This is a genomic window from Klebsiella sp. 141203, from assembly GCF_032601985.1.
GTDB lineage: Bacteria > Pseudomonadota > Gammaproteobacteria > Enterobacterales > Enterobacteriaceae > Klebsiella > Klebsiella aerogenes.
In genome coordinates this window covers 57,672-113,124 of the sequence record NZ_JAQIRL010000003.1, presented here as the reverse complement: position 1 = coordinate 113,124, position 55,453 = coordinate 57,672, and the positions used below count along the sequence as shown (strand labels likewise).

Below are 55,453 nucleotides of genomic sequence, written 5' to 3'. Positions count from 1 at the left end.
GTGGCGATCGACAAAGCAATAGATGACGTGACGCCGGCGCAGTTTGACGCGTTGTTGCTGCCAGGCGGCTATTCACCGGACCAGTTGCGGGGGGATGAGCGCTTCGTCACTTTTACTCGCGACTTCGTGAATAGCGGTAAGCCGGTCTTTGCCATCTGCCATGGCCCGCAGCTGCTTATCAGCGCAGGCGTCATTCGCGGGCGTAAACTCACGGCGGTTAAACCCATCGTGGTCGACGTGAAAAATGCCGGCGGTGAGTTTTACGATCAGGAAGTGGTGCTTGATAACGATCAGTTAGTCACCAGCCGAACGCCAGACGACCTGCCGGCGTTCAATCGCGAGGCGCTACGCCTGCTCGGCGCTTGAGTCGCGCAGCCAGTATAGCTTTTTGCCAAAACCCAGCGTGTTGTCGGTAAATTTAAGCTCGTCGGGACGGATCTCCCACACCGGCGCCGACAACATGCGGGCAACAGGGAAGCGCTTAACGTAGCGCTTGCGCATCTCAGCCTCTTCATCACCGTGAAGGCGGCGGATCTCCCCCTTAAACTGCACGCCGCGGATCAAGGCAACGGTCTTTGGCTGGCCGTTGACCGTCCCGGCGACTTTCGCGCCTTCGCCGGTCATCTGGCCGTGACGGGTTTTTTCGTCGCTTAGTAGATAAAAAGCGACGTTATCCGGGTCGTAAACATAAAACGCATTGGCGCACCATAGCTCGTCATCACGCGCGACGCACCAGGTGATGACGTGCTGTTTACCCAGCCAGCGGCTAATCGCGGCAAGCGTATCCATCTTTATTCTCCATTATGCTATGGTGCACACCCCCTAACAGACTGACGTTATTACCGTGTGCTGGTTTCTCTATCTTATTCGAACCGCTGATAACCGCCTGTATACCGGCATTACCACCGATGTCCCGCGCCGCTTTCTTCAGCATCAGGAAGGCAAAGGAGCGAAAGCACTGCGCGGCAAAGGAGAACTGGCGCTGGCGTTTAGTCAGAAAGTTGGTGACCACTCACTTGCGCTGCGGCTGGAGTATCGCATCAAGCAGCTAACGAAGCGCCAGAAAGAGCGCCTCGTTGCCGGGGATGGTTTGTTCGAGACCCTACTGGAGGGGCTCAGAAGCGATTGAAATGATCGCTGTACTCGACCAGACCGTGTACGCCCTGCAGCGCGTCATCCGCCAGACGATGCACCTGGAAGGCTTCCGCGGTGTCCGGCCAACGGCAGCGTAAATCGAACGCGGCCGCGGGTTCAAAGCCCAAACGGCCATACAGCGCCGGCTCGCCCAGCGTGACCACCGCGGCGTACCCAAATTCATTTAATGAATCCAGCCCTTCGTAGACCAGCTGTCGGCCAATACCCTGGCCGCGATAGCTTTCATCTACCGCCAATGGCGCCAGCCCTACCCACTGCAGCTCTTCACCTTCGACGGTGACCGGGCTAAAGGCGACATAGCCCACCACCTGGCCTTCATCGTCAGTGGCGACTAAGCCCAGCGTGATCAGACCATCTTCACGCAGATCGTGCACCAGCTTCGCTTCCGCGTCGCTGCCGAACGTACGGCGCAGCAGCGCGTCGATACCCGGCGCATCAATCCCAATTTCCACTCGAATCAGCATGCCTCACCTACCGATGTCTGTTCAGGTTTCTGCGGGCTCTTCAGGCCTGCTTCGACAAAATCCGCCATCTGCAGCAGCATGACGCGCAGTGCTTTCGGCATCTGCTCCAGCTCGATGGCATCCATCAGGTTCTTCACGTATAGACCCAGCTCAGTATCACCTTCAATCACCAGACGACGCTGGAAGAATAGCGTATCCGGATCCTGTTTACGCGCGGCAATCATCAGCAGATCGCTGGCATCGGCGCTAAAGCTGACATCGGCGTCAGCCTGCTGGCTGACCACCAGGCGACCGTCGACTACCGAGGTATACCACAGCAGGCCAATATCGCGCACATTAATACTTAACCAGCGACCTTCGAGAAACTCCAGTTCTCCATCCGCCAGCGCCTGGCGAAATTGCCAGCTCAATACTTGTTCCAGCACCTGGCGCTTGAGGGCAAAAGGCGCCAGCTTAACCGGCACGCTCATTAAAGACGGGCCAAAACGGACCAGCCGGGAACGCAGTTCATCCAACACAAGCTTCACTCCATGCATGCAATAGTTTCGCTATTGTGCCATATCAAATAAACGACATAGCGGCGTAAATCAACAAAATCGCGATGATGGCCGCCAGCTATTGAGCCCACCAATACGCTTTTAACTGCCTCAAATCAAAAATTGTCACCAGAAGGTTAACTAAAATCCCAGCTCGTTAACCATTTTGCGTCCCTGACCGGCCGCGTTTTTCAGGAAAAATTATGGAGCTGCTCTGCCCCGCCGGTAACCTCCCGGCACTTAAGGCGGCCATCGAAAACGGCGCCGATGCCGTCTATATCGGGCTGAAAGATGACACCAATGCCCGCCACTTTGCCGGCCTTAATTTCACCGAAAAGAAATTGCAGGAAGCCGTCAGCTTTGTGCACCAGCATCGCCGTAAGCTACATATCGCGATTAACACCTTCGCCCATCCCGACGGTTATGCCCGTTGGCAGCGAGCGGTGGATATGGCCGCGCAATTGGGCGCCGACGCGCTCATCCTCGCCGATATCGCGATGCTGGAGTACGCCGCGGAACGCTACCCGCACATCGAACGTCACGTTTCAGTGCAGGCGTCCGCCACTAACGAAGAGGCGGTGCGTTTTTATCACCGCAACTTTGACGTTGCCCGCGTCGTACTGCCGCGGGTGTTATCCATTCACCAGGTGAAACAGTTAGCCCGCGCCACGCCGGTGCCACTGGAAGTCTTCGCCTTCGGTAGCTTATGCATCATGGCGGAAGGCCGCTGCTATCTCTCGTCGTATCTCACCGGCGAATCGCCAAATACCGTCGGCGCCTGTTCGCCCGCGCGCTTCGTCCGCTGGCAGCAAACGCCGCAGGGGCTGGAGTCACGCCTTAACGAAGTGCTGATCGATCGCTATCAGGATGGCGAAAATGCCGGTTATCCGACGCTATGCAAAGGCCGCTACCTGGTCGACGGCGAGCGCTACCACGCGCTGGAAGAACCCACCAGCCTCAATACCCTGGAGCTGTTGCCAGAACTGATGGCCGCCAATATCGCCTCGGTAAAAATCGAAGGCCGTCAGCGCAGCCCGGCATACGTCACCCAGGTAGCGAAGGTCTGGCGTCAGGCGATCGATCGCTGTAAAGCCGATCCGCAGAACTTCGTACCGCAATCCGCATGGATGGAAACCCTTGGTTCGATGTCCGAAGGAACGCAAACCACCCTTGGCGCCTATCACCGTAAATGGCAGTGAGAAACATGAAATATTCATTAGGGCCGGTGCTGTACTACTGGCCAAAAGAGACGCTGGAAGATTTTTACCAGCAGGCGGCAAACAGTAGTGCTGACACCATTTATCTGGGCGAAGCGGTGTGCAGCAAACGCCGCGCCACTAAAGTCGGCGATTGGCTTGAGATGGCGAAAACGCTGGCCGGTAGCGGCAAGCAGGTGGTGCTTTCCACCCTCGCGCTGGTGCAGGCCTCCTCCGAACTGGGCGAGCTGAAGCGCTATGTCGAGAACGGCGAATTCCTGATTGAAGCCAGCGACCTCGGCGTGGTCAATCTCTGTGCCGAACGCAAGTTGCCCTTCGTCGCGGGTCATGCGCTGAACTGCTACAACGCCGTCACCCTGCGCCTGCTGCTGAAACAGGGCATGGTGCGCTGGTGTATGCCGGTTGAACTCTCCCGCGACTGGCTGGCTAATTTACTGACCCAGTGTGAAGAGCTGGGTATTCGCAACCAGTTTGAAGTCGAAGTGCTGAGCTACGGCCATCTGCCGCTGGCCTATTCCGCGCGCTGCTTTACCGCTCGCTCGGAAGACCGGCCAAAAGACGAATGCGAAACCTGCTGCATCAAGTACCCAACCGGGCGCAGCATGCTGTCGCAGGAGAACCAGCAGGTGTTTGTGCTTAACGGCATTCAGACGATGAGCGGCTACGTCTATAACCTTGGCAACGAGTTAACCTCGATGCACGGTCTGGTGGATATGGTGCGCCTGTCGCCGATGGGTAGCGAGACCTTCGCCATGCTCGACGCCTTCCGCGCCAATGAAAATGGCGCTGCGCCGCTGGATCTCACCGCTAACAGCGATTGCAACGGCTACTGGAAACGGCTGGCCGGGCTGGAGCTGCAGGCGTAAGGTGAAGTGTAAAAGCTCACTTTGTTAACAACGGTTATTAATTTTTAATGCACTATTAAAAGATTCACCGTCGACAAAGTGAGCTGTTATGACTGATAAAACCATTCCGTTCTCGGTGCTCGATCTGGCGCCGATCCCGCAGGGTTCTTCTGCTAAAGAAGCCTTTTCCCATTCTCTCGCTCTCGCCCAACTGGCGGAATCCCGCGGCTACCACCGTTATTGGCTGGCTGAGCACCATAATATGGTGGGCATTGCCAGCGCGGCGACCTCGGTGTTGATTGGCTATCTTGCCGCCAATACCACCACCCTGCATCTGGGATCCGGTGGCGTGATGTTGCCAAACCACTCGCCGCTGGTGATCGCCGAACAGTTCGGCACCCTGAATACGCTGTATCCCGGACGTATCGATCTCGGCCTTGGCCGCGCGCCGGGCAGCGATCAGCCGACCATGCGCGCGCTGCGTCGCCACATGAGCGGCGATGTCGATAATTTCCCGCGCGATGTGGCGGAGTTGGTGGACTGGTTTGACGCTCGCGATGCTCATCCGCAGGTGCGCCCGGTTCCCGGCTATGGCGAACGAATTCCGGTGTGGCTGCTGGGCTCAAGCCTGTACAGCGCGCAGCTGGCGGCGCAGCTTGGTCTGCCGTTTGCCTTCGCCTCTCACTTCGCGCCGGACATGCTATTCCAGGCTCTGCATCTGTACCGCAGCAACTTCAAACCTTCGGCGCGGCTCGAAAAACCGTACGCGATGGTATGCATCAATATTATCGCCGCCGATAGTAATCGCGACGCGGAGTTCCTCTTTACCTCGATGCAGCAGGCGTTCGTTAAGCTGCGCCGCGGTGAAACCGGGCAGTTGCCGCCGCCGGTGGAAAATATGCATCAGCTGTGGTCAGCGTCCGAGCAGTATGGTGTACAGCAGGCATTGAGCATGTCGCTGGTTGGCGATAAGACCAAAGTTCGCCATGGGTTAACGTCGATTCTTCGCGAAACGGAAGCGGACGAAATCATGGTCAATGGCCAGATCTTCGACCACCAGGCACGCCTGCATTCGTTTGATTTAGCGATGCAGGTGAAAGAGGAATTGCTAGGTTAGTAACGCGGTAAGCCCGGTGCGCGTCACGCCACCGGGCAATACGGTTATTGATAAATCGGCAGCAGATTAAAGCTCGACAGGAAATGCACCACCGCGTTGCCGAGCCCGAACAGCAGGATCAGCGCAATCATCGGTTTTCCGCCCCAAACGCGGAACTGTGGGCTGCCGAAGCGTTTACGCGAAGCGCGAGCCAGCAGCGCCGGCACAATCGCCGCCCATACCGTCGCCGCCAGGCCGGCATAGCCGATGGCATAAAGGAACCCATCTGGTTTCACCAGCCCGCCAATCATCGGCGGGATAAAGGTCAACAGCGCGGTTTTAAAGCGTCCCATCGCGCTATCGTCAAAGCCAAACAGATCCGCGAGATAATCGAACAGCCCCAGCGTCACGCCGAGGAAGGAACTGGCGACGGCAAAGTTGGAGAACACCACCAGCAGCAGATCCAGACCGCGGCTATTCAGCACACCGCTCAGCGCCTGCACCAGCACATCAATGTTGCCGCCCTTCTGGGCGATACCGATAAACTGCGGACGAGGGATATTACCCATCGTCACCAGCAGCCAGACGACATACAGACCCAGCGCCAGCAGCGTACCGTAAATCAGACAGCGGGTAATGGTGCGTGGATCCTTACCATAATATTTCATCAGGCTCGGCACGTTACCGTGATAGCCAAACGAGGCCAGGCAGAACGGCAGCGTCATCAGCAGGTATGGCGCATAGGAGGCATTCTTCTCCACGACGTTAAACAGCGTCGTCGGCTCGACGTGCCCCAGCAGGCTGCCGAAGGTCAGGAAGAAGGTAATCACCTTAGCGCCCAGTACGATAGCCGTCATGCGGCTCACCGCTTTCGTGCTCATCCAGACGATAAAGGCCACCAGCAGCGCAAAGCCGAAGCCCGCAGCGCGCGCCGGTACGTTCAGCGACATCTCACTGAAGGTGTGGTGCAGGATCGAACCGCTCGCCGAAATATAGGCGTAGGTCAGGATATACAGCACAAAGGCGATCGACACGCCGTTCACCAGGTTCCAGCCTTTGCCGAGCAGGTCTTTGGTAATGGTGTCGAAGCTGGAGCCAATCCGGTAGTTAAGGTTGGCTTCCAGAATCATCAAACCGGAGTGCAGCATGCAGAACCAGGTAAAAACCAGCGCCGCCAACGACCAGAAGAACCACGCGCCGGACATGACCACCGGCAGCGAGAACATGCCTGCGCCAATAATCGTGCCGCCGATAATCACCACGCCGCCAAATAAAGACGGTCGGGTGGCCGTAGTCGTTAGTGTCGCCATTTGCCGAAATCTCCAGTGGAAAATACTTCGCTCACGTTGAGCATGACGCACTGTACCAGTACACGAGTACAAAAGAAATAAAAAAAGCCCCAATCATGACGATCGGGGCTGTATTATTTACTTTACGCTAGCGGATTGCGCTTATTACGCATCGCCACCGAAACGACGACGACCAGCGGAGTCATCACGGCGCGGCGCAGAAGAATCGTCACGACGCGGCGCGCGGCCGCCTTCACGACGTTCGCCGCTGAAACGACGACCTTCACCACGTCCGCCTTCGCGACGTTCGCCACCGAAGCTACGGCCACCTTCACGACGCTCGCCGCCGAAGCCACGACCGCCTTCACGACGCTCGCCGCCGCCACGACGTTCGGTGCGCGGCTGCGCATCGCCCAGCAGCTGCATGTTCATCGGCTTGTTCAGGATGCGGGTACGAGTAAAGTGCTGCAGCACTTCGCCCGGCATACCTTTCGGCAGTTCGATGGTGGAGTGAGAACCGAACAGCTTGATGTTGCCGATGTAGCGGCTGCTGATGTCGCCTTCGTTAGCGATCGCGCCAACGATATGACGAACTTCAACGCCGTCATCACGGCCCACTTCAATGCGGTACAGTTCCATTTCACCCACGTCACGACGCTCACGCTTCGGACGATCTTCACGATCGCCACGCGGACCGCGGTCATTACGGTCGCCACGGCGTTCGAAACGGTCATCACGATCGCGGAACTCACGCTTAGGACGCATCGGCGCATCCGGCGGAACGATCAGAGAACGTTCGCCCTGGGCCATTTTCAGCAGCGCAGCGGCCAGCGTTTCTACGTCCAGCTCTTCGCCTTCCGCAGTCGGCTGGATTTTAGCCAGCAGCGCACGATACTGGTCCAGATCGCTGCTTTCCAGCTGCTGCTGAACTTTAGCGGCGAATTTCTCCAGACGACGTTTGCCCAGCAGTTCCGCGTTCGGCAGTTCTACTTCAGGGATCGTCAGCTTCATCGTACGTTCGATGTTACGCAGCAGGCGACGTTCACGGTTCTCAACGAACAGCAGCGCGCGACCCGCACGACCCGCACGACCGGTACGGCCGATACGGTGAACGTAAGATTCGGAATCCATCGGGATGTCATAGTTAACAACCAGGCTGATACGCTCAACGTCAAGGCCGCGGGCCGCAACGTCGGTGGCGATCAGGATGTCCAGACGACCGTCTTTCAGGCGCTCCAGAGTCTGCTCACGCAGCGCCTGGTTCATATCGCCGTTCAGCGCGGCGCTGTTATAGCCGCTACGCTCCAGCGCTTCTGCCACTTCCAGAGTCGCGTTTTTGGTACGCACGAAGATAATCGCCGCATCAAAGTCTTCCGCTTCCAGGAAACGCACCAGCGCTTCGTTTTTACGCATACCGTAAGCAGTCCAGTAGCTCTGGCTAATGTCCGGGCGCGTGGTGACGCTGGACTGAATGCGCACTTCCTGCGGCTCTTTCATAAAGCGGCGGGTAATGCGACGAATCGCTTCCGGCATCGTGGCGGAGAACAGAGCGGTCTGATGACCTTCCGGGATCTGCGCCATGATAGTTTCTACGTCTTCGATAAAGCCCATGCGCAGCATTTCATCTGCTTCATCCAGTACCAGACCGCTCAGTTTAGAGAGATCCAGCGTACCGCGCTTCAGGTGGTCCAGCAGACGACCCGGGGTACCGACGACGATCTGCGGCCCCTGGCGCAGGGCGCGCAGCTGCACGTCATAACGCTGGCCGCCGTACAGGGCAACCACGTTTACGCCGCGCATATGTTTAGAGAATTCCGTCATTGCTTCAGCAACCTGTACCGCCAGTTCGCGGGTCGGCGCCAGCACCAGAATCTGTGGTGCTCTAAGCTCAGGATCGATGTTGTTCAGCAGCGGTAAAGAGAACGCTGCGGTCTTACCGCTACCGGTCTGGGCCATACCCAGAACGTCGCGGCCGTCCAGCAGATGCGGAATGCACTCAGCCTGGATCGGAGATGGTTTTTCGTAACCCAGATCGTTAAGCGCTTCAAGGATAGGAGCCTTCAGGCCCAGATCTGCAAAAGTGGTTTCGAATTCAGCCATGTAGTACGTGTGCCTCAAAATTAATGGCGGCCAGTCTACATAACTCATCGTGAAAATTTAGAGTAATTTTCATTGAAAAGTGTGAACCGGCTCAAAGTAGGTGTATTAACGAACAACAACGCCCTCACCCGCGAAGGTGATGGCAATCAAAAAATGGGCTGATGTGTGTTCGTCAGCTATTGCTGGTCCGATTCTGCCAGGTCATCTTGCTCCTGGCCCAAGAGCGATAATTCCAACAATGCGTATCGGTGCTCAACGTAGTTATGAACGTTGTTAGCGACCGCCAGTTTGAACAGTGCCGTAGCGCTGTCCTTGTCCCCCAGACTTAGGTAGTACTTACCTAAATAGAAGTTGGTTTCACTGAGATGCTCAGCGAGCGAGGTGTTATCCGTTGCGTCTGCCTTCAGACGGGTCATCAGCTCTTTTTCGCTAATGTCGCCAAGGTAGAACTCGACAATGTTCCATCCCCATTGCTCTTTATCCGACTTGTTGAAGCGCTGTTTCAGTGCTTCAAGCGCCTGCTTCTCATCAAGCTTACGCTCGGCGAGGTATAACCACAGACTGCGGAAAGGATCATTGGGATCGTCTTGATAAAACGCCAGCAGATCATCTTGCGCTAACTTAGCACGGCCGCCGTAATACAGAGCGATGCCGCGGTTTAAGTGCGCGTAGTTGTAAGTTGGATCAAGCTCAAGTACAGAATCAAACGCTTCATAGGCAGCATCAAAATTGCCTGCCTGCGTTAAATAAATGCCTAAGTAATTGAATACTTCAGGCATATCGGGTCGGATTGCCAGCGCTTGTGAAAAATCATTTCGCGCTAGTGCCCTCAGACCGAGACTATCATACAACACTCCGCGCTCATATAAAAGCTGTGCGCGTTCGTCATCGGTTAAAGCCCGACTGGCAAGAATTTGTTCCATGCGCGCCAGAATCACTTCTTGCTGCAAAGTCGGTTGCAATGGTACCGCGAGGACGGCGTCCTTACGCCAGGCAGAGTTGCTGCATCCTGCCAGCGTGAGAGCTGTCGCCACGAAACACCAGCGCAGAAAAGGCTTCATTTCCCACTCCCGAAGACAACGATTGGATGAACGTCCAGTTCCCCGGCTGCAAAAAGGCATCCTGCCCGGAATAGACCCTCCGCCGAAGCGGAGGGCAATCGGCAACCTTACTCGCCCTGCTCTGCAGCCGGAGCTTCCGGCGCGTTAGCTGGCTGAGTCTGCTCAGTTGCTTCTTTAATGCTCAGACGTACGCGGCCCTGACGGTCAACTTCCAGAACCTTAACCGGTACTTCCTGACCCATCTGCAGGTAATCAGTCACTTTCTCAACACGCTTGTCAGCGATCTGAGAGATGTGGACCAGACCTTCTTTACCGCCGCCGATGGCAACGAATGCGCCAAAGTCAACGATACGGGTCACTTTACCATTGTAGATACGGCCAACTTCGATCTCAGCGGTGATCTCTTCGATACGACGGATAGCGTGCTGCGCTTTGTCGCCGTCGGTCGCTGCGATCTTCACGGTACCGTCATCTTCGATTTCGATGGTGGTGCCGGTTTCTTCGGTCAGGGCACGGATAACAGAACCGCCTTTACCGATAACGTCTTTGATCTTGTCCGGGTTGATCTTGATGGTGTGGATACGCGGTGCGAATTCGGAGATGTCGCCGCGCGGCGCGTTAATCGCCTGTTCCATCACGCCCAGGATGTGCAGACGCGCACCTTTAGCCTGGTTCAGAGCAACCTGCATGATTTCTTTGGTGATACCTTCAATTTTGATATCCATCTGCAGCGCAGAGATACCGTCGCGAGAACCCGCAACTTTGAAGTCCATATCGCCAAGGTGGTCTTCGTCACCCAGAATGTCGGACAGTACGACGAAGTTATCGCCTTCTTTCACCAGACCCATTGCGATACCCGCAACGGCGGCTTTTACCGGCACGCCAGCGTCCATCAGCGCCAGAGATGCGCCACAGACGGAAGCCATGGAAGAAGAACCGTTGGATTCGGTGATTTCAGATACCACGCGAACGGTGTACGGGAATTCGTCGATTGTCGGCATCACGGCCAGAACGCCGCGCTTAGCCAGACGACCGTGACCGATTTCACGACGCTTCGGAGAACCAACCATACCAGTTTCGCCTACGGAGTACGGAGGGAAGTTATAGTGGAACAGGAAGGAGTCCGTGCGCTCGCCCATCAGTTCGTCGATGTTCTGCGCGTCGCGTGCGGTACCCAGAGTCGCGGTAACCAGCGCCTGAGTTTCGCCACGGGTAAACAGTGCGGAACCGTGGGTACGCGGCAGTACGCCGGTACGAACGTCCAGACCACGGATCATGTCTTTTTCGCGGCCATCGATACGCGGCTCGCCTGCCAGTACGCGGCTACGAACGACGTTTTTCTCGATAGCGTGCAGGATTTCACCCAGTTCGTTGGCGTCCAGGGTTTCGTCTTCGGCAACCAGCGTCGCGATGGTTTCAGATTTGATCACGTCAACCTGAGCGTAACGCTCTTGTTTGTCGGTGATACGGTAAGCATCGCTCAGGCGGGATTCAGCCAGCGCAGCAACGCGCGCGTTCAGGGCGGCGTCAACCACTTCCGGCTGCCAGTCCCAACGCGGTTTACCGGCTTCTTTCACCAGGTCGTTGATGTTCTGAATAACAACCTGCTGCTGCTCGTGGCCAAAGACCACCGCGCCCAGCATCTGGTCTTCGCTCAGCAGTTCAGCTTCGGATTCAACCATCAGTACGGCCGCTTCGGTACCGGCAACCACCAGATCCAGTTTGCTGGACTTCAGCTCTTCCTGGGTTGGGTTCAGTACGTACTGGTCGTTGATGTAACCCACGCGAGCGGCGCCGATTGGGCCATTGAACGGAATACCAGACAGCGACAGCGCTGCGGAAGCGCCGATCATCGCGACGATATCCGGGTTAACCTGCGGGTTAACGGAAACGACGGTGGCAATAACCTGAACTTCGTTAACGAAGCCTTCCGGGAACAGCGGACGAACCGGGCGGTCAATCAGACGCGCGATCAGGGTTTCGCCTTCGCTTGGACGGCCTTCACGACGGAAGAAGCCACCCGGGATTTTACCGGCAGCGTAGGTACGCTCCTGGTAGTTAACAGTCAGCGGGAAGAAGTCCTGGCCCGGTTTCGCTTTTTTCTGACCCACAACGGTAACGAATACCGCGGTGTCATCCATGCTAACCATCACAGCGGCCGTTGCCTGGCGCGCCATCATGCCGGTCTCCAGGGTTACGGTGTGTTGGCCGTACTGGAATTTACGAACGATCGGATTAAGCAAAATTCTATCCTTTTATCTAAAAATGACGCCATATCCACGATATCGCGTCTGATGACCCGATCCTCTGCATCCTCGCGACTAATGACAACCTTTACCCGCCCCTGCGGATGAAGCCTCTCATTAGCCGCGCGAACCTCTGCATGAAGATCATTAATAGCAACAATACATGAGTTTTTAATGAATTGCTGCCGCCTGGTCGAAAAAAGGGGCCGTGAGGCCCCTTTTTCTGAAACTCGCAGAATTAGCGACGCAGACCCAGACGCTCGATCAGCGAAGAGTAACGTGCAACATCTTTACGTTTCAGGTAGTCGAGCAGTTTACGACGCTGAGAAACCATGCGCAGCAGACCACGACGGCTGTGGTGATCTTTTTTGTGCTCTGCAAAGTGACCCTGCAGGTGGTTGATCTGTGCAGTCAGCAGTGCAACCTGAACTTCAGTAGAACCGCTGTCGTTTGCGCCACGACCGAACTCAGAAACGATTTGTGCTTTAGCTTCAACGCTTAGAGACATTTTCAAACTCCAAAATTATAAGTAAAGAAAGGGTGCCGATCTCTAATTCAGCAACCCCTGATGCAACGCCCGAAAATGTTAAAACACTTTAGCGGACGTTAAGCGGCGATATTCTACTCGTAGCAGGCTTTTATCGCAACAAAAGCGCTCACTGCGGGTATTCCACCACCAAACGACGAGGCGCGACGCGGCCTTCATCGTCGATTTCGCCCATGCCGAGGAACTTGCCGGACTCGCTTTCCATCACCCGCACCAGCCCGTTAAGCGGCGCGCCTGACTGACGAACCGGATTACCGTTCTTAAAGTAGACCGCGGAAGTTTCTGGAATATGAACCAGCGGATAATCCGACGCCGGGCTGTCCATCGGCATCAACAGCGGGTCAAGCAGTTGAGCGGCGGGAATATCCTGCGCCGCCGCCTGTTCGACCAGCGCCTGCAGCTGCTCAAGAGTCACCATCCGCTCGACCGGATATTTGCTCACCGCCAGGCGACGCAGGAAAATCACGTGCGCGCCGCAGCCAAGCTTCTCGCCCAAATCATCGATAATCGTACGGATGTAGGTGCCTTTCGAACAGTGGATCTCAAGCTCCAGTTCATCTCCTTCATGGCGAATAAACAGCAGCTCATAGACCGTAATCGGCCGGGCTTCACGCGGGACCTCAATGCCCTGACGAGCGTATTCATACAGCTTTTTACCCTGATATTTCAGCGCCGAGTACATCGACGGCACCTGCTGCGTTTCGCCGCGGAAGCTATCCAGCGCCGCCGCCAGCTGTTCTTCGCTAAAGGTGAGCGGGCGTTCTTCCACCACCTGGCCATCGGCGTCGGAGGTATCCGTACGCTGACCAAGTTTGGCGATCACGCGATAACGCTTATCAGAGTCCAGCAGATACTGGGAAAACTTAGTCGCTTCGCCTAGACACACCGGCAGCATACCGGTCGCCAGCGGATCCAGCGCGCCGGTATGCCCAGCGCGGTTGGCGTTATAAATGCGTTTTACTTTCTGCAGCACATCGTTGCTGGAGGCGCCCTGAGGCTTATCCAGCAGCAATACGCCGTGCACGTCGCGGCCGCGACGACGAGGACGACTCATTAGTCCTCCTTGCTGTCGTCCGGGTTCACACGACGCTCATCGTCGTGTTTCACCACGCTGGTAACCAGATTGGACATGCGCATCCCTTCTACCAGCGAGTTGTCGTAGAAGAAAGTCAGTTCCGGCACGATGCGCAGGCGCATCGCTTTGCCCAGCAGAGAGCGGATAAAACCAGACGCTTCCTGCAGCGCTTTGATGCCCGCTTTCACCGCGGCTTCGTCTTTGTCGTTGAGGAAGGTGACATACACTTTGGCATAGGCCAGGTCACGGGACATTTCTACGCCGGAAACGGTAGTCATCATGCCCAGACGCGGGTCTTTGATTTCACGCTGCAGGATGATGGCAATTTCTTTTTGCATCTCCTGGGCCACGCGCTGCGGGCGACCAAATTCTTTCGCCATAATAAATTCTCCAGAATAAAGACAAAAAAGGGGCCAAAAGCCCCTTTTTAAAATTATTGCCGGGTGGCGCTTCGCTTACCCGGCTTACGTTTAGCTATCTGACGATTAATCGATGCTACGCTGGATTTCGATGATTTCGAACACTTCGATCATATCGCCAACGCGAACGTCGTTGTAGTTCTTCACGCCGATACCACATTCCATGCCGTTACGGACTTCGTTAACGTCATCTTTGAAGCGGCGCAGGGATTCCAGCTCGCCTTCATAGATAACCACGTTGTCGCGCAGGACGCGGATTGGGTTGTGACGCTTAATCGTACCTTCGGTAACCATACAGCCCGCGATGGCGCCGAATTTCGGCGATTTGAAGACATCACGCACTTCAGCCAGACCAATGATCTGCTGTTTCAGTTCCGGAGACAGCATGCCGCTCATCGCCGCTTTCACTTCGTCGATCAGGTTATAGATGACGGAGTAGTAACGCAGATCCAGGCTTTCTGACTCGATAACTTTACGTGCGGAAGCATCGGCACGAACGTTGAAGCCAACCAGAATCGCGTTGGAAGCTGCAGCCAGGGTCGCGTCGGTTTCGGTGATACCACCTACGCCGGAACCGATGATCTTCACTTTCACTTCGTCGGTAGACAGTTTCAGTAAGGAATCGGAAATCGCTTCGACAGAACCCTGCACGTCCGCTTTCAGTACGATGTTCACTTCGTGAACTTCGCCTTCGGTCATGTTAGCGAACATGTTTTCCAGTTTAGATTTCTGCTGGCGAGCCAGTTTAACTTCACGGAATTTGCCCTGACGATACAGCGCAACTTCACGCGCTTTTTTCTCGTCACGAACGACGGTAACTTCATCACCCGCCGCCGGAACGCCGGACAGACCGAGGATTTCCACCGGAATGGACGGACCCGCTTCCAGCACTTCGCGACCCAGCTCGTCACGCATCGCACGTACGCGGCCATATTCAAAGCCACACAGTACGATATCACCCTTGTGCAGAGTACCTTCGCGAACCAGAACGGTAGCCACCGGGCCACGACCTTTGTCCAGGAAGGATTCGATGACCGCGCCGCTCGCCATACCGTTACGTACCGCTTTCAGCTCGAGAACTTCAGCCTGCAGCAGGATAGCGTTCAGCAGGTCGTCGATACCGGTACCGACTTTCGCTGATACTGGGATGAACTGCGCTTCGCCGCCCCACTCTTCCGGCATAACGCCGTACTGGGAGAGTTCGTTCTTCACGCGATCCATATCCGCTTCCGGCTTATCGATCTTGTTCACTGCAACCACTACCGGCACCTGCGCCGCTTTGGCGTGCTGGATAGCTTCCACAGTCTGCGGCATCACGCCGTCGTCTGCCGCCACGACCAGAACCACGATATCCGTCGCCTGCGCGCCACGAGCACGCATGGAGGTAAACGCGGCGTGGCCCGGGGTGTCCAGGAAGGTGATCATGCCGTTGTCGGTTTCTACGTGGTACGCACCGATGTGCTGGGTAATACCACCCGCTTCGCCGGAGGCAACCTTAGTAGAACGAATGTAGTCCAGCAGAGAGGTTTTACCGTGGTCAACGTGACCCATGATGGTCACTACCGGTGCGCGCGGTTCAGCCGCAGCGCCGGTGTCACGGTCGCTCATTACTGCTTCTTCCAGCTCGTTTTCACGACGCAGGATAACTTTGTGGCCCATCTCTTCGGCAACCAGCTGAGCGGTTTCCTGGTCGATGACCTGGTTGATGGTCGCCATCGCGCCCAGTTTCATCATCGCTTTGATGACCTGAGAGCCTTTGACCGCCATCTTGTTGGCCAGCTCGCCAACGGTAATGGTTTCGCCGATCACAACATCACGGTTAACAGCCTGAGCCGGCTTCTGGAAGCCCTGCTGCAGAGAAGAACCTTTACGATGTTTGCCGCCTTTACCACCGCGAACGGCCGCACGGGCTTCTTCACGGTCAGCTTTAGATTCAGCGTGTTTGTTGCCTTTCTTCGCCGGACGCGCAGCTTTGCTGTTACGGCCACGGCCGCGACCGCCTTCAACTTCACGATCGTTATCATCTTCAGCCTGACGTGCATGCTGAGACGTGGTTACGTGATAGTCGGTCGTTTCTTCTGGGGTTTCCGGAGTTTCACTCCAGTTTTTTTCATTTTCTTCAGCCATACGGCGTGCTTCTTCCGCTACACGGCGCGCTTCTTCTTCAAGTTTGCGGCGTGCTTCTTCTTCCGATTTGCGCTTCAGCTCCGCTGCTTCGTTCTCACGGCGGGTCTTTTCAGCCTGGGCGGTCTTGGTCATTTCGTCGGTATGTTGATTGCTCACTTTGTCTTTTTCCGCGGCTTCACGTTTCGCTTTATCAGCGACTTCACGTTTAGCTTGTTCTGCGGCCTCACGTTCAGCTTTTAATTGCGCCTCGCGTTTAGCTGCTTCTTCAGCTTCACGACGGGCCTGCTCTTCCGCTTCACGCTGCGCCTGCTCTTCCGCGGCCAGGCGTTCAGCCTCTTGCGGATCGCGTTTCACAAAGGTGCGTTTCTTGCGGACTTCGATTTGTACCGATTTACTCTTTCCACCGGTACCTGGAATATTCAACGTGCTGCGCGTTTTACGCTGCAACGTCAGCTTGTCAGGCGCCGAGCCGTGTTCACGGTTCAGGTGCGTTAACAAGGTTTGCTTCTCTTGCGCGGTCACAGAATCATCAGCCGATTTGCGAATACCTGCATCAGCAAATTGCTGTATCAGGCGATCCACAGAGGTCTGAATTTCTGAGGCCAGCGCTTTAATAGTCACATCTGTCATGCTGTTCCTTCCTGCTACAGTTTATTACGCTTCGTCGCCGAACCAACAAATGTTGCGAGCAGCCATGATGAGTTCACCAGCTTTCTCGTCGGTCATACCTTCGATATCAGCCAGGTCATCAACGCCCTGTTCGGCGAGATCTTCCAGCGTACAAACACCACGGGCAGCCAGCTTAAACGCCAGAGCACGGTCCAAACCTTCCAGATTCAGTAAATCGTCGGCAGGTTTGTTGTCTCCCAGGCTTTCTTCCTGAGCCAGCGCCAGTGTAGTCAGTGCGTTTTTCGCACGCTCACGAAGTGCTTCAACGGTCGCTTCATCAAGGCCGTCGATTTCCAGCAGTTCTTTCATCGGCACATAGGCCAGTTCTTCCAGCGAGGAGAAGCCCTCTTCAACCAGTACGGTTGCGAAATCTTCATCAATATCGAGATATTTGGTGAAGGTATCGATAGCGGCATGGGCTTCAGCCTGGTGCTTAGCCTGCAGGTCATCAACGGTCATGACGTTGAGTTCCCAGCCGCTGAGCTGCGATGCCAGGCGGACGTTCTGGCCGTTACGGCCGATCGCCTGCGCCAGGTTGCCCGCTTCTACCGCGATGTCCATGGTGTGTTTATCTTCATCCACCACGATGGACGCGACGTCAGCCGGCGCCATGGCGTTAATCACGAACTGCGCCGGGTTATCATCCCACAGGACGATATCGATGCGCTCGCCGCCAAGCTCGGTAGAAACCGCCTGAACGCGCGCGCCGCGCATACCTACGCAAGCGCCAACCGGGTCGATACGCTTGTCATTGGTTTTCACGGCGATTTTCGCACGAGAACCCGGATCGCGGGCTGCGGCTTTGATTTCCAGCACTTCTTCGCCGATTTCCGGCACTTCAATGCGGAACAGTTCGACCAGCATCTCCGGTTTGGAGCGAGTCACGAACAGCTGCGCGCCGCGCGCTTCCGGACGAACGGCGTACAGTACGCCGCGAATACGGTCGCCCGGACGGAAGTTTTCACGCGGCAGCATATCTTCACGCAGGATCACGGCTTCAGCGTTGCTGCCCAGATCCAGAGTGATGTTGTCGCGGTTTACTTTTTTCACCACGCCGGTGATTATCTCACCTTCGTGCTCGCGGAACTGATCGACAACCATCGCGCGCTCAGCTTCACGTACTTTCTGTACGATAACCTGTTTAGCGGTCTGCGTGGTGATACGGTCGAAGGTGACAGATTCAATCTGATCTTCAACGTAATCGCCGACGTTCATGCTTTCATCTTCGTAACGCGCGGCTTCCAGCGTGATCTCGCGAGTCGGTTGAGTCACCTCTTCAACCACCAGCCAGCGACGGAAGGTGTCGAAATCACCGCTTTTACGGTCGATTTCTACGCGAACGTCGATCTCTTGTTCGTATTTTTTCTTGGTCGCCGTTGCCAGAGCGCTTTCCAACGCTTCGAAAATCTTCTCGCGCGGCAGCGCTTTTTCGTTGGAAACGGCTTCAACAACAGCCAAAATTTCTTTGTTCATCGGGGCCTTTCACCTCAATCCAGACTGTTAAAAGTGGGGAACCAGGTTCGCCTTCTGGATGTTACTCAGCGCGAACACTTCATCTTTGCCTTCGACGGTTACCGTGATCATCTCACCGTCTACCGCTTTGATAATGCCCTGCCATTTACGACGGTTCTGTACCGCCATACGCAGCACCAGCGAAACTTCTTCACCGGTGAAACGTTGATAGTGTTCAGCAGTAAACATCGGACGGTCGAGACCAGGCGAAGAGACTTCCAGGTTGTAAGCGACGGTGATTGGATCTTCGACATCCATGACAGCACTGACCTGGTGGCTCACATCAGCACAATCATCAACATTGATGCCATCTTCACTATCAATATAGATGCGCAGTGTGGATGTGCGACCGCGAATAAATTCGATGCCGACCAGCTCAAAGCCAAGCGCTTCAACTGGCGCAGTGAGCATCTCTGTTAATTTTTGCTCTAATGTGGACAAACCCACCCCCAAGACATAAAAAAAGGGCGTATAGCCCAGTTATTCTGAAGTCAGATAACAAAAAACCCCGATAAATCGGGGCTTTAGATAACTGAACCCTGAGACCGCAATTGCGATCTGGAACACCTTCCAGAAGAATTCTTTCAAATCCGGCTACGAAGGACCTAGTCCTCACAGTATATTTGAAAAAGTACTTAATGGGAAAGTGGTTGCGGGGGCCGGATTTGAACCGACGACCTTCGGGTTATGAGCCCGACGAGCTACCAGGCTGCTCCACCCCGCGCCTGAAACGTGGCATATTTTACTCTTTCTGAGTAAAAGACGCAAATACTGCTGGGATTTGGTACCGAGGACGGGACATAAAATCGTGGTGAATTGTATCGATAAATCATATATTTTGTCAACATCCATTTTACACCACCCGCTTGCCGTTTATGCTGGCATTTCAGGCTTTTTTAGCAAAATCACCATCAGGCTCTTCCTGTCGCCAGCAAAAGATGATTAAATGAAAACTCACAATTAGTGCATAAAAATGCAAATTTGTTGTTGAGTCGAACTCACCACAGTCTATCTAGCAGGGTTTTATTTTATGACGACGATTCTTAAGCATCTCCCGGTTGGTCAACGTATTGGTATTGCTTTCTCTGGTGGACTGGATACCAGCGCCGCCCTGCTGTGGATGCGTAAAAAAGGCGCGGTTCCTTATGCATATACCGCGAACCTGGGCCAGCCTGACGAAGACGACTACGAGGCCATTCCGCGTCGTGCAAAAGAGTATGGCGCTGAAGGCGCTCGTCTGATTGATTGCCGCAAACAACTGGTGGCGGAAGGCATCGCGGCGATTCAGTGCGGCGCATTCCATAACACCACCGGCGGCTTAACCTATTTCAACACCACGCCGCTGGGCCGCGCCGTAACCGGCACCATGCTGGTTGCCGCGATGAAAGAAGACGGCGTCAACATCTGGGGCGACGGTAGCACTTATAAAGGCAACGATATCGAGCGTTTTTATCGCTACGGCTTGCTGACCAATGCGGAACTGCAGATTTACAAACCGTGGCTGGATAGCGACTTCATTGATGAACTGGGCGGCCGTCATGAAATGTCCGAGTTTATGATAGCCTGCGGCTTCGACTACAAAATGTCTGTCGAAAAAGCCTACTCCACCGACTCCAACATGCTGGGCGCGACGCACGAAGCGAAAGATCTCGAATTCCTTAATTCCAGCGTGAAAATCGTCAACCCGATTATGGGCGTGAAGTTCTGGGATGAAAGCGTAAAAATCGCCGCTGAAGAAGTGACCGTGCGTTTTGAACAGGGCCACCCGGTTGCGTTGAATGGCAAAACGTTCAGCGATGACGTCGAACTGATGCTGGAAGCTAACCGCATCGGTGGTCGCCACGGTCTGGGCATGAGCGATCAGATTGAAAACCGCATCATTGAAGCGAAAAGCCGCGGCATCTATGAAGCTCCGGGGATGGCACTGCTGCATATCGCCTACGAGCGCCTGCTGACCGGTATCCATAACGAAGATACCATTGAGCAATATCATGCTCATGGCCGCCAGTTGGGTCGCCTGCTCTATCAGGGTCGCTGGTTCGATTCCCAGGCGCTGATGCTGCGCGATTCGCTGCAGCGTTGGGTTGCCAGCCAGATCACCGGCGAAGTGACGCTGGAACTGCGTCGCGGCAACGACTACTCAATCCTGAATACCGTTTCAGACAATCTGACCTATAAAGCAGAGCGTCTGACCATGGAAAAAGGCGATTCTATGTTTACCGCTGAAGATCGTATCGGCCAGTTGACCATGCGCAACCTGGACATTACCGATACCCGTGAGAAGCTCTTCGGCTATGCCCAATCCGGGCTGCTCAGCGCATCTTCCGCCACCGGTCTGCCACAAGTTGAAAACCTGGAAAATCGCGATAAATAAACCGCGAAGCCAAACTCACCAGCCGGCGCTAACCCGCCGGCTTTTTTATTTCCGCAATAAATCCTAAATGACAACCCTACTTTATCGTTATAGTTTATGGCATCACTATTTTTAATAATCACCATCTATAATTTATCGAATACCTGTACTCTTATACCGAGAGGATCGCAATGAATATTAAACCTCCCGTTCGGCCGCAAGAGGCGATCAATCGTCTGATGGCGCTGCTGGAACCGTATGCCACGCCAATAAATATGGTCGCAAGGAAAAGGCTTAGCTGGGAATATAAAGGCAAAATCCAGCTCTATCTGTTTAAGAAAGGTGAGTTATCTATTTTTCGCTCATCGGACAGATTACTCATGGTCACCGTCTATGAACCGCACCTGTTTGGCGTAGCCGAGATGCTGCAGCCCAGCCGTAGCCACGGCCTTCGCGCGGAAGTCGACACGGAGATCCTGCGGATTGACAGCGACAAAGCCATGCAACTCATCAGTGAGCATAACATGTGGGAAGAGGTCACCCGACTGCTGGCTTACCACACCTCTTATTTGGTGTATCGCGACGATTTAGTATTACAACAGCGGACTTATTCGGTCATTCGTAATCATTTAATGGAAATGTTACTCCTTCCGGAAGAAACCCGATTGCGGGTATCCATGCTGGAATATATTCAGGACCGCACACACCTGTCGCGCAGCAGCATTCTGAATGTGTTATCAGCGTTGAAAAAGGGTGGCTATATCGAGTTTGCCCGCGGTGGTTATTTACAGAGTATCACCTCCCTGCCTGAGAAGTTTTAATCCCCTATCGACCCTGCCACTTATCGCCCCACCATTGTTTAAAATTAAACATATAAACGGTAACGGTGGGCGATAAATGCTTTTATTCTGCACATAACTATTAAACCAGAAACCCGTTAATTTTTGCCCGAACGCTCGTATCGGGCATTTTTTTACCCGAAGGAATACGAATAATGAGCATGTTCAGACTGAAATCCATCCTGCTTATCACCGCCCTGAGCGCCAGCAGCGCCGCCTTCGCTTCCGTTAGTCTTCACGGTGAAGCCGGTTCAGAATTCACCAACTTATCAGCCAGCTTTAATCCGCAGTCTCCCGGAATGACCTTTAACGGTAACTGGGCGCATAGCGATAACGATGGCGATACGGTGGGATTAGGTATGGGTTATAACTTCGATCTGGGTCCGTTCCTGCTGACGGCCGGCGGTAAAGCGGTATACCTGAATCCGAACGATGGCGATGAAGGCTATGCGATTGCCCTCGGCGGCGGCGCTCAGCTACCGCTTGGCGATTTCTTTACTTTGTTCGGTGAGGCTTATTATTCCCCGGATTCCATGTCCAGCGGCGTTGATGAATATCTCGAAGCCAATGCCGGCTTACGCGTGAATATCATCAAATCCATGAGCATCGAAGCGGGCTATCGCTATATCGATATGGCGGGTAAACATGACCACCGCGATAACGTTCTGGCGGATGGCGCCTATGCAGGTTTCAATTTCCGTTTCTAAGTTCGACAAAAGGGATTGCCTGCCGGCAATCCCTCCTTATTATGCGACTGATGGGATGGTTTTCAGCAGCTTATTAATTTCCTGCAAGCCTGCCATATTGTTCTCTTTACGGTAGACGTCGTTCATCGACGCCATTTGCTCAAGTTTGGTTAACGCACCGTAGACTTGAAACGCCTCGCTATCCTTATCAAAGACATCCCGTTTATCCACATCCTGTAAATAGTTGCTTTTAAGCGACTGGCTTAACTTGCTGATGAGTAGACTGTTATCCTTAAAACAGTTAACGACCGTTGATGATTCCGGCGCGGGCGCGGAATTATTAATAACCGGCACCTGTAGGGTATTCAACGTGTCTACTGTTTCTGGCGACGAATGGCTGCTGCATCCGGCCAGGCCCAACATACCGGCAATGATAACTACTTTTAAAGTACGCATGGCGTCACTGAACCTCGTCAAAATTGATGAGGGCGACTTTAGCGATTTCACGGGGTTCAAAACCAGCGGAGTGTTGTTTATAAATAAACAGCCAACAAGAAGGACAAAAACAAAAAAAGACGCTTTTCAGCGTCTTTTCTCTGGAATATTGGTACCGAGGATGGGACTCGAACCCACAAGCCCGTTAGGGCACTACCACCTCAAGGTAGCGTGTCTACCAATTCCACCACCTCGGTACAGAATACTTAGTGCGGGATATCGCTGGCCGGCTGAGCCGGTGCAGTTGGCTGAGTCTGCTCAGATTTCGGCGCACTCAGGTTATCCCACTCGCTTCCTTTATTGGTCTTGTTGCTGTTGATATTACCCAGCGCCAGACTGATGATGAAGAACAGCGCGGCCAGAATGCCGGTCATACGGGTCATGAAGTTACCAGAACCGCTAGAACCAAACAACGTGCCAGAAGCGCCTGCTCCGAAGGAGGCTCCCATGTCAGCGCCTTTACCTTGCTGCAGCATGATCAGGCCAACAAGGGCAATCGCTACAATAAGGAAAATTACTAAAAGAGCTTCGTACATAATCAACCTGTTCCTTGCGGATTCGCCGCATACCAAGTGCTTCACCAATAAAGCGGGACGTTTTAATATTTCCCACTGAAGCGGGTGTGAATACTAACCAAAGCGAATAACCTTCGCAAGGGCAATTTTGGCGTATTGTATCAACTGCGGAAAAAAACAGCAAAAAGCGTTTTTATATGCTTAAAAAGGCAGCAAGAGCCGCCTTTTTAATCACTTAGCTGCGATAGTTATACGCTTTTAACCGCATCGGCGATACGGTGGGCAAATTCCTTCACCTGCGCTTCATGCTCGCCTTCAACCATCACGCGGATCAGCGGTTCAGTACCGGATTTACGCAGCAGCACGCGTCCACGGTTCCCCAGCGCAGCTTCTACTTCGGCAGTCACCGCTTTCACGCTTTCATGCTCCAGCGGATTGCCGCTGCCTTCGGTAAAGCGCACATTGACCAGAATCTGCGGGAACATTTTCATTCCGCTGCACAGATCGTGCAGGCTCATATGATTGCGCACCATCGCCGCCACGACCTGCAGGCTGGCGACAATGCCATCGCCGGTGGTGGTTTTGTCCAGCAGGATCACGTGGCCGGAGTTTTCCGCACCGATACGCCAGCCTTTTTCCTGCAGTTTTTCCAGCACGTAACGGTCACCCACTTTCGCGCGGGTAAACGGAATGCCAAGCTGCTTAAGCGCCAGCTCAAGACCCATGTTGCTCATCAGCGTGCCGACTGCGCCACCGCGCAGCTGGCCCTGACGTAGGCCTTCACGGGCGATAATATAGAGGATCTGATCGCCATCGACTTTATTACCTTCATGGTCAACCATGATGACGCGATCGCCATCGCCGTCATAGGCAATACCCAGATCGGCTTTTTCCGCCAGTACGCGAGCCTGCAGCGCGCGTACATCGGTTGCGCCAACCTCTTCGTTAATGTTCAGCCCATCAGGTTCACAGCCCATCGCGATAACCTGCGCGCCCAATTCGCGGAATACATTCGGCGCAATGTGGTAAGTCGCGCCGTGGGCGCAATCCACCACCACCTTCAGCGAGCCGAGGCTCAGCTCATTCGGGAAGGTGCCTTTGCAAAACTCAATATAGCGGCCAGCGGCATCGACGATACGGCTGGCTTTCCCAAGCTCAGCGGAATCAACGCAGGTCAGCTCTTTTTCCATTTCTGCTTCAATCGCTTCTTCGACGTCATCCGGAAGCTTAGTGCCTTCGATGGAAAAGAATTTAATACCGTTGTCGTAGAAAGGGTTATGAGAGGCAGAGATGACGATTCCCGCTTCAGCGCGGAAGGCGCGGGTCAGATAGGCGATAGCCGGCGTCGGCATAGGGCCGGTAAACGAGGCGGACAAACCCGCAGCCGCCAGGCCAGCTTCCAGCGCGGATTCCAGCATATAGCCAGAAATTCGCGTGTCTTTGCCGATAATGATTTTACGTGAACCATGGCGTGCCAGCACTTTGCCTGCCGCCCAACCCAGCTTCAGCACGAACTCAGGTGTAATAGGTGCGTCGCCAACGCGGCCACGAATACCATCGGTGCCAAAATATTTGCGGTTACTCATAACGTTTATTTTCCTTAGCGGCCAGGGTGGCTTCTACCACGCGCAGCGCTTCTACCGTTTCTTTGACATCATGGACGCGAATTATCTGCGCGCCCTGCATTGCAGCAATGACTGCGCAGGACAAGCTGCCGCTCAGCCGTTCCGACGGCCCTACGTTCAACAGCTGACCCACCATCGACTTACGCGACATCCCCACCAGCAGCGGGAGCCCAAAATGATGGAACTCCCCTAGTCGGGCAAGCAGTTCATAGTTATGGGAAAGATTTTTACCGAATCCGAATCCCGGGTCGAGCAACAATTTTTCTTTTGCGATCCCCGCCTGTTCGCAGCGCACAATGTGTTCAGCAAAAAAACGGTCAACATCGGCAAAAACATCTTCGTACTTCGGCGCTTCCTGCATCGTTTTCGGCTGCCCCTGCATATGCATCAGGCACACCGGTAGCCCGGTTTGCGCGGCGGCCTGCAGGGCGCCAGGCTCGGTTAATGAACGGATATCGTTAATGATATGTGCGCCAGCGCGCGCGGATTCGCGGATGACCTCGGCTTTCGAGGTATCAACCGAGATCCAGACTTCAAAACGCTGTGCAATTGCCTCAACCACCGGGATCACCCGCGCCAGCTCTTCCTCGACGCTGACATCCGCCGCGCCAGGCCGGGTTGATTCACCGCCGATATCAATAATAGTCGCCCCGGCGTTAATCATCAGGTTGGCATGCTTAACCGCTTCAATCAGTGAATTGTGGCTGCCGCCATCGGAGAAGGAATCCGGCGTAACGTTAAGGATCCCCATCACATGCGGATGGGAGAGATCGAGCGTTGACCCCTGGGCGTGTAATTGCATGTTTTCTTTCCGCTATGGTTTATACAGTTGTAGTACGGACAGGGCTCGGCCCGCACCATCTTAGAGATTCTGGCGGTGACATCATTCAATTCCTCAAGAGGATAATGAAGCACCGGCGTTTAAATATTCAAAAAATGAATATTATCAGACAGACGGCTCATCCGCGCGTGTTGCAGCCGCCGCCATCCCGAAAACATTTTACGCGATGGACGATAGCACGCCATCGCCATAGTTATGTTCTGAAAGAGGATCCCGCGCAGCCGGTAAAGACGGGCGTATAAAAACAAAAGGGCCGCAGCGGATTAGGCTGCGGCCCTTATTAGTCAGAGCGCTTTAGCAAAGCGTGGAGACTTATTTGTCGCCCAGCTGTTCCGACATGGTATTGCCCGGGTTCGGCGTACGCGGCTCATCAACCGGACGCGGCGCCGTCGGGGTGCCATTGTTGCCAGAGTTGTTAGAAGAACCAGGTTCTTCCCAACCCGCCGGCGGACGAACATCGCGACGAGCCATCAGGTCGTCAATCTGCGGCGCATCGATGGTCTCATATTTCATGAGCGCATCTTTCATCGCGTGCAGAATATCCATGTTGTCGTTCAGCAGCTGGCGAGCACGACCGTAGTTACGCTCAATTAGCGATTTCACTTCCTGGTCGATGATGCGCGCGGTTTCATCAGACATATGCTTCGCTTTCGCGACGCTACGGCCGAGGAACACTTCGCCCTCTTCTTCGGCATACAGCAGCGGGCCGAGTTTGTCAGAGAAGCCCCACTGGGTGACCATGTTACGCGCTAGGTTAGTCGCAACTTTAATATCGTTGGACGCGCCGGTAGAAACATGTTCCGCACCGTAGATAATCTCTTCAGCCAGACGCCCGCCGTACAGAGTGGAGATCTGACTTTCCAGTTTCTGACGGCTGGCGCTGATAGCATCGCCTTCCGGCAGGAAGAAGGTCACACCCAGCGCACGGCCGCGCGGGATAATCGTCACTTTGTGTACCGGATCGTGCTCTGGTACCAGACGGCCGATAATCGCGTGGCCCGCTTCGTGGTATGCGGTTGATTCTTTCTGCGCTTCCGTCATCACCATGGAGCGACGTTCCGCACCCATCATGATTTTGTCTTTCGCTTTTTCGAACTCAACCATCGAGACGACGCGTTTGTTGCCACGGGCAGCAAACAGGGCTGCTTCGTTCACCAGGTTCGCGAGGTCAGCACCGGAGAAACCAGGAGTACCACGGGCAATAATTGCCGCGTCGATATCCGGCGCCAGCGGTACGCGACGCATGTGAACTTTAAGGATCTGCTCACGACCACGAACATCCGGCAGACCAACGACAACCTGACGGTCGAAACGGCCAGGACGCAGCAGTGCCGGGTCCAGAACGTCCGGACGGTTAGTCGCGGCGATAACGATGATACCTTCGTTACCTTCGAAGCCGTCCATCTCAACCAGCATCTGGTTCAGGGTCTGTTCACGCTCATCGTGACCACCGCCAAGACCGGCGCCACGCTGGCGACCGACGGCGTCGATTTCATCGATGAAGATGATGCAAGGCGCTGCTTTCTTAGCTTGTTCGAACATGTCGCGTACGCGAGACGCGCCGACACCCACAAACATTTCTACGAAGTCAGAACCGGAAATAGTAAAGAACGGCACTTTGGCTTCGCCGGCGATAGCTTTCGCCAGCAGCGTTTTACCGGTACCCGGAGGGCCGACCATCAGGACGCCTTTCGGGATTTTACCGCCCAGCTTCTGGAAACGGCTCGGTTCGCGCAGATATTCAACCAGCTCGCCCACTTCCTCTTTCGCTTCGTCGCAACCGGCAACGTCAGCAAAGGTGGTTTTGATCTGGTCTTCGGTCAGCATTCGGGCCTTGCTCTTGCCGAAGGACATCGCGCCCTTTCCGCCGCCGCCCTGCATCTGACGCATAAAGAATATCCAGACGCCGATCAGTAGCAGCATCGGGAACCAGGAAATGAAGATGGAAGCCAGCAGGCTCGGTTCTTCCGGCGGTTCGCCAACCACTTTGACGTTTTTAGTCAACAGGTTGTCGAGCAGCTTCGGATCGTTAACCGGAATGTAAGTCGTGTAACGGTTACTATCTTTCTTGGTAACGTTGATCTCACGTCCGTTGATACGCGCTTCGCGAACCTGGTCCTGATTGACCTCTTGCAGGAAGGTAGAATAATCCACCTTGCGGCCATTCGACTCGCTGGGCCCAAAGCTCTGGAATACTGACATCAGCACAACGGCAATGACCAGCCAGAGTATTAGGTTTTTCGCCATGTCACTCAAGGGATTAACCTCTTATTACAACTGTGTTAAAAACAGCGTCAGGATACTCTATATCCAGCGTCTTTCAAACTTTCGTTTGAAATCTACCGGTTATGGTTTACGCCCGGTCGCTACAATATACACTTCACGCGAACGAGCGCGGGAAGAGTCCGGCTTACGAACTTTGACCTTCGTAAACAGGGAGCGAATTTCTCTAAGATACTCATCGAAGCCTTCGCCCTGGAACACCTTCACAACAAAACTACCACCTGGCGCTAATACATCACGAGACATTTCAAGCGCCAGTTCTACCAGATACATAGCCCGGGGAATATCCACCGCCGGTGTTCCGCACATATTCGGCGCCATATCGGACATGACAACTTGTACTTTACTGTCGCCTACTCGCTCAAGTAACGCTTTCAGGACTAATTCATCACGAAAATCGCCCTGAAGGAAGTCCACACCGACGATTGGATCCATTGGTAAAAGATCGCAAGCGATGATGCGGCCGCTGTTTCCGATCTGCGTAACCGCGTATTGCGACCAGCCACCGGGAGCAGCGCCGAGATCGACTATCGTCATCCCCGGCTTAAAAATCTTGTCACTTTGCTGTATTTCATCAAGTTTAAACCAGGCACGGGAACGTAACCCCTTTTTCTGTGCCTGTTGAACATATTTATCGCTAAAGTGTTCCTGAAGCCAGCGGCTTGAGCTGGCAGAACGCTTTTTACCTGTCATTTAACATTCCCATTCGGGTTCATCGTACTTTACTGCGTAAAAATCGACGCGGTAGTTTGGCGATATATGGGAGATGGCGGTAGAATGACCCGTTTTCAATCCCAACGTAAGCAAAAAAATACGATGAATCTGAGTACTAAACAAAAACAGCACCTGAAAGGTCTGGCACATCCGCTCAAGCCGGTAGTTATGCTTGGCAATAATGGTTTGACCGAAGGGGTACTGGCCGAGATCGAACAAGCGTTAGGGCACCATGAGCTCATCAAGGTGAAGATCGCCTCAGAAGATCGCGAAACTAAAGCCTTGATCGTGGAAGCCATCGTGCGTGAAACCGGCGCCTGTAACGTACAGGTCATCGGTAAAACGCTGGTTCTGTACCGCCCAACGCCAGAGCGTAAAATCTCGCTGCCACGCTAAGAATATCCTGAATCCCGACACAACATTGTGTAAAACGAGGGATTTCTGTGGCCAGGCGAGCAAAATGCCATGCTCCTGACGTTGATAAAAGGCCGCTATGCGGCCTTTTTCCTTTCTTTACAATCTATAAACATCGTAGCGGGAAATACGCCTTACAGGTATTCAACCTTGGTAATTTCGTATTCCACTTCACCACCCGGGGTACGGATAGTGACGACGTCATCCTGCTCTTTGCCGATCAGGCCGCGGGCGATCGGTGAATTCACAGAGATCAGATTCTGTTTAAAATCCGCTTCGTCATCGCCCACGATGCGGTAAGTCTGCTCTTCGTCGTTATCCAGGTTCAGCACGCTGACCGTAGAGCCGAAAATCACGCGGCCATTATTCGGCATCTTAGTGATATCGATAACCTGCGCATTCGACAGTTTTGCTTCGATATCCTTGATACGACCTTCGCAGAAGCCCTGCTGTTCGCGGGCGGCGTGGTATTCCGCATTCTCTTTCAGATCGCCGTGCTCACGCGCCTCAGCGATAGCAGCAATAATCTCTGGACGACGTACGGACTTCAGGAAATCCAGTTCTTCGCGCAGTTTTTCTGCGCCACGTAAGGTCATCGGAATAGCTTGCATTTGTTATACCTCTTTATCATTCCTTCATGGAACGGACGGAGTCGTTCCGCCATCGGTCACGTCTTAGCCATGGCCGAAGCAAAAAGAAAACCGACCCGGGAAACACTCCCCAGGTCAGCAGCAATTTTCAATTTGATACGCATTTTACCCTGAAGTTCACTATGGGTCATCGTTTACTTTACAGGGCGATGCACCGTAGTATGACGGCTTGGTTTCAGGTTGTTAGCGCGAGATTATGCGATTTCCCAGATTTATCATCGGATTGACTGCCGGTATAGCGCTTAGCGCTCAGGCCGCGAATATTGACGAGTACATCAGCCAGCTTCCTGCCGGCGCGAACCTTGCCTTCATGGCGCAGAAGGTTGGCTCCCCGACGCCGGAGATAGACTTTCACAGCCAGCAGATGGCGCTGCCTGCCAGTACCCAGAAAGTGATCACCGCGCTGGCCGCGTTGCTGCAGTTGGGGCCGGATTTCCGCTTCACCACGACGCTGGAAACCAAAGGTTCCCTTGACGGCGGCGTGCTGAAAGGCGACCTGATTGCCCGCTTCGGCGGCGATCCGACGCTAAAGCGTCAGGATATCCGCAACATGGTGGCGTCGCTGAAAAAAGCCGGCGTGCAGCGCATTGAAGGCAATGTGCTTATCGATACCTCGGTTTTCGCCAGCCACGATAAAGCCCCCGGCTGGCCATGGAATGACATGACGCAGTGCTTCAGCGCCCCGCCAGCGGCAGCGATCGTTGATCGTAACTGTTTCTCTGTCTCGCTCTATAGCGCACAGAAACCCGGCGATTTGGCCTTTATCCGCGTGGCCTCTTACTATCCGGTCACCATGTTCAGCCAGGTGCGGACGCTGGCGCGCGGCTCCGCAGAAGCGCAGTACTGCGAGCTGGACGTCGTACCAGGCGATCTCAACCGCTACACCCTCACTGGCTGCCTGCCGCAGCGCAGCGAACCGCTACCGCTGGCGTTCGCCATTCAGGACGGCGCAGGCTATGCAGGTGCGATCCTGAAAGCTGAGCTCACCGATGCGGGTATTACCTACAGCGGCACTCTCTTGCGCCAGACCCTGGCCAACGATCCGGGCACCGTGCTGGCGACGACCCAATCGGCGCCGTTGCACGATCTTCTGCGCATCATGTTGAAGAAATCCGACAACATGATTGCCGATACGGTGTTTCGTACTATCGGCCACGCGCGGATGGGCGTGCCGGGAACCTGGCGCGCAGGTTCCGACGCGGTGCGGCAAATCCTGCGCCAGCAGGCGGGTATTGACCTCGGTAACACGATTATCGCCGATGGCTCAGGCCTGTCCCGACACAACCTTATCGCGCCGGCGACGATGATGCAGGTATTGCAGTACATCGCTCAGCACGATAACGAGCTCAACTTTATCTCGATGTTGCCGCTTGCCGGACACGATGGTTCACTGCAGTATCGAGCCGGTCTTCATCAGGCGGGCGTAGACGGTAAGGTTTCGGCGAAGACCGGTTCTCTGCAGGGGGTATATAACCTGGCAGGTTTCATCACCACCGCCAGCGGGCAAAAGATGGCTTTCGTGCAGTACCTCTCCGGCTACGCGGTGCCGCCGGGTGACCAGCGCAACCGCCGCATACCATTGGTGCGCTTCGAAAGTCGACTGTATAAAGATTTGTACCAGAACAACTAAAAACAAAAGGGCCGCATTGGATGATGCGGCCCTTTTTACTCAGGATTAACGTTTGTAGATGAATTCGACGCCTTCTTCGTCGTCTTCGTCCCAGTCGTCATCCCAGTCTTCGTCATCTTCTTCCAGTTCGGCTTCTTCAAGCTGCTGACGGTGATAGTCGTCCCACATGAACTCGACTTTCTCCGGCTTCTGCTCTTCTTCCGCCTGCACGATTGGGTTTTCGATGATAAAGGTCATCACGTCCCAGCACAGGTCTTTAACGCCCTGCTGGCTGGCCGCGGAGATCAGATAGAATTTATCTTCCCAACCCAGCGCTTCGGCGATGGCCTTCGCTTTGGCTTCAGCCTCCGCTTTGTCCATCAGGTCAATCTTGTTGAAGACCAACCAGCGCGGTTTAGAGGCCAGCTTCTCGCTGTATTTCTCCAGTTCGCCGATGATAATGCGCGCATTCTCAACCGGATCGGAACCGTCGATAGGCTCGATGTCGATAAGGTGCAGCAGCACGCGGCAGCGTTCGAGGTGCTTAAGGAAGCGAATACCAAGGCCAGCGCCTTCCGCCGCGCCCTCAATCAGCCCCGGAATATCGGCGACCACAAAGCTCTTCTCGTTGTCCATACGCACCACGCCCAGGCTCGGCACCAGGGTGGTAAATGGATAATCGGCTACTTTCGGCTTCGCCGCGGAGACCGCGCGAATGAAGGTGGATTTACCGGCATTCGGCATCCCCAGCATCCCCACGTCGGCCAGCAGCATCAGTTCGAGCTGCAGATCGCGCTTATCGCCCGGCGTACCCATGGTTTTCTGACGCGGGGTACGGTTAACGGATGATTTGAAGCGCGTGTTGCCCAGACCGTGCCAGCCGCCTTTTGCGACCATTAAACGCTGACCGTGCTTGGTCATATCGCCCATGGTCTCGCCGGTCCCCTGGTCGATGACGCGGGTCCCTACAGGCACTTTCACCGTAACATCTTTACCGCGTTTACCGGTGCAGTCGCGGCTCTGACCGTTCTGTCCGCGTTCTGCGCGGAAAGATTTTTCGAATCGATAGTCGATCAGGGTGTTGAGGTTCTCGTCCGCTTCCAGCCAAACGTCGCCGCCGTCACCGCCATCACCGCCGTCAGGGCCGCCTCGCGGAATATATTTTTCGCGGCGGAAGCTAACGCAACCATTGCCGCCGTCACCTGCTACGACCAGGATCGTTGCTTCATCTACAAACTTCATTTTACTCTCCGTAAATCATTCGCCTGAGCGGGGCAGCGGTACAACCGCCTCTCGCTTGCGCCAACGTCCCCAAAGACGATGGCCAATGGCGGAATACATCGCGCCCGCAACCACGACAAACGCACCGAGATAACCAATCAGGTTTAACATCGGTCTGGCGAAAACATCGGGCCAGGCCATTGATAATAAATCAGAAAACAGTAGCGTAAACAGTGGCGTTAAGGTAATTAACGCGCTGACCTGCGCCGCCTGCCAGCGCGCCATGGCTTCCGCCAGCGCCCCGTAGCCGACCAGGGTATTCAGCCCGCAAAAAATCAGGCAAGCCAGTTGCCAGTCGCTCAGTTGGGAGATAACCCCCGGTTTAGCGAGCGGCAGTAAAGCAATCGTACATAAAGTGTACAGCAAAAATAGTATCTGCTGTGATGCCAGGCGCCGCAATAACACCTTTTGCGCGACTCCGTAGCTTACCCACACCGTTGCCGCTGCGACACCAAAAATTACCCCCCACGTGTAGTCCGTGAGACGGGTAAAGATTTCAATCAGGCTGGTGTTGAAGAACATCACCAGCCCGCTGAGCAACATCAGCGCTCCCACAACCTGGGTACCACGCATGCGCTCTTTCAGAATCACAACGCTTGCCACCATCATACCGACCGGCGATAGCTGGCCGATGACCTGGGAGGCCGTTGGACTGAGATATTGCAGGGAAGAGCTGAACAGAATGAAGTTACCGAACAAACCGCCGGTAGCAATCGCTAATAAAACCAACCAGCGCGGCTTGCGAAAAATTCGCAGCGGCGGCAGCTTGCCTTTGATGGCGAGGATCGCGCCAAGACCAATACTGGCCATCAAAAAGCGATAAAAGACCACCGTTGGCGGCTCCATCACTTCGAGAACCTGCTTCATTGCAATTGGCAGTGCTCCCCAACACATCGCGGTGGTTAGCGCCAAAAGAATGCCAATGCCGGCCTGCTGCTTCATGATGCCCGTTTTCCCTGCAGAAATTTTTTCCGGGATTCTAATGTAAAAAGCCCCGCAACGTGTTGCGGGGCTTTCATCCGTCACCAGGACGCGAAAAACTTATTCAGCAACGATGCTGATGAATTTACGGTTTTTCGGGCCTTTAACTTCGAACTTGACTTTACCGTCAGTCAAAGCGAACAGAGTGTGGTCACGGCCGCAACCAACGTTGGTGCCAGCGTGGAATTTAGTACCACGTTGACGAACGATGATGCTACCTGCCAGAACTGCTTCACCGCCGAAACGTTTTACGCCCAGACGTTTAGCTTCTGAATCGCGACCGTTACGAGTCGAGCCGCCAGCCTTTTTATGTGCCATTTAAATCTACTCCCTCAAGTCTTAGGCGCTGATGCCAGTGATTTTCACATCAGTGAACCACTGACGATGGCCTGCTTGCTTACGATAGTGTTTACGACGACGAAACTTAACGATTTTAACTTTCTCGCCACGACCGTGAGCAACAACTTCAGCTTTGATCACGCCGCCCTCAACGAAAGGAACGCCGATCTTGATTTCTTCACCGTTTGCGATCATCAGAACTTCAGCGAACTCAACAGCTTCGCCAGTTGCGATGTCCAGCTTTTCCAGGCGAACGGTCTGACCTTCGCTTACTCGGTGTTGTTTACCACCACTTTGGAAAACCGCGTACATATAAAACTCCGCTTCCGCGCACCTCTTCGTGTGATTCAGAGTGCGCTATAAATATTCACAATAGGGCGCGAATATTACGCAAAACGCGACCCTTTGACAAGAGCGATCATCGATCAACGCAGAAAAAAAACACAACTTTCACGCTAACGTTTATCTGCGCTGATTTTTCAGTACAATCATATCTTCTTTTAATTCTATCTTAATCCTTCTGTGATCCCACCTGGATTCGCGGTAACAGGACATTTGGCCCGGCTTTTGCGATGAATTTAGAAAAAATCAATGAGTTAACCGCGCAGGATATGGCGGGTGTCAATGCGGCAATCCTTGAGCAGCTCAACTCAGATGTTCAGCTTATCAATCAGTTAGGCTACTACATCGTCAGCGGAGGCGGTAAACGTATTCGTCCGATGATCGCCGTGCTTGCAGCTCGCGCGGTCGGCTATCAGGGGAATGCGCACGTCAACATTGCCGCACTGATCGAATTTATTCATACCGCGACCCTACTGCATGACGACGTCGTCGACGAGTCCGATATGCGCCGCGGCAAGGCGACGGCCAATGCCGCATTCGGCAATGCCGCCAGCGTACTGGTGGGCGACTTTATCTACACCCGCGCCTTCCAGATGATGACCCGTCTCGGTTCGCTGAAGGTGCTGGAAGTGATGTCGGAAGCCGTAAACGTCATCGCCGAAGGCGAAGTCCTGCAGTTGATGAACGTCAACGACCCGGATATCACGGAAGAGAACTATATGCGGGTCATCTACAGTAAGACCGCCCGTCTGTTCGAAGCCGCTTCGCAGTGTTCCGGCATCCTGGCTGGTTGCAGCGCGGAAGAAGAGCAGGCGCTGCAGGATTATGGCCGTTACCTCGGCACCGCGTTCCAGCTGATTGACGATCTGCTGGATTACAGTTCCGATGGCGAACGCCTTGGCAAAAACGTCGGTGATGACCTGAACGAAGGCAAACCAACGCTGCCTCTGCTGCACGCGATGCATCACGGTACCCCGGATCAGGCGGCGATGATTCGCGGCGCTATCGAGCAGGGGAACGGGCGCCATTTGCTTGACGCGGTACTTGAAACCATGGCGGCCTGCGGTTCGCTGGAGTGGACGCAGAAACGTGCGGAAGAAGAAGCCGATAAAGCTATCGCCGCGCTGCAGGTTCTGCCGGATACGCCGTGGCGCGAGGCGCTCATCGGCCTTGCCCATATCGCCGTTCAGCGCGACCACTAATCCCCCCTTTCTCCCGCGCGCATTGCGCGGGAGAGTTCCAATAAAATCCAATATCCTTCAAATGACGCCAGAAACCTTAATATATTCTGAATATACAGGAACAATAAGGGAACTTGTTAAAACCATATAAGAACCAGGGTATAGTATTCCAGCCGTCCGTATTGACGCGCAGACAGTTATCACCGGGAGAATTTATGGATAAGTTCATCGACTGGCATTCAGCGGATATTATTGCCGGCCTTCGCAAAAAGGGGACGTCGCTCGCAGCTGAGTCGCGACGTCACGGTTTAAGCTCTTCTACGCTTGCCAACGCGCTAACCCGTCCGTGGCCAAAGGGCGAATTGATTATTGCTAACGCGCTGGGAACCGAGCCGTGGGTTATCTGGCCATCGCGTTATCACGATCCCATTACCCATCAGTTCATCGACAGAACGCAGATGATGCGTCAGAAGAGAAATAAGACCTAATGTGAGGGAGAGCTCGATAACAGCCCCCGGACGGACGTCAGAGGGCTGCTACCGAAGCGGGATTACTCGCCTTTGACGCGTTCGATATTCGCGCCCAGAGCCTGCAGTTTATCTTCGATGCGCTCATAGCCGCGATCGATGTGATAGATACGGTCGACGATGGTCGTCCCTTCCGCAATACAACCCGCCAGCACCAGGCTTGCAGATGCACGCAGGTCGGTCGCCATGACCTGTGCGCCAGACAGCTTCGCGACACCATGGCAAATCGCGGTATTGCTTTCAATTTCCGCGTGCGCGCCCATACGGATCAGTTCCGGAATGTGCATGAAGCGGTTTTCGAAGATGGTTTCGGTGATAACGCCAGTCCCTTCAGCCACCAGGTTCAACAAAGTGAACTGAGCCTGCATGTCGGTTGGGAAACCCGGGTGCGGCGCGGTACGCACGTTGACCGCTTTCGGACGGTTACCGTGCATATCGAGGCTAATCCAGTCTTCACCGACTTCAATATCCGCGCCAGCTTCACGCAGCTTCGCCAGTACCGCATCCAGGGTATCCGGCTGCGCATGGCGGCACATAATTTTACCGCCGGAGATCGCCGCGGCAACCAGGAAGGTACCGGTTTCGATACGGTCCGGCAGTACGCGATAAACGCCGCCACCCAGACGCGCGACGCCTTCGATGGTGATACGGTCGCTGCCCTGGCCTTTGATTTTCGCACCCAGCGCGTTAAGGAAGTTGGCGGTATCGACGATTTCCGGCTCGCGCGCGGCGTTTTCGATAACGGTGGTGCCTTCAGCCAGCGTCGCCGCGCTCATGATAGTCACGGTCGCGCCTACGCTCACCTTATCCATCACGATGTGCGCGCCTTTCAGACGCCCGTTGACTGACGCCTTCACATAACCTTCTTCCAGTTTGATTTCCGCGCCCAGCTGTTCCAGGCCGGTAATGTGCAGGTCGACCGGACGCGCGCCGATAGCGCAGCCGCCCGGCAGAGAAACCTGGCCCTGGCCGAAACGCGCCACCAGCGGCCCCAGCGCCCAAATGGAAGCACGCATGGTTTTCACTAAATCGTACGGAGCACAGAAAACATTTACCGGACCGGCATCGATCCATACGGAACCATTGCGCTCGACCTTCGCGCCCAACTGACTCAGCAGCTTCATGGTGGTATCGATATCTTTCAGCTTCGGTACGTTCTGGATTTCAATCGGCTCTTCGGCTAACAGCGCGGCAAAGAGGATTGGCAGGGCAGCGTTTTTAGCGCCGGAAATGGTGACCTCGCCCTGCAGGCGAGTCGGCCCCTGAACACGGAATTTATCCATTGATTCTGTTCTCGGTTAAAAATTCATCAATGCTGTAGGGAACATCCCTACAGCTTAAAAGCCATTAAGTTTGCGATCGCGCGCCCATTCTTGCGGGGTAAACGCTTTGATCGACAGCGCATGAATGCGATTGTCGGCAATATATTCCATCAGCGGCGCGTAGATAGCCTGCTGTTTTTTTACCCGGCTCATGCCGTCGAACATCTCACCCACAGCGATAACCTGAAAGTGGCTGCCATCGCCAGAGACGTGGACTTCCTGAAGGGAGAGTGCGTTCATCAGCACGGTCTGAATTTCATGATTTTCCATGGGATCAAATTTTTCTGAGAGTGAAAACAGCCCAACATCTTAGAGGAAAGTGGCGCTGTCTTAAACAAGCAAAAAGCCCCATCGAACAGATTGATGGGGCTTTCAGAATAGCTTCAGCATTAACTCACTGAAAAAATTACGGGATCATGTCCGCCGGAAGGTTGTAAAGACTGACCAGCGTTTGCAGGTTTTCGCTTTTCCCCACCACTTGCGCCGTTTTGCCCTGCCGACGTACCAGCGCGACAAAATGAACCAGTAACGCCACCCCGGCGCTATCGACCCGTGAAACGTCGCTGAGGTCGATAGTGGATACGCCGTCGGTCGCCTGCGCGCGTGCATTCCATAGCGGCAGTATAAATTCCTGATCCAGTTCGCCGCGCAACGCCAGGCGTTCACCGTCGCGGTTCCAGCTCAGTTGTTCACTCATTATTTTTTCTGATCCAGAGTGATCGGCTGGGCTGAAATAGCTTTCAGCTGCGCGGTCAGACCATCAACGCCTTTCGTACGCAGCAGGTCGCTCCACTCGTTTTGTTTGGTGGTGATCATGCTGACGCCTTCGGCGATCATGTCATAAGCCTGCCAGTTGCCGGTTTGGGTATTCTTACGCCACTGGAAGTCCAGACGTACCGGAGGACGGCCGTTCGGATCGAGGATAGTGACGCGAATCGGAACGATGGTTGCGCTGCCCAGCGGCTGCTCAGGCGCAATTTGGTATGTCTGGCCGTGATACATCGCCAGCGCCTGACCGTAAGCCTGTTTTAGATACTCGCGGAAGGCGGCGAAGTAGGCTTCACGCTGTGCAGGCGTAGCCTCTTTGTAGTAACGGCCCAGCACCAGCGCGCCGGCGTATTTCACCTGCACGTAAGGCAGCAGTTCCTGATCGACGATATCACGCAGATAGTTCGGGTTCGCTTTGATCTTCGGCTGTTCGTTCTTCAGACGATCGAAGGTCTTCTGCGCCGCCTCGTCCATCAGCTTATACGGGTTAGTTTGATCCGCGGCATGCGCGGCGGTCAGTGGAGCAATCACCAGCATGGCGACCATGAGTAAGCGTTTAAACATATCTTGTCTCTCCTGAAATTAATGCGTCATGCCGGCCTGCGGCGTAGCGTCAGTATGACCCTCAGCCGCCGCCTTATCATTGTCAGAATTCTGATTATCGCCGCCCTTGCTGTTATAGAGGAACTGGCCTATCAGATCTTCCAGTACCATCGCGGACTTGGTGTCCTGAATCGTACCGCCGTCTTTAAGAATAGCGGTGCCCAGTTCCGGGTCTTCGAAACCGACATTCAGCGCCAGGTACTGCTCCCCGAGCAAACCAGAAGTACGAATCGCCAGCGAACTGGTATCCGGAATGTGGTTGTAGCTTTCGTCGATATCGATGGCAACGCGCGGCAGATAGGTTTTTGGATCGAGGGTGATATCCGCGACGCGACCAACCACCACGCCGCCAATACGCACCGGTGAACGCGCTTTCAGGCCGCCGATGTTATCGAAGGTCGCATAAAGACGATAAGTCGGTTCGGTACGTAACGAGGTCACGTTTGCCGCCTTCAGACAGACAAACAGCGCCGCCAGCAGCGCTGCCAGTAAGAACACACCTACCCAGATCTCATTTTTTTTCGTTTGCATGAACTTAATTCCCAAACATCAGCGCAGTCAGCACAAAATCCAGCCCCAGAACCGCCAGCGACGAATGCACCACGGTGCGCGTCGTTGCCCGGCTAATCCCAGCGGAAGTGGGGATAGCGTCATAACCATTGAATAACGCAATCCAGGTTACCGTAACGGCAAAAACCAGACTTTTAATCAGGCAGTTAACCAGATCCATTCGCCAGTCGACGGCGTTTTGCATCGCGGTCCAGAAGAACCCCGCGTCGATGCCTTTCCAGCTGACGCCAACCAGCGAACCGCCCCAGACGCCCACGGCGACGAAAATGATCGTCAACAGCGGTAGCGAGATGACTCCGGCCCAGAAGCGCGGCGAAATCACCCGGCGCAGCGGATCTACCGCCATCATTTCCATGCTGGAGAGCTGCTCGGTCGCCCGCATCAGGCCAATCTCGGCGGTTAACGCCGAACCGGCTCGTCCGGCGAACAGCAGCGCTGCCACCACCGGCCCCAGCTCGCGCAGCAGCGACAGCGCCACCAGCATACCCAGACTGGTCTCTGCGCTATAGGTCGTTAATACCAGATAGCCCTGCAGCCCCAGTACCATACCGATGAACAGCCCCGAGACGATAATAATCAGCATCGATAGCACGCCGACGTTATACAGCTGGCGTACCAGCAGCGGCGCATGCTTGCGAAATTCCGGCTTGCCCACCACGGCATTAAATAGCATTAATCCGGCGCGCCCGAAGGTCGCGGTGGTTTTGATGCCGCGGTGTCCGAGCGCTGCCAGCGCATTAAATAGCATGAGTCGTTTAACTCCCTTTGCCTAATAAATCATGGTGGTAATCGCCCGCAGGATAGCGGAACGGCACCGGGCCGTCAGCGATGCCATCAATGAACTGGCGCACGCGCGGATCGCTATTTTCACGCAGCGATTGCGCGCTGCCGTGGGCAACGATTTTCTTATCCGCCACAATGTAGGCGTAATCCGCAATGCTCAGCACTTCCGGCACGTCGTGCGATACCACAATGCAGGTCACTCCCAGGGTACTATTCAGCTCTGAGATAAGTTTAACCAATACGCCCATGGTGATGGGATCCTGTCCGACGAAGGGTTCGTCAAACATGATCAGATCCGGCTCAAGGGCAATCGCCCGCGCCAGCGCCGCGCGCCGCGCCATCCCGCCGGAGAGCTCCGAAGGCATCAGTTTCGCCGCGCCGCGTAACCCAACCGCTTCCAGCTTCATCATGACGGTGGTATGCAGCAACGCATCCGGCAACTGCGTATGTTCACGCAGCGGGTAAGCTACGTTATCAAACACGTTCATATCGGTGAATAGCGCGCCGGACTGAAACAGCATGCTCATGCGTTTACGCACGGTATACAGCCGCGAGCGCGTCATTTGCGGCACGTTTTCGCCGTCAAACAGGATCTCGCCGCTGTCCGGCGGGATCTGGCCGCCTATCAAACGCAGCAGGGTCGTCTTGCCGATCCCCGATGGCCCCATAATGGCGGTAATCTTGCCGCGAGGCACCGATAGCGAGATATCATCGAAGATGACGCGGTCGCCCCGAGAGAAACGAATACCGCGAACCTCGACTAAATTCGCCAGAGTTTGGCTCATAAAATCATCCTTACTAAACCTTCGGGCTAAGCATGGCGCTTTCTTTCACCACAAACCCAACATTTTTACAGAATCTTACCTGCCCGGGTTAGCGAAAGCTGGCATTTGTTTTACTTTTGCCACACATAAAGTCAAAATTAAGAATTCGTTACGCTGTGTACGGACGGCCAGCGAGGCGACGATTATACCTGAAGAAAGGACTTTAGATGCTCTTAGCAACGGCTCTGTTAATAATTGGTTTACTGCTGGTAGTTTACAGCGCCGATCGTCTGGTATACGCCGCTTCAATACTGTGTCGCATGATGGGGATCCCGCCGCTCATCATCGGCATGACTGTCGTGAGCATCGGTACCAGCCTGCCGGAGATCATCGTTTCCACCGCGGCCTCCCTTCACGGGCAAACCGATCTGGCGATCGGTACGGCGTTGGGATCCAATATTACGAATATTCTATTAATTCTCGGTCTTGCCGCCCTGCTCCATCCATTTACCGTGCATTCTGATATCCTGCGCCGCGAATTGCCGTTAATGTTGCTGGTTAGTTTACTGGCGGGATTTGTGCTCTACGATGGCCAGCTGTCGCGTCTGGATGGTCTGTTTTTACTGGCGCTGGCCATACTATGGCTGGTGTTCACTCTAAAAATAGCGCGCCTGGCGGAACGTCAGGGCAGCGATAGCCTGACGCGGGAACAGCTGGCGGAGCTGCCGCGCGGCGGTTCGCTGCCCGTCGCCCTGCTGTGGCTCGGGGTGGCGATGATCGTCATGCCGATGGCCACCCGCATGGTGGTGGATAACGCCACGGTGCTGGCGAACTATTTCGCCATTAGTGAACTGACGGTTGGCTTAACGGTTATTGCTATCGGCACCAGCCTGCCGGAACTGGCCACCGCCATCGCCGGCGCACGAAAAGGGGAAGACGATATCGCCATCGGGAATATCATTGGCGCCAATATTCTTAACCTCGTGCTGGTGCTCGGGCTGCCGGCGTTAATCGCCCCTGGCGCCTTCCCTGCCGAAGCTTTTACGCGCGACTACAGCGTGATGCTGCTGGTGAGCGCGATCTTCGCGCTGCTGTGCTGGCGGCGTAAACGGCAGCCGGGTCGCGTAGCGGGCGCCTTGCTGGTCGGCGGCTTTATGGTTTGGTTGGCGCTGCTGTTTTGTTCAGCGCCGTACTTCGTTGAATGAATTGGGATAACATCATGTCGCAAATAGATTTGCCAACGGATTTTGACTTTCAACAGGCAGGACGTCAGGTTCTGGAAATTGAACGTGAAGGTCTGGCCCAGCTCGATCAGTATATTAATGAAGATTTCACCCGCGCCTGTGAGACGATTTTCCGCTGCGGCGGTAAGGTCGTCGTGATGGGTATGGGCAAATCCGGTCATATCGGGCGCAAAATGGCGGCGACCTTCGCCAGTACAGGTACCTCGGCTTTTTTTGTCCACCCCGGTGAAGCCGCGCACGGCGATCTGGGGATGGTGACGCCGCAGGATGTGGTCATCGCGTTATCTAACTCCGGTGAATCCAATGAAATCCTGGCGTTGATTCCGGTGCTTAAACGCCAGCAGGTGCCGCTTATCTGCGTCACCAGTCGTCCGGATAGCAGCATGGCGCGCGCCGCCGATATTCATCTGTGCGTGAAAGTGCCGAAAGAAGCCTGTCCGCTAGGTCTGGCGCCGACCTCCAGCACCACCGCCGCGCTGGTGATGGGCGACGCCCTCGCCGTGGCGCTGCTCGAAGCGCGCGGTTTTACCGCCGAAGATTTCGCCCTGTCGCACCCCGGCGGCGCACTCGGTCGTAAGCTGCTGCTGCGGGTCAATGATATTATGCATACCGGCGACGAGATCCCCCACGTCGGCCTGCAGGCTACCCTGCGCGACGCGCTGCTGGAAATCACCCGCAAAAATCTGGGCATGACGGCCATCTGCGATGACGAGATGAATATCATCGGCATCTTCACCGACGGCGATCTGCGCCGCGTCTTCGATACCGGCGTCGATATGCGCAACGCCAGCATCGCTGAAGTCATGACTCCAGGCGGGATCCGCATTCGTCCGGGCATGCTGGCGGTAGATGCGCTCAACCTGATGCAGTCCCGCCATATCACCTGCGTGCTGGTTGCCGATGGCGACCGACTGCTAGGTGTGGTACATATGCACGATCTGCTGCGCGCTGGCGTAGTGTAAGTAAGGATAAAATAATGAATAATGCTGATGCCCAGGTCGACACCTGCTACGGGCCGGTAAGCCAGGAATTTATCGACCGGGCGGCGAAGATCCGTTTACTGATCCTCGACGTCGACGGCGTGCTTTCCGACGGCCTTATCTATATGGGCAACAACGGCGAAGAGCTGAAAGCGTTTAACGTCCGCGATGGCTACGGGATCCGCTGCGCGCTAACTTCCGGTATTGAAGTCGCGATTATTACCGGGCGAAAAGCTAAACTGGTAGAAGACCGCTGCCAGACGCTGGGCATTACGCATCTGTATCAAGGTCAGTCCGATAAGCTGTTGGCGTTTCGTGAATTATTAAGCAAACTGGCGGTTCGCCCGGATGAAGTGGCTTATATTGGCGACGATCTGATCGACTGGCCGGTAATGGCGGAAGTCGGTTTAAGCGTCGCCGTCGCCGATGCGCATCCGCTGCTGCTGCCACGGGCGAATTACGTCACGCGAATTAACGGCGGACGCGGCGCGGTACGCGAAGTCTGCGATTTGTTACTATTGGCGCAGGGCAAGCTTGATGAGGCCAAAGGGCAATCAATATGAGTAAAACCAGACGTTGGGTTATCATCTTACTATCGCTGGTCGCGTTGATCCTGATCGGCCTGAACCTGGCGAGTACGGACGACACCGCGACCGTCGCGGTCAATCCTAACGATCCGACGTATAAAAGCGAGCATACCGATACCGTGGTGTACAGCCCGGAAGGCGCGCTGAGCTATCGTCTGATAGCCGAGCATGTCGAATACTTTTCCGAACAAGAAGTATCGTGGTTCACCAACCCGGTGATGACCACCTTTGATACCAATAAGGTTCCGACCTGGTCAATCAGAGCGGATAAAGCCAAGTTAACCAACGACCGTATGCTGTATCTTTACGGCCACGTTGAGGTCGACGCGTTGAGTCCCGACTCTCAACTGCGCAAAATTACCACCGATAACGCGCAGGTAAACCTGGTGACCCAGGATGTAACCTCTGACGATATGGTGACGTTATACGGAACAACATTTAATTCCAGCGGCCTGAAAATGCGCGGGAACCTACGCAGCAAAAATGCCGAGCTGATTGAAAAGGTTAGAACCTCTTATGAAATTCAGAACAAACAAACTCAGCCTTAACATTGCGCTCGCAAGCGCGCTTCTGGCCGCCAGCCTGCCGGCTCTGGCAAAAACCGGCGATACCGATCAGCCGATTCACATCGAATCCGATCAGCAGTCGCTGGATATGCAGGGCAACGTCGTGACCTTCACCGGCAACGTAGTCGTCACCCAGGGGACCATTAAGATCAATGCCGACAAAGTCGTGGTTACCCGCCCTGGCGGTGAAAAAGGCAAAGAAGTGATCGACGGTTTCGGCAATCCGGCCACCTTCTATCAGATGCAGGACAACGGTAAGCCGGTGAAAGGCCGCGCGTCGAAAATGCATTATGAACTGCAGAACGATTTCGTGGTGCTGACCGGCAACGCGCATCTGGAACAGCTGGATAGCAATATTCAGGGCGACAAAATCACCTATCTGGTGAAAGAGCAGAAAATGCAGGCCTTCAGCAACAAAGGCGGTCGCGTGACTACGGTGCTGGTGCCTTCGCAGTTGCAGGACAAAAGCGGCGATCAGCAGAAGAAAGGTAAGTAATCCGTTATGGCAACATTAACTGCAAAAAACCTCGCCAAAGCCTACAAAGGCCGCCGCGTGGTGGAAGACGTCAGCCTGACCGTCAACTCCGGTGAAATCGTCGGCCTGCTGGGCCCGAACGGCGCCGGTAAGACCACCACCTTTTATATGGTAGTGGGCATCGTGCCGCGCGATGCCGGCAACATTATCATTGACGATGAAGATATCAGCCTGCTGCCGCTACATGCCCGCGCGCGCCGCGGCATCGGTTACCTGCCGCAGGAAGCCTCTATTTTCCGCCGCCTGAGCGTCTACGATAACCTGATGGCGGTGCTACAAATCCGCGACGATCTCAGCAGCGAGCAGCGTGAAGATCGCGCTAAAGAGCTGATGGAAGAGTTCCACATCGAACACCTGCGCGATAGCCTGGGTCAGGCGCTCTCCGGCGGTGAACGCCGCCGCGTCGAAATCGCCCGCGCGCTGGCGGCGAACCCGAAATTCATCCTGCTGGATGAACCGTTCGCCGGGGTTGACCCTATCTCCGTTATCGATATTAAACGTATCATCGAACACCTGCGCGACAGCGGGCTGGGCGTACTCATTACTGACCATAACGTCAGGGAGACGCTGGCGGTTTGTGAACGAGCTTATATCGTAAGCCAGGGCCACCTCATCGCCCACGGCACCCCGCAGCAAATCCTTGAAGACGAGCAGGTAAAACGCGTGTACCTTGGGGAAGACTTCAGACTCTGATAGGGTAGAGGTTATAGACGTTTTAGCCGGAGATATTGACCCTGAACATGAAGCAAGGTTTGCAATTAAGGCTAAGCCAACAGCTTGCCATGACGCCCCAACTGCAGCAGGCTATCCGCTTGTTGCAGCTGTCCACGTTAGAACTCCAGCAAGAACTCCAGCAGGCGCTGGAGAGTAACCCGTTGCTTGAGCAAACCGATCTTCACGAAGAGGTTGAGACCACAGAAGCCGAGGACCGCGAATCTCTGGATACCGTCGACGCGCTCGAACAAAAAGAGATGCCGGATGAGCTTCCGCTGGACGCCAGCTGGGATGAAATCTACACCGCCGGCACGCCGTCGGGTAATGGCGTCGACTACCAGGACGATGAACTGCCGATCTATCAGGGTGAAACCACCCAGAGCCTGCAGGATTATCTGATGTGGCAGGTTGAGCTCACGCCTTTCACCGATACCGACCGCGCGATTGCCACCTCCATCGTCGATGCCGTTGACGATACCGGTTACCTTACTATTCCCATTCAGGACATTGTCGATAGTATCGAAGATGATGAAATTGGTCTTGAGGAAGTTGAAGCGGTACTCAAACGCGTGCAGCGTTTCGATCCGGTCGGCGTCGCCGCCAGGGATCTCCGTGACTGTCTGCTGATCCAGCTTTCACAATTTGCCAAAGAGACACCATGGCTGGAAGAAGCCCGGTTGATCATCAGCGAGCATCTTGATCTCCTGGCCAACCATGATTTCCGCAGCCTGATGCGCGTCACCCGCTTGAAAGAAGACGTTCTGAAAGAGGCGGTTTGCCTGATCCAGTCGCTGGATCCGCGCCCGGGGCAGTCCATTCAAACCAGCGAGCCGGAATACGTGATCCCGGATGTGCTGGTGCGTAAAGTCAGCGGCCGCTGGGTCGTCGAACTCAATTCCGACAGCATTCCGCGGCTGAAAATCAATCAGCAATACGCGGCGATGGGCAATAATGCGCGCAACGACGCCGACAGCCAGTTTATCCGCAGCAACCTGCAGGAAGCTCGCTGGCTGATTAAAAGCCTTGAGAGCCGTAACGATACCCTGCTGCGCGTGAGCCGCTGCATCGTCGAGCAACAGCAGGCCTTCTTTGAGCAGGGCGAAGAATTTATGAAACCGATGGTGCTGGCGGACATCGCCCAGGCCGTCGAGATGCATGAATCAACAATTTCACGCGTTACCACGCAAAAATATCTGCACAGTCCACGCGGTATTTTTGAGTTGAAGTATTTCTTTTCCAGCCACGTCAATACCGAAGGCGGCGGCGAAGCCTCGTCTACCGCCATTCGCGCGCTGGTGAAGAAGTTAATCGCCGCGGAGAACCCCGCGAAGCCGTTGAGCGACAGCAAGCTCACCACCATGCTCTCCGATCAGGGTATTATGGTGGCGCGACGCACTGTTGCTAAGTACCGAGAGTCTTTATCCATTCCGCCGTCAAACCAGCGCAAACAACTGGTCTGACACAACCGATAAGGAAGACACTATGCAGCTCAACATTACAGGACACAACGTCGAGATCACTCCTGCTATGCGCGACTTCGTTACCACGAAGTTCAGCAAACTGGAGCAGTTTTTCGATAGGATCAACCAGGTCTATATTGTGTTAAAAGTAGAGAAGGTGACGCAAATCGCGGACGCCAATTTGCATGTCAACGGTGGCGAAATCCATGCCAGTGCGGAAGGGCAGGATATGTATGCCGCTATCGATGGTCTTATCGATAAGCTGGCAAGACAGTTAACAAAACATAAAGATAAACTGAAACAACACTAATTGTCCGGGCGATCGCCCTTATCCGCAGCCCGCGGATAAGGGCAGCTCAGGTGAAATTATGATGAACAACGATTCCGCTCTACAACTGAGCAATGTCCTTAACCAGGATTGTACCCGTAGCCAGGTTCACTGCCAGAGCAAGAAACGCGCGCTGGAAATCATCAGCGAACTGGCGGCGAAGCAGCTAGGTTTACCGCCGCAGGTGGTCTTTGAAGCGATCCTGACCCGTGAAAAAATGGGCAGTACCGGGATCGGCAACGGCATTGCGATCCCTCACGGCAAGCTTGAAGAGGATACCCTGCGCGCCGTTGGCGTCTTTGTGCAGCTGGAAACGCCGATCGCCTTCGATGCGATCGACAATCAGCCGGTCGATCTGCTGTTTGCGCTACTGGTGCCGGCCGATCAAACCAAAACCCATCTGCATACGCTCTCGCTGGTCGCCAAACGTCTGGCGGACAAAACCATCTGCCGTCGCCTGCGCGCTGCGGTGAGCGATGAAGAGTTGTATGAGATCATCACCGAAGCAGGAAGCAGCGATGACGCTTAACGTGAGTCGCGACTTAACCTTTATCGTACTGAGGAGAAACGGTACATGGTACTGATGATCGTCAGCGGCCGCTCTGGCTCGGGGAAATCCGTCGCCCTGCGAGCGCTGGAAGATATGGGCTTCTACTGTGTGGATAACCTGCCGGTAGTGCTGTTGCCTGAGCTGGCGCGAACGCTGGCCGACCGCGATATCTCCGCGGCCGTCAGCATTGACGTGCGTAATATGCCGGAATCACCGGAAATCTTTGAACAAGCGATGCAGAATCTGCCGGAATCCTTCTCCCCGCAGCTGCTGTTCCTTGATGCCGACCGCAACACCCTGATCCGCCGTTACAGCGATACCCGCCGCTTGCATCCGCTCTCCAGCAAGAATCTGTCGCTCGAAAGCGCGATCGACGAAGAGAGCGATCTGCTTGAGCCGCTGCGCTCCCGTGCGGATCTGATCGTCGATACTTCCGAAATGTCGGTGCATGAACTGGCCGAGATGCTGCGTACTCGCCTGTTAGGTAAACGCGAGCGTGAATTGACGATGGTGTTTGAATCATTCGGCTTCAAACACGGTATCCCTATCGATGCCGATTACGTCTTTGACGTCCGCTTCCTGCCAAACCCGCACTGGGATCCAAAGCTGCGCCCGATGACCGGCCTCGATAAACCGGTTGCCGCCTTCCTCGATCGCCATACGGAAGTGCATAACTTTATTTATCAGACGCGTAGCTATCTTGAGCTATGGTTGCCAATGCTGGAAACCAATAACCGCAGCTATTTGACGGTGGCCATTGGTTGTACCGGCGGTAAGCATCGCTCGGTCTATATTGCCGAACAGCTGGCTGACTACTTCCGCTCGCGCGGTAAGAACGTACAATCTCGTCACCGGACGCTGGAAAAACGTAAATCATGACCGTCAAGCAAACCGTTGAAATCACCAACAAGCTGGGCATGCACGCGCGCCCGGCAATGAAGCTTTTCGAGCTGATGCAGAATTTCGATGCGGAAGTATTGCTACGCAACGACGAAGGCACGGAGGCGGAAGCCAACAGCGTTATCGCCCTGCTGATGCTGGATTCCGCCAAAGGACGCCAAATTGAGGTTGAGGCCAGCGGCCCGCAGGAAGTCGAAGCGCTGGCGGCGGTGATTGCGCTATTCAACGCCGGGTTTGATGAAGACTAATCATCTCCCGGCGGGATCGCGGTTAATGCAGCTTATTGGCCTGCATAAAGCCTTCGCCGCCTAACTGACGCATCTGGCGCAGGATCCACGCCTGTCGGCTGCGAACATAGCCTGACGGCGCATCGGCGCGAAAACGAATCGGGTTCGGTAATACCGCCGCCAGCAGCGCGGCCTCTGCAGGGGTTAAACGGCTGGCCGGCTTATGAAAATAGCGCTGGGCCGCCGCTTCTACGCCGAAAATACCGTCGCCAAACTCGGCAATATTCAAGTACACGGTAAGAATGCGCTTCTTGCTCCAGACCGTTTCAATGCCGACCGTCAGCCCCACTTCCAGCCCCTTGCGCAACCAGCTACGGCCATCCCATAAAAACAGGTTTTTCGCCGTCTGCTGAGAGAGCGTCGACGCGCCGCGAATTCGATTTTCATTCCGTTCGTTGTGCGCCAGCGCTTTTTCGATTGCCGGCACGTCAAAACCCCAGTGGTCGGGGAATTTCTGATCTTCAGCGGCAATCACCGCCAGCCCCATCCAGGGGGAAATCTCGTCCATCCCAACCCAATCAGAATGGGCGACATAATGAAAATCACCGGAGAACCAGGCGCTAACCTGGCGCTCCAGCATCACCGCTGAGAACGGCACCGGCAGGACGCTGAATAAGGCGATACCGCCGCCCCAGAACACCACGCAGATAAGCGCCAGGCGTAACAGCAGGCGCTTGATCATCGCCAGCGGCGCAACACGCTTACTCATTCAGCGAGAACCAGTACGCGATCGACCAGTTTCTCAATACCGCTGGCGGCCTCGGCAATATTCTGCGCCAGCATATAAGCAGGCGTAGTCACTACTTTGTTGTCTTCATCGACCACGATGTCGTCAACCGGGCACGGCACGTGCTCCGCGCCCATCTCTTCCAGCACCTCGGCAGTATCCGGATCGGTACCGATGGTTATCCGCAGCGGCGTCGGGAAAATCTTCGGCAACAGCGCCGGTGCGATACACATAAAGCCCAGCGGCTTACCCGCTTCGTGCATCGCCAGCGTTAGCGTCTGCAAATCGCGGTCAACCGCGCACTCACTCCCCTGGGCGGCAAAATTACTCAGGTTTTTCGCCGCGCCAAAGCCGCCGGGCACAATCAGCGCATCCAGCTCGTCCGCGCGGGCGCTGGCCAAAGGCTGAATAGCGCCGCGCGCCAGGCGCGCCGCTTCAATCAGCACGTTGCGGCTTTCCGCCATCGTTTCGCCGGTCAGATGGTTGATCACGTCGCTTTGCGCCTTATCCGGCGCAAAGCAAACCGCCTGCGCGCCGCGACGCGCAATGGCCAACAGGGTAATGACCGCTTCATGAATTTCTGCGCCGTCGTAAACGCCGCAGCCGCTTAGTACCACGCCAATCTTCTTCATCTTGCTAACCCCTTAGCGCAACTCTATGAAACAAGTAAATAATTTTGATTTACTCGCTATGCTTCACATATTTTACCGATTCACGTAACAAAATATTTATGGTTTGCTATCTTAATGAGCGAGCAAGCCAAATCCTCAGGTTGCGCCGTGTAAAAAAATCACTCGAACAATCCTGGCTCAACAACCAGTTCCCTGGTGTTGGCGCAGTATTCGCGCACCCCGGTTTATCCGGGGTCATTTTTTATCCGCAGCCGCAATCCAGGCCTTCAGTACCGCAACATCGTTTTGCCACTCGGATTTCATCTCTTCCACCCACTCGCCGACGTTGTCTTCCCAGGCAGGTAAATCTGGCGTTTGGATCTGCTGCCCCAACTGCTGGATATGGCGCAAGCCTATCGACCCCGCCGCGCCCTTAATTTTATGGCCTTCATCGACAATACCTTTCTGGTCGCGCGCGGTGAGATTCGATTCCAGCACGGACATGTAGCCCGGCATCATCTTCTCGAACACCGCCAGCCCGTCGGTAATCAGCTTCGGCCCCACCAGCTCGATATATTGTTCCAGCATGTCGGTATCCAGTACCGATGCCGATTTCGCCACATCCACCGCGGGCGGCTCATGGCCATCGTCTTCCGGCGCATCCCAGAATTTCTTGATGATCGCGGTTAACGCCGGTACCGACAGCGGCTTGCTCAGTACATCATCCATGCCGGCATCAAGGTACTCTTTTTTGTCCTTCAGGACGTTGGCGGTCAGCGCCACCAGCGGCGGCAACTCATCGGCGGCATAGCGTTGTTTTAGCTGTCGCGAGATATCGAGGCCGGTCATGTCCGGTAGCTGAATGTCCAGCAGCACCAGGTCGTATTCGCCGGGTTCGAACATCTCCAGCGCGGCTTTACCAGTCATCGCCACGTCCACGCTGTTGCCCAATTTTTCCAGCACCGAACGGGCGACAATCACGTTCAGTTCGATATCTTCCACCAGCAGCACGTTCAGCGCCGGCAGCGGCATATCGTCTTCGGCCAGCGTATCTTCAACTTCATCAGCTACCGCCTGCGCGTGTACGGTCAGGGTAAACGTCGCCCCCTGCCCCGGCTGGCTGGTCACGCTGATATCGCCGCCCATATTGCGCGCCAGACGGCGCGACACCGCCAGCCCAATCCCGGTACCGGTTGCCGGTTTACCGCCGTGGCTGTCTTTCACCTGATAATACATGGCGAAAATTTTGTCCTGCTCCGCCTGCGGGATGCCGATACCGGAGTCCTCGACTTCGAAGTGCAGCATATCGCCTTCGTCATAGCGGATGCGCACGGTGACATTGCCCTGTTGGGTAAACTTCACCGCATTGCTGATCAGGTTCCACAGGATCTGCCGCAGACGCGTGCCATCGGTTATCACCTTATGCGGCAGCGGCTGGGTTGGCTCCATCACAAAGCGCAAACCTTTCTGCTGCGCCTGCAGGCCTGAGAGGTTCTCCAGATCGGCAAGGAAGCTGGTAAAATCCACCTCCTGATTATCAAGCTGAACTTTGCGCCGCTCCATCTTATCCATATCGATAATATCGTTGAAGATATTCCCCAGCGTCACCGCTGAAACATGGATAGTTTTCAGATATTTTTCCTGCTCGTTGGTCAGTTCAGTATCCAGCAGGATGCGGCTGAGCCCAACGATGCCGTTGAGCGGCGTACGCAGCTCGTGGCTGATGGTTGAGATAAAGGTGGTCTTGTCCCGGCTGGCGCGCTCCAGCGCGTCCTGATAGCGCTTACGCTCGGTAATATCGCGGCCAAAGCCCATCAGGCCACGGCGCTTGCCCACGCGGTCATAGTAGGGGACCTTGCGGATCTCAAAGCAGGCTTTACGCCCATCGGGATAATCGAGCCATTGTTCGTAGGTTAGCGAGACATTGTGGCGGAAGACTTTCTCATCGGTCTCCAGCACTTTTACCGCGGCTTCTTCGCTATAGACATCCTGCGGCTTGAGGTGAATCAGCTGCTTTTCGCTTTTTCCGGTCAACAATTCCATCGCCCGGTTACAGCCGGAGAACTCCTTATCTTCGTTACGATAGAAAACCAGATCCGGTGAGGCATCAAGGAAAGAGCGCAGGAAGGAGGACTGTTGTTCCAGCTGAATCTGCGTCTCTTCACGCTCTTTCATCTCTATTTTCAGCTGTTCCAGCGTGGTTTCACGTTCCGCTTCCGCTTTCTCACGTTCGCCAATTTCCTGATTCAACTGGGCGATATTGTCCTTGAGCTGCACGTTAAGCTTAAGATCGCGCTCGCGCATCTCTTCCAGCTTTTCCACCAGCCGCGAGAGTCGCTGGCGCGACTCTTCCAGTTGTTCGACCACCACCGACAGAAAATAGACCGCCCAGGGGGTAATCAGCAGCCCGAAGAATATAGAGCGGATAACATCGATACTCTCAACCTGCCCATGCAGCACCATCGTGACGGCCATCTGCACCACGATAGCCAGCACCACCAGCGCCAGAGCCAACAGCATTGAAAAGCGCACCAGACCTAACTTCATCATCAGATCGACATAGTACTGCGCCAGCATACGAATTTGCTTCATGAGGGATTCCTTATCGCCAACTCCGCACAATAATACCCAATTCTGAACATTACGCTGTAAGTTGTGCAAAAAATGCGGCGGTAATCAGCCGTTAAGGAAGTGGAACATCAGGCGGGCAGGACCCACGGCGTCCCCAATGCCGACCCCTGAACGCCATGGGTATTAAGGTATTTGTCCAACTCGACCATACCGGTCCAGCGGTTTTCGCACCACAGCGGCGCCAGGAGCGTCGGGCGACGGGCGCTGGCCGAGATGCGATGATAAATCACCTCCGGCGGGGTATGGCGAATCATCTCACCGGCGGTGACCGTATAATCATCCAGCGCAATACCGTTCAGGCGCCCCGCCTGCCAGGCTTTCGCCATGATGCTGCCGGTCACGATGTGCAACGGGTGCAGCTTGATGCCATCGACCCCGGTTTCGACTACCCGTTGCAAGGTTTGCAGGCACTGCTGCTGGGATTCGCCCGGCAGGCCGGCGATAAGATGCGCGCAGACCTTTAATCCGCGCTCGCGCGCCAGTCGGGTGGTGCGCTGGTAGCAGGCAAAGTCATGGCCGCGATTGATACGATGCAGCGTTTTATCATGCGCGGTCTGCAATCCCAGCTCCAGCCAGATTTCATAGCCCTGCTCCCGATATTCGCTGAGCAGATCCAGCACCGCATCGGGAACGCAGTCGGGACGGGTGCCGACGCACAGCCCAACGATATTCGCCTGGCTCACCGCCTGCTGATACATTGAACGCAGCAGCTGTACTTCGGCAAAGGTGCTGGTGTAGGCCTGGAAATAAGCAAGGTAGCGTTTCGCTCGGTTAACCAACTGCGCCTGGTGCGCCAGTTGATCGTGAATCGAACGGTACTGCTGGGCTTCGTCGGCGAAGGAGGCGACATTACAAAATGTGCAGCCGCCGCGGCCGATTGTGCCATCGCGATTCGGGCAGCTAAATCCACCATGCAGCGTCAGTTTATGTACCTTTTCGCCGTAGCGGCGCGTAAGATCCCCACCAAACATGTTGACTAATTTTTGTAACTGCATAATCTGATAGACCGGCCTCAAGAAAGGGGCCAAGCCTGCCATTTTTAGCCTCCGACGGCGATGACCTGGATCAATCGTCAGCGCGGCCGCTTACCTCATTGCATAATCAATCAAAATAAACGCGGTTTCATTCACGCCCGCGGTAATAACATTTACTTATACTTCAATACTGAGTTTCAATTATCTTTGACGCAGCAAAAAACAGTTTTATTTCCTGCCATTAAGAACACCAGCAGTCAAATACTCTGCTATAAAAAAACAATTCAGCACAGAAAGGTAATCTTAGGCTGCGGATATAGTGAGACAGATCACACTAGATTACGCATCCCTGAGAGTTTATATGCCTTTAAAAAAACAACAATTCTTTTTAAAATCATAATATTAAACACCTCTTAGCACACTTTTGTATAAATAAGATTGCCATTTGACGTAAGTGTGGATTCTCGATAAGTTGGGAATCCGCTGGAAGCTTTCTGGATGAGCGCTCTGCTCATCATATTTATGCAGTAATTGAGATTCCCTCTTAATAGCAAGTCCTCAAACTTGTGTACCGATGCGAAAAGGATTTAAAGAGGGCGAATGCGAGGTAGGCAAAGATGCCCTTACCCCGTCGCCATGCTCTTGCTGTGCCTTGCGCGCAATCGATTAAGGGGGCGTCCCGTAGAGCCTGGGGAGGTTCACTGATATGTTGTACGACAAATCCCTTGAGCGGGATAACTGTGGTTTCGGCCTGATCGCCCACATAGAAGGCGAACCTAGCCACAAGGTAGTGCGCACCGCTATACACGCACTGGCCCGAATGCAGCACCGCGGCGCGATCCTTGCCGATGGTAAAACCGGCGACGGTTGCGGCCTGCTGTTACAAAAACCCGATCGTTTCTTCCGGATTGTGGCGGAAGAGCGCGGCTGGCGCTTAGCCAAAAACTACGCCGTCGGGATGCTGTTCCTGAATAAAGACCCCGAGCTGGCAAGCGCTGCGCGCCGTATCGTTGAAGAAGAGCTGCAACGCGAAACATTGTCTATCGTTGGCTGGCGCGATGTGCCAACTAACGAAGGCGTACTCGGTGAAATCGCCCTCTCCTCGCTGCCTCGTATTGAACAAATTTTTGTTAACGCCCCGGCAGGCTGGCGTCCGCGCGATATGGAACGCCGTCTGTTCATCGCCCGCCGTCGCATTGAAAAGCGCCTGCAGGAAGACAAAGATTTCTACGTTTGTAGCCTGTCGAACCTGGTTAATATCTATAAAGGTCTGTGTATGCCGGCGGATCTGCCGCGCTTCTACCTGGACCTCGCGGACCTGCGCCTGGAATCCGCCATCTGCCTGTTCCACCAGCGCTTCTCCACCAATACCGTGCCGCGCTGGCCGCTGGCGCAGCCGTTCCGCTATCTGGCGCACAATGGTGAAATCAATACCATCACCGGTAACCGCCAGTGGGCCCGCGCCCGTACCTATAAATTCCAGACCCCGCTGATCCCCGATCTGCATGACGCCGCG

The 55,453-nt window shown here is 54.8% G+C and carries 60 protein-coding genes and 2 tRNA genes (2 of these 62 only partly in view); 24 read left to right on the top strand and 38 right to left on the bottom strand.

The window, feature by feature from the left end; genetic code table 11:
- Nucleotides 1–366, top strand: the 3' portion of a protein-coding gene (locus tag PGR29_RS13140; RefSeq protein ID WP_020077844.1) for a type 1 glutamine amidotransferase domain-containing protein. It extends 153 nt beyond the left edge of the window; only the last 366 of its 519 coding nucleotides appear in the window; the start codon falls outside the window, past its left edge; it ends in the stop codon at nt 364–366.
- Here PGR29_RS13140 and PGR29_RS13135 read toward each other — a convergent pair.
- Nucleotides 346–789 (bottom strand): YhbP family protein, encoded by a 444-nt coding sequence (locus tag PGR29_RS13135; protein WP_087859919.1) that lies wholly within the window; start codon nt 787–789, stop codon nt 346–348. The two genes, PGR29_RS13140 and PGR29_RS13135, sit on opposite strands and share 21 nt — an antisense overlap.
- Before the next feature lie 49 nt (nt 790–838).
- On the opposite strand from PGR29_RS13135, the gene PGR29_RS13130 reads away from it, so the two are divergent.
- On the top strand, nt 839–1,129 hold the full coding sequence (locus tag PGR29_RS13130; RefSeq protein WP_213793706.1) for a GIY-YIG nuclease family protein: 291 nt from the start codon (nt 839–841) through the stop codon (nt 1,127–1,129).
- Here the strand turns inward: PGR29_RS13130 and PGR29_RS13125 are convergent.
- Together PGR29_RS13125 and ubiT are read right to left on the bottom strand one after the other, a co-directional pair.
- Entirely contained in the window at nt 1,116–1,619 is a 504-nt protein-coding gene (locus PGR29_RS13125; RefSeq protein ID WP_015703593.1) for a GNAT family N-acetyltransferase, read from the bottom strand. The two genes, PGR29_RS13130 and PGR29_RS13125, sit on opposite strands and share 14 nt — an antisense overlap.
- Nucleotides 1,613–2,137 (bottom strand): ubiquinone anaerobic biosynthesis accessory factor UbiT, encoded by a 525-nt coding sequence (gene ubiT, locus PGR29_RS13120; protein ID WP_015369536.1) that lies wholly within the window; start codon nt 2,135–2,137, stop codon nt 1,613–1,615. Before ubiT ends, PGR29_RS13125 begins: the two co-directional genes overlap by 7 nt.
- Before the next feature lie 221 nt (nt 2,138–2,358).
- Between ubiT and ubiU the strand changes: the two genes are divergently transcribed.
- From ubiU to PGR29_RS13105, 3 genes are all read left to right on the top strand, one after another.
- Entirely contained in the window at nt 2,359–3,354 is a 996-nt protein-coding gene (ubiU, locus tag PGR29_RS13115; protein ID WP_045377933.1) for a ubiquinone anaerobic biosynthesis protein UbiU, read from the top strand.
- A 5-nt stretch (nt 3,355–3,359) separates the two neighbouring features.
- On the top strand, nt 3,360–4,238 hold the full coding sequence (locus tag PGR29_RS13110) for a U32 family peptidase (RefSeq protein ID WP_087859949.1): 879 nt from the start codon (nt 3,360–3,362) through the stop codon (nt 4,236–4,238).
- Between the two features lie 88 nt (nt 4,239–4,326).
- Nucleotides 4,327–5,334, top strand: coding sequence for a luciferase-like monooxygenase (locus tag PGR29_RS13105; protein WP_316424667.1), 1,008 nt, complete (start codon nt 4,327–4,329; stop codon nt 5,332–5,334).
- A gap of 44 nt (nt 5,335–5,378) precedes the next feature.
- On the opposite strand, the gene mtr is transcribed toward PGR29_RS13105, so the two are convergent.
- From mtr to PGR29_RS13045, 12 genes are all read right to left on the bottom strand, one after another.
- Nucleotides 5,379–6,623 carry a tryptophan permease gene (mtr, locus tag PGR29_RS13100; protein WP_271032067.1) on the bottom strand — a complete coding sequence of 415 codons (1,245 nt, stop codon included), beginning with the start codon at nt 6,621–6,623 and terminating at the stop codon, nt 5,379–5,381.
- A gap of 144 nt (nt 6,624–6,767) precedes the next feature.
- Nucleotides 6,768–8,702 (bottom strand): DEAD/DEAH family ATP-dependent RNA helicase, encoded by a 1,935-nt coding sequence (locus PGR29_RS13095; protein WP_271032066.1) that lies wholly within the window; start codon nt 8,700–8,702, stop codon nt 6,768–6,770.
- Complete coding sequence (yrbN, locus tag PGR29_RS13090) at nt 8,695–8,775, bottom strand: protein YrbN (protein ID WP_086538083.1); 81 nt, start codon at nt 8,773–8,775, stop codon at nt 8,695–8,697. The genes PGR29_RS13095 and yrbN overlap by 8 nt, the downstream gene beginning before the upstream one ends.
- 103 nt (nt 8,776–8,878) lie before the next feature.
- A complete protein-coding gene (gene nlpI / locus PGR29_RS13085) occupies nt 8,879–9,763 on the bottom strand; it encodes a lipoprotein NlpI (protein WP_020077841.1) in 885 nt (294 codons plus the stop codon).
- A 107-nt stretch (nt 9,764–9,870) separates the two neighbouring features.
- On the bottom strand, nt 9,871–12,006 hold the full coding sequence (gene pnp / locus PGR29_RS13080; protein WP_045377942.1) for a polyribonucleotide nucleotidyltransferase: 2,136 nt from the start codon (nt 12,004–12,006) through the stop codon (nt 9,871–9,873).
- Between the two features lie 241 nt (nt 12,007–12,247).
- Complete coding sequence (rpsO, locus tag PGR29_RS13075; RefSeq protein WP_015369527.1) at nt 12,248–12,517, bottom strand: 30S ribosomal protein S15; 270 nt, start codon at nt 12,515–12,517, stop codon at nt 12,248–12,250.
- Between the two features lie 148 nt (nt 12,518–12,665).
- Nucleotides 12,666–13,610 (bottom strand): tRNA pseudouridine(55) synthase TruB, encoded by a 945-nt coding sequence (gene truB / locus PGR29_RS13070; RefSeq protein WP_045394942.1) that lies wholly within the window; start codon nt 13,608–13,610, stop codon nt 12,666–12,668.
- Nucleotides 13,610–14,011 carry a 30S ribosome-binding factor RbfA gene (rbfA, locus tag PGR29_RS13065; RefSeq protein WP_002918248.1) on the bottom strand — a complete coding sequence of 134 codons (402 nt, stop codon included), beginning with the start codon at nt 14,009–14,011 and terminating at the stop codon, nt 13,610–13,612. The genes truB and rbfA overlap by 1 nt, the downstream gene beginning before the upstream one ends.
- A 105-nt stretch (nt 14,012–14,116) precedes the next feature.
- On the bottom strand, nt 14,117–16,807 hold the full coding sequence (infB, locus tag PGR29_RS13060) for a translation initiation factor IF-2 (protein ID WP_087859923.1): 2,691 nt from the start codon (nt 16,805–16,807) through the stop codon (nt 14,117–14,119).
- A 24-nt stretch (nt 16,808–16,831) separates the two neighbouring features.
- Nucleotides 16,832–18,319: a transcription termination factor NusA gene (gene nusA, locus PGR29_RS13055; RefSeq protein ID WP_015369524.1), complete on the bottom strand. Its 1,488-nt coding sequence runs from the start codon at nt 18,317–18,319 to the stop codon at nt 16,832–16,834.
- Between the two features lie 27 nt (nt 18,320–18,346).
- A complete protein-coding gene (gene rimP, locus PGR29_RS13050) occupies nt 18,347–18,799 on the bottom strand; it encodes a ribosome maturation factor RimP (protein ID WP_015703598.1) in 453 nt (150 codons plus the stop codon).
- Between the two features lie 206 nt (nt 18,800–19,005).
- Nucleotides 19,006–19,082 (bottom strand) — tRNA-Met (locus tag PGR29_RS13045).
- 306 nt (nt 19,083–19,388) lie between these two features.
- Between PGR29_RS13045 and argG the strand changes: the two genes are divergently transcribed.
- The 3 genes from argG to PGR29_RS13030 all read left to right on the top strand — a co-directional run bounded on the left by argG (nt 19,389) and on the right by PGR29_RS13030 (nt 22,257).
- Nucleotides 19,389–20,732 carry an argininosuccinate synthase gene (argG, locus tag PGR29_RS13040; protein WP_015369521.1) on the top strand — a complete coding sequence of 448 codons (1,344 nt, stop codon included), beginning with the start codon at nt 19,389–19,391 and terminating at the stop codon, nt 20,730–20,732.
- 170 nt (nt 20,733–20,902) lie between these two features.
- Entirely contained in the window at nt 20,903–21,532 is a 630-nt protein-coding gene (locus PGR29_RS13035; RefSeq protein ID WP_087859924.1) for a winged helix-turn-helix transcriptional regulator, read from the top strand.
- 173 nt (nt 21,533–21,705) lie between these two features.
- Nucleotides 21,706–22,257 (top strand): YfaZ family outer membrane protein, encoded by a 552-nt coding sequence (locus PGR29_RS13030; RefSeq protein ID WP_316424666.1) that lies wholly within the window; start codon nt 21,706–21,708, stop codon nt 22,255–22,257.
- A gap of 39 nt (nt 22,258–22,296) precedes the next feature.
- Here the strand turns inward: PGR29_RS13030 and PGR29_RS13025 are convergent, their stop codons facing one another.
- The 7 genes from PGR29_RS13025 to rlmE all read right to left on the bottom strand — a co-directional run bounded on the left by PGR29_RS13025 (nt 22,297) and on the right by rlmE (nt 28,688).
- Entirely contained in the window at nt 22,297–22,692 is a 396-nt protein-coding gene (locus PGR29_RS13025) for a hypothetical protein (RefSeq protein ID WP_113373136.1), read from the bottom strand.
- 149 nt (nt 22,693–22,841) lie between these two features.
- Nucleotides 22,842–22,928, bottom strand: a tRNA-Leu gene (locus tag PGR29_RS13020).
- 9 nt (nt 22,929–22,937) lie between these two features.
- The gene (gene secG / locus PGR29_RS13015) at nt 22,938–23,267 is read right to left on the bottom strand and encodes a preprotein translocase subunit SecG (RefSeq protein ID WP_015369517.1); all 330 of its coding nucleotides are present in this window, start codon (nt 23,265–23,267) and stop codon (nt 22,938–22,940) included.
- A gap of 227 nt (nt 23,268–23,494) precedes the next feature.
- Nucleotides 23,495–24,832: a phosphoglucosamine mutase gene (gene glmM, locus PGR29_RS13010; protein ID WP_032712585.1), complete on the bottom strand. Its 1,338-nt coding sequence runs from the start codon at nt 24,830–24,832 to the stop codon at nt 23,495–23,497.
- Nucleotides 24,825–25,673 (bottom strand): dihydropteroate synthase, encoded by an 849-nt coding sequence (folP, locus tag PGR29_RS13005; protein WP_063414636.1) that lies wholly within the window; start codon nt 25,671–25,673, stop codon nt 24,825–24,827. The genes glmM and folP overlap by 8 nt, the downstream gene beginning before the upstream one ends.
- 351 nt (nt 25,674–26,024) lie before the next feature.
- Entirely contained in the window at nt 26,025–27,959 is a 1,935-nt protein-coding gene (ftsH, locus tag PGR29_RS13000; protein WP_015369514.1) for an ATP-dependent zinc metalloprotease FtsH, read from the bottom strand.
- Between the two features lie 99 nt (nt 27,960–28,058).
- The gene (gene rlmE, locus PGR29_RS12995) at nt 28,059–28,688 is read right to left on the bottom strand and encodes a 23S rRNA (uridine(2552)-2'-O)-methyltransferase RlmE (RefSeq protein WP_008806638.1); all 630 of its coding nucleotides are present in this window, start codon (nt 28,686–28,688) and stop codon (nt 28,059–28,061) included.
- A 123-nt stretch (nt 28,689–28,811) separates the two neighbouring features.
- On the opposite strand from rlmE, the gene yhbY reads away from it, so the two are divergent.
- A complete protein-coding gene (gene yhbY / locus PGR29_RS12990; protein WP_002918374.1) occupies nt 28,812–29,105 on the top strand; it encodes a ribosome assembly RNA-binding protein YhbY in 294 nt (97 codons plus the stop codon).
- Nucleotides 29,106–29,257: 152 nt separating this feature from the next.
- Here yhbY and greA read toward each other — a convergent pair whose 3' ends face one another.
- Nucleotides 29,258–29,734 carry a transcription elongation factor GreA gene (gene greA, locus PGR29_RS12985; RefSeq protein ID WP_045394952.1) on the bottom strand — a complete coding sequence of 159 codons (477 nt, stop codon included), beginning with the start codon at nt 29,732–29,734 and terminating at the stop codon, nt 29,258–29,260.
- Between the two features lie 235 nt (nt 29,735–29,969).
- Here greA and dacB point away from each other — a divergent pair, with 235 nt between their 5' ends.
- A complete protein-coding gene (gene dacB, locus PGR29_RS12980) occupies nt 29,970–31,403 on the top strand; it encodes a serine-type D-Ala-D-Ala carboxypeptidase (RefSeq protein ID WP_047044712.1) in 1,434 nt (477 codons plus the stop codon).
- A 45-nt stretch (nt 31,404–31,448) separates the two neighbouring features.
- Here dacB and cgtA read toward each other — a convergent pair whose 3' ends face one another.
- From cgtA to rplU, 4 genes are all read right to left on the bottom strand, one after another.
- Nucleotides 31,449–32,624: an Obg family GTPase CgtA gene (gene cgtA / locus PGR29_RS12975; RefSeq protein WP_045377966.1), complete on the bottom strand. Its 1,176-nt coding sequence runs from the start codon at nt 32,622–32,624 to the stop codon at nt 31,449–31,451.
- Between the two features lie 15 nt (nt 32,625–32,639).
- Nucleotides 32,640–33,605 carry a DMT family transporter gene (locus tag PGR29_RS12970; protein WP_015369509.1) on the bottom strand — a complete coding sequence of 322 codons (966 nt, stop codon included), beginning with the start codon at nt 33,603–33,605 and terminating at the stop codon, nt 32,640–32,642.
- A gap of 99 nt (nt 33,606–33,704) precedes the next feature.
- Entirely contained in the window at nt 33,705–33,962 is a 258-nt protein-coding gene (gene rpmA, locus PGR29_RS12965; RefSeq protein ID WP_002434222.1) for a 50S ribosomal protein L27, read from the bottom strand.
- 21 nt (nt 33,963–33,983) lie between these two features.
- On the bottom strand, nt 33,984–34,295 hold the full coding sequence (gene rplU / locus PGR29_RS12960) for a 50S ribosomal protein L21 (protein WP_015703604.1): 312 nt from the start codon (nt 34,293–34,295) through the stop codon (nt 33,984–33,986).
- Between the two features lie 260 nt (nt 34,296–34,555).
- Between rplU and ispB the strand changes: the two genes are divergently transcribed.
- Together ispB and sfsB are read left to right on the top strand one after the other, a co-directional pair.
- Nucleotides 34,556–35,527, top strand: a complete 972-nt coding sequence (gene ispB, locus PGR29_RS12955; RefSeq protein ID WP_045394958.1) for an octaprenyl diphosphate synthase — start codon at nt 34,556–34,558, stop codon at nt 35,525–35,527.
- 194 nt (nt 35,528–35,721) lie between these two features.
- A complete protein-coding gene (gene sfsB, locus PGR29_RS12950; protein ID WP_087859930.1) occupies nt 35,722–35,994 on the top strand; it encodes a DNA-binding transcriptional regulator SfsB in 273 nt (90 codons plus the stop codon).
- A 62-nt stretch (nt 35,995–36,056) separates the two neighbouring features.
- Here the strand turns inward: sfsB and murA are convergent, their stop codons facing one another.
- The 7 genes from murA to mlaF form a co-directional block, all read right to left on the bottom strand.
- Nucleotides 36,057–37,316: a UDP-N-acetylglucosamine 1-carboxyvinyltransferase gene (murA, locus tag PGR29_RS12945; protein WP_045394960.1), complete on the bottom strand. Its 1,260-nt coding sequence runs from the start codon at nt 37,314–37,316 to the stop codon at nt 36,057–36,059.
- A 54-nt stretch (nt 37,317–37,370) separates the two neighbouring features.
- Entirely contained in the window at nt 37,371–37,625 is a 255-nt protein-coding gene (gene ibaG / locus PGR29_RS12940; RefSeq protein ID WP_015369504.1) for a BolA family iron metabolism protein IbaG, read from the bottom strand.
- 136 nt (nt 37,626–37,761) lie between these two features.
- Nucleotides 37,762–38,052, bottom strand: a complete 291-nt coding sequence (mlaB, locus tag PGR29_RS12935) for a lipid asymmetry maintenance protein MlaB (protein ID WP_015369503.1) — start codon at nt 38,050–38,052, stop codon at nt 37,762–37,764.
- The gene (mlaC, locus tag PGR29_RS12930; RefSeq protein WP_015369502.1) at nt 38,052–38,687 is read right to left on the bottom strand and encodes a phospholipid-binding protein MlaC; all 636 of its coding nucleotides are present in this window, start codon (nt 38,685–38,687) and stop codon (nt 38,052–38,054) included. Before mlaC ends, mlaB begins: the two co-directional genes overlap by 1 nt.
- 18 nt (nt 38,688–38,705) lie before the next feature.
- Nucleotides 38,706–39,257, bottom strand: a complete 552-nt coding sequence (mlaD, locus tag PGR29_RS12925; RefSeq protein ID WP_045378020.1) for an outer membrane lipid asymmetry maintenance protein MlaD — start codon at nt 39,255–39,257, stop codon at nt 38,706–38,708.
- A gap of 4 nt (nt 39,258–39,261) precedes the next feature.
- The gene (gene mlaE / locus PGR29_RS12920; protein ID WP_015369500.1) at nt 39,262–40,044 is read right to left on the bottom strand and encodes a lipid asymmetry maintenance ABC transporter permease subunit MlaE; all 783 of its coding nucleotides are present in this window, start codon (nt 40,042–40,044) and stop codon (nt 39,262–39,264) included.
- Nucleotides 40,045–40,051: 7 nt separating this feature from the next.
- Complete coding sequence (mlaF, locus tag PGR29_RS12915; protein ID WP_015369499.1) at nt 40,052–40,864, bottom strand: phospholipid ABC transporter ATP-binding protein MlaF; 813 nt, start codon at nt 40,862–40,864, stop codon at nt 40,052–40,054.
- Between the two features lie 206 nt (nt 40,865–41,070).
- Between mlaF and PGR29_RS12910 the strand changes: the two genes are divergently transcribed.
- From PGR29_RS12910 to npr, 11 genes are read left to right on the top strand one after another with little or no spacing between them, the layout of a single operon-like run.
- Nucleotides 41,071–42,048 (top strand): calcium/sodium antiporter, encoded by a 978-nt coding sequence (locus PGR29_RS12910; RefSeq protein ID WP_113373138.1) that lies wholly within the window; start codon nt 41,071–41,073, stop codon nt 42,046–42,048.
- Between the two features lie 14 nt (nt 42,049–42,062).
- Nucleotides 42,063–43,049 carry an arabinose-5-phosphate isomerase KdsD gene (gene kdsD, locus PGR29_RS12905; protein ID WP_015369497.1) on the top strand — a complete coding sequence of 329 codons (987 nt, stop codon included), beginning with the start codon at nt 42,063–42,065 and terminating at the stop codon, nt 43,047–43,049.
- A gap of 14 nt (nt 43,050–43,063) precedes the next feature.
- Nucleotides 43,064–43,630 carry a 3-deoxy-manno-octulosonate-8-phosphatase KdsC gene (kdsC, locus tag PGR29_RS12900; RefSeq protein WP_015369496.1) on the top strand — a complete coding sequence of 189 codons (567 nt, stop codon included), beginning with the start codon at nt 43,064–43,066 and terminating at the stop codon, nt 43,628–43,630.
- Nucleotides 43,627–44,202 (top strand): LPS export ABC transporter periplasmic protein LptC, encoded by a 576-nt coding sequence (gene lptC / locus PGR29_RS12895; protein ID WP_015369495.1) that lies wholly within the window; start codon nt 43,627–43,629, stop codon nt 44,200–44,202. The genes kdsC and lptC overlap by 4 nt, the downstream gene beginning before the upstream one ends.
- Nucleotides 44,171–44,716, top strand: coding sequence for a lipopolysaccharide ABC transporter substrate-binding protein LptA (gene lptA, locus PGR29_RS12890; RefSeq protein ID WP_015369494.1), 546 nt, complete (start codon nt 44,171–44,173; stop codon nt 44,714–44,716). Before lptC ends, lptA begins: the two co-directional genes overlap by 32 nt.
- A gap of 6 nt (nt 44,717–44,722) precedes the next feature.
- Entirely contained in the window at nt 44,723–45,448 is a 726-nt protein-coding gene (lptB, locus tag PGR29_RS12885; RefSeq protein ID WP_004206203.1) for an LPS export ABC transporter ATP-binding protein, read from the top strand.
- Between the two features lie 47 nt (nt 45,449–45,495).
- Entirely contained in the window at nt 45,496–46,929 is a 1,434-nt protein-coding gene (gene rpoN / locus PGR29_RS12880) for an RNA polymerase factor sigma-54 (RefSeq protein WP_045377984.1), read from the top strand.
- Nucleotides 46,930–46,951: 22 nt separating this feature from the next.
- A complete protein-coding gene (gene hpf / locus PGR29_RS12875) occupies nt 46,952–47,239 on the top strand; it encodes a ribosome hibernation promoting factor (RefSeq protein WP_004125711.1) in 288 nt (95 codons plus the stop codon).
- A gap of 58 nt (nt 47,240–47,297) precedes the next feature.
- Nucleotides 47,298–47,786 (top strand): PTS IIA-like nitrogen regulatory protein PtsN, encoded by a 489-nt coding sequence (gene ptsN / locus PGR29_RS12870; RefSeq protein ID WP_015369492.1) that lies wholly within the window; start codon nt 47,298–47,300, stop codon nt 47,784–47,786.
- Nucleotides 47,787–47,831: 45 nt separating this feature from the next.
- Entirely contained in the window at nt 47,832–48,686 is an 855-nt protein-coding gene (gene rapZ / locus PGR29_RS12865; RefSeq protein ID WP_015369491.1) for an RNase adapter RapZ, read from the top strand.
- Nucleotides 48,683–48,955, top strand: coding sequence for a PTS phosphocarrier protein NPr (gene npr / locus PGR29_RS12860; protein WP_002918431.1), 273 nt, complete (start codon nt 48,683–48,685; stop codon nt 48,953–48,955). The genes rapZ and npr overlap by 4 nt, the downstream gene beginning before the upstream one ends.
- 22 nt (nt 48,956–48,977) lie before the next feature.
- Here npr and mtgA read toward each other — a convergent pair whose 3' ends face one another.
- The 4 genes from mtgA to PGR29_RS12840 form a co-directional block, all read right to left on the bottom strand.
- Complete coding sequence (gene mtgA / locus PGR29_RS12855) at nt 48,978–49,703, bottom strand: monofunctional biosynthetic peptidoglycan transglycosylase (RefSeq protein ID WP_113373140.1); 726 nt, start codon at nt 49,701–49,703, stop codon at nt 48,978–48,980.
- Nucleotides 49,700–50,353, bottom strand: coding sequence for an isoprenoid biosynthesis glyoxalase ElbB (elbB, locus tag PGR29_RS12850; RefSeq protein ID WP_213316676.1), 654 nt, complete (start codon nt 50,351–50,353; stop codon nt 49,700–49,702). The genes mtgA and elbB overlap by 4 nt, the downstream gene beginning before the upstream one ends.
- A 234-nt stretch (nt 50,354–50,587) precedes the next feature.
- The gene (arcB, locus tag PGR29_RS12845) at nt 50,588–52,924 is read right to left on the bottom strand and encodes an aerobic respiration two-component sensor histidine kinase ArcB (protein ID WP_213708996.1); all 2,337 of its coding nucleotides are present in this window, start codon (nt 52,922–52,924) and stop codon (nt 50,588–50,590) included.
- A 107-nt stretch (nt 52,925–53,031) separates the two neighbouring features.
- Entirely contained in the window at nt 53,032–53,958 is a 927-nt protein-coding gene (locus PGR29_RS12840) for a TIGR01212 family radical SAM protein (RefSeq protein WP_316424665.1), read from the bottom strand.
- Between the two features lie 685 nt (nt 53,959–54,643).
- On the opposite strand from PGR29_RS12840, the gene gltB reads away from it, so the two are divergent.
- Nucleotides 54,644–55,453: the 5' portion of a glutamate synthase large subunit gene (gltB, locus tag PGR29_RS12835; RefSeq protein WP_072050360.1), read on the top strand. 3,651 nt of this gene lie beyond the right edge of the window; the window shows 810 of its 4,461 coding nt (coding positions 1–810); the start codon lies at nt 54,644–54,646; the stop codon falls past the right edge of the window.

Excerpts from the sequence above, each read along its gene's own strand:
- PGR29_RS13035 (WP_087859924.1), top strand. The coding sequence starts at position 20,903 with ATGAATATTAAACCTCCCGTTCGGCCGCAAGAGGCGATCAATCGTCTG.
- yrbN (WP_086538083.1), bottom strand. The coding sequence starts at position 8,775 with ATGAAAATTACTCTAAATTTTCACGATGAGTTATGTAGACTGGCCGCC.
- ispB (WP_045394958.1), top strand. The coding sequence starts at position 34,556 with ATGAATTTAGAAAAAATCAATGAGTTAACCGCGCAGGATATGGCGGGT.
- kdsD (WP_015369497.1), top strand. The coding sequence starts at position 42,063 with ATGTCGCAAATAGATTTGCCAACGGATTTTGACTTTCAACAGGCAGGA.
- rpsO (WP_015369527.1), bottom strand. The coding sequence starts at position 12,517 with ATGTCTCTAAGCGTTGAAGCTAAAGCACAAATCGTTTCTGAGTTCGGT.
- PGR29_RS12910 (WP_113373138.1), top strand. The coding sequence starts at position 41,071 with ATGCTCTTAGCAACGGCTCTGTTAATAATTGGTTTACTGCTGGTAGTT.
- argG (WP_015369521.1), top strand. The coding sequence starts at position 19,389 with ATGACGACGATTCTTAAGCATCTCCCGGTTGGTCAACGTATTGGTATT.
- arcB (WP_213708996.1), bottom strand. The coding sequence starts at position 52,924 with ATGAAGCAAATTCGTATGCTGGCGCAGTACTATGTCGATCTGATGATG.
- lptC (WP_015369495.1), top strand. The coding sequence starts at position 43,627 with ATGAGTAAAACCAGACGTTGGGTTATCATCTTACTATCGCTGGTCGCG.
- PGR29_RS13105 (WP_316424667.1), top strand. The coding sequence starts at position 4,327 with ATGACTGATAAAACCATTCCGTTCTCGGTGCTCGATCTGGCGCCGATC.
- murA (WP_045394960.1), bottom strand. The coding sequence starts at position 37,316 with ATGGATAAATTCCGTGTTCAGGGGCCGACTCGCCTGCAGGGCGAGGTC.
- kdsC (WP_015369496.1), top strand. The coding sequence starts at position 43,064 with ATGAATAATGCTGATGCCCAGGTCGACACCTGCTACGGGCCGGTAAGC.
- greA (WP_045394952.1), bottom strand. The coding sequence starts at position 29,734 with ATGCAAGCTATTCCGATGACCTTACGTGGCGCAGAAAAACTGCGCGAA.
- npr (WP_002918431.1), top strand. The coding sequence starts at position 48,683 with ATGACCGTCAAGCAAACCGTTGAAATCACCAACAAGCTGGGCATGCAC.
- mlaE (WP_015369500.1), bottom strand. The coding sequence starts at position 40,044 with ATGCTATTTAATGCGCTGGCAGCGCTCGGACACCGCGGCATCAAAACC.
- mtr (WP_271032067.1), bottom strand. The coding sequence starts at position 6,623 with ATGGCGACACTAACGACTACGGCCACCCGACCGTCTTTATTTGGCGGC.
- glmM (WP_032712585.1), bottom strand. The coding sequence starts at position 24,832 with ATGAGTAACCGCAAATATTTTGGCACCGATGGTATTCGTGGCCGCGTT.
- lptB (WP_004206203.1), top strand. The coding sequence starts at position 44,723 with ATGGCAACATTAACTGCAAAAAACCTCGCCAAAGCCTACAAAGGCCGC.
- cgtA (WP_045377966.1), bottom strand. The coding sequence starts at position 32,624 with ATGAAGTTTGTAGATGAAGCAACGATCCTGGTCGTAGCAGGTGACGGC.
- lptA (WP_015369494.1), top strand. The coding sequence starts at position 44,171 with ATGAAATTCAGAACAAACAAACTCAGCCTTAACATTGCGCTCGCAAGC.
- nusA (WP_015369524.1), bottom strand. The coding sequence starts at position 18,319 with ATGAACAAAGAAATTTTGGCTGTTGTTGAAGCCGTTTCCAACGAAAAA.
- ftsH (WP_015369514.1), bottom strand. The coding sequence starts at position 27,959 with ATGGCGAAAAACCTAATACTCTGGCTGGTCATTGCCGTTGTGCTGATG.
- PGR29_RS13025 (WP_113373136.1), bottom strand. The coding sequence starts at position 22,692 with ATGCGTACTTTAAAAGTAGTTATCATTGCCGGTATGTTGGGCCTGGCC.
- rapZ (WP_015369491.1), top strand. The coding sequence starts at position 47,832 with ATGGTACTGATGATCGTCAGCGGCCGCTCTGGCTCGGGGAAATCCGTC.
- hpf (WP_004125711.1), top strand. The coding sequence starts at position 46,952 with ATGCAGCTCAACATTACAGGACACAACGTCGAGATCACTCCTGCTATG.
- PGR29_RS13095 (WP_271032066.1), bottom strand. The coding sequence starts at position 8,702 with ATGGCTGAATTCGAAACCACTTTTGCAGATCTGGGCCTGAAGGCTCCT.
- mlaC (WP_015369502.1), bottom strand. The coding sequence starts at position 38,687 with ATGTTTAAACGCTTACTCATGGTCGCCATGCTGGTGATTGCTCCACTG.
- PGR29_RS13125 (WP_015703593.1), bottom strand. The coding sequence starts at position 1,619 with ATGCTGATTCGAGTGGAAATTGGGATTGATGCGCCGGGTATCGACGCG.
- rlmE (WP_008806638.1), bottom strand. The coding sequence starts at position 28,688 with ATGACAGGTAAAAAGCGTTCTGCCAGCTCAAGCCGCTGGCTTCAGGAA.
- PGR29_RS12840 (WP_316424665.1), bottom strand. The coding sequence starts at position 53,958 with ATGCAGTTACAAAAATTAGTCAACATGTTTGGTGGGGATCTTACGCGC.
- secG (WP_015369517.1), bottom strand. The coding sequence starts at position 23,267 with ATGTACGAAGCTCTTTTAGTAATTTTCCTTATTGTAGCGATTGCCCTT.
- ibaG (WP_015369504.1), bottom strand. The coding sequence starts at position 37,625 with ATGGAAAATCATGAAATTCAGACCGTGCTGATGAACGCACTCTCCCTT.
- PGR29_RS12970 (WP_015369509.1), bottom strand. The coding sequence starts at position 33,605 with ATGAAGCAGCAGGCCGGCATTGGCATTCTTTTGGCGCTAACCACCGCG.
- PGR29_RS13110 (WP_087859949.1), top strand. The coding sequence starts at position 3,360 with ATGAAATATTCATTAGGGCCGGTGCTGTACTACTGGCCAAAAGAGACG.
- infB (WP_087859923.1), bottom strand. The coding sequence starts at position 16,807 with ATGACAGATGTGACTATTAAAGCGCTGGCCTCAGAAATTCAGACCTCT.
- rpoN (WP_045377984.1), top strand. The coding sequence starts at position 45,496 with ATGAAGCAAGGTTTGCAATTAAGGCTAAGCCAACAGCTTGCCATGACG.
- ubiU (WP_045377933.1), top strand. The coding sequence starts at position 2,359 with ATGGAGCTGCTCTGCCCCGCCGGTAACCTCCCGGCACTTAAGGCGGCC.
- rplU (WP_015703604.1), bottom strand. The coding sequence starts at position 34,295 with ATGTACGCGGTTTTCCAAAGTGGTGGTAAACAACACCGAGTAAGCGAA.
- folP (WP_063414636.1), bottom strand. The coding sequence starts at position 25,673 with ATGCAATTACACGCCCAGGGGTCAACGCTCGATCTCTCCCATCCGCAT.
- sfsB (WP_087859930.1), top strand. The coding sequence starts at position 35,722 with ATGGATAAGTTCATCGACTGGCATTCAGCGGATATTATTGCCGGCCTT.
- rpmA (WP_002434222.1), bottom strand. The coding sequence starts at position 33,962 with ATGGCACATAAAAAGGCTGGCGGCTCGACTCGTAACGGTCGCGATTCA.
- truB (WP_045394942.1), bottom strand. The coding sequence starts at position 13,610 with ATGAGTCGTCCTCGTCGTCGCGGCCGCGACGTGCACGGCGTATTGCTG.
- nlpI (WP_020077841.1), bottom strand. The coding sequence starts at position 9,763 with ATGAAGCCTTTTCTGCGCTGGTGTTTCGTGGCGACAGCTCTCACGCTG.
- rbfA (WP_002918248.1), bottom strand. The coding sequence starts at position 14,011 with ATGGCGAAAGAATTTGGTCGCCCGCAGCGCGTGGCCCAGGAGATGCAA.
- yhbY (WP_002918374.1), top strand. The coding sequence starts at position 28,812 with ATGAATCTGAGTACTAAACAAAAACAGCACCTGAAAGGTCTGGCACAT.
- mlaD (WP_045378020.1), bottom strand. The coding sequence starts at position 39,257 with ATGCAAACGAAAAAAAATGAGATCTGGGTAGGTGTGTTCTTACTGGCA.
- elbB (WP_213316676.1), bottom strand. The coding sequence starts at position 50,353 with ATGAAGAAGATTGGCGTGGTACTAAGCGGCTGCGGCGTTTACGACGGC.
- mtgA (WP_113373140.1), bottom strand. The coding sequence starts at position 49,703 with ATGAGTAAGCGTGTTGCGCCGCTGGCGATGATCAAGCGCCTGCTGTTA.
- mlaB (WP_015369503.1), bottom strand. The coding sequence starts at position 38,052 with ATGAGTGAACAACTGAGCTGGAACCGCGACGGTGAACGCCTGGCGTTG.
- mlaF (WP_015369499.1), bottom strand. The coding sequence starts at position 40,864 with ATGAGCCAAACTCTGGCGAATTTAGTCGAGGTTCGCGGTATTCGTTTC.
- dacB (WP_047044712.1), top strand. The coding sequence starts at position 29,970 with ATGCGATTTCCCAGATTTATCATCGGATTGACTGCCGGTATAGCGCTT.
- PGR29_RS13030 (WP_316424666.1), top strand. The coding sequence starts at position 21,706 with ATGAGCATGTTCAGACTGAAATCCATCCTGCTTATCACCGCCCTGAGC.
- ptsN (WP_015369492.1), top strand. The coding sequence starts at position 47,298 with ATGATGAACAACGATTCCGCTCTACAACTGAGCAATGTCCTTAACCAG.
- PGR29_RS13135 (WP_087859919.1), bottom strand. The coding sequence starts at position 789 with ATGGATACGCTTGCCGCGATTAGCCGCTGGCTGGGTAAACAGCACGTC.